Source organism: Sulfitobacter sp. IGS-18, from assembly GCF_059628195.1.
On record NZ_JCAQIH010000002.1, the window covers coordinates 396,465 to 450,000 of the forward strand.

Genomic DNA, 53,536 nt, shown 5'->3' on the forward strand with positions numbered 1-53,536 from the left:
AACCCCTCGGCAAAACCCGCTTCGGCCAGCAGCGCCCTGGCCTTTTCGGGGTCATAGGCGACGGGAACGTCCAGCGCCTCGGAATAGCCGGGGATAGAGGGTGCAACCAGCGTACCGGCATTGCGTGACTTGCCCCGCATGACCTTGTCACGGATCAGCTCCATGTCCACGGCCATCTGCATCGCCTGGCGCACCCGCAGATCGTTCATCGGGTTTGTGCCCCCGGCCACCAGCGCGTCGCGCCGGTTGAAGCCCAGCATCACGGTGCGCAGGTCGGTGCGCTCAAGCACCGTCAGATTGTCCGCCTGCTCAAGGCGCGGCAGATCCTGCACCGGGGCGCTGTCGACAAAATCGACTTCGCCTGACAACAGCGCCGCAACCCGGGTCGCCGCGGAAGAGATCGGCTGGAACTCGATCCGTGTCAGGTTATGCGCGGGATCGTCCCACCAATTCCCGTTGACGGTCAGCACGGTCTGGGCCTCCGGGGTGCGGGATTCCAGCTGGAACGGGCCGGTGCCATTGGTGTTGAAAGTGGCATAGCCTTCGACGCCCGCGCTCACATCGGTGGGCTTTTCGGCGTTGTTGGCAACCAGCCAGCCTTTGTCAAAGATGTGGATGTTTGTCAGGTCATTCAGCAACAGCGGATAGGCGCCGGTCAACTCGATGTCGATGGTGTGGTCATCGACCACCGTGGCGCTCTTGTAGGCCGGCAGGTTCCCCTTGAGCGGCGATGTCTCGTCACTCACCCGCTCCAGTGAGGCCAGAACATCTTCGGCGGTGAAATCGGCACCGTCGTGGAATTTGACACCCTGGCGCAGGGTAAAGCGCCAGGTGGTGGGTGAAACGATTTCCCATTCGGTTGCCAGTGCCGGTTCGATCTCCAGATCCCGGTTATAGCGCACCAGGCCTTCGTAAATGTGGTTCAGGAAGTTGATCGTATAGCTGTCGCCGTAGGAATACGGATCAAGCGAGACGATATCGCGGGGTGCACCCCAGCGGATCGTTTCGGCGCTGGCAGCACCGGCCAGCAAGGCTGCGGCGGCCCCGCAGATGGCCGCGCGCCGGATGGTTTGAAGTCGTTTCATCGTGTTTCTCCCAGTTTTTTGCATACGGTCACTTGATAAATTGTATACATTTTATGTCGGAACTTTCTGAAGTGACGTCGAATTTCCCTTGAAAAACTGAGGGATTCTCCGCCATGCAGCCATTTATTTCCTGAAAGCTAGCGAGAAAATTCCGTTCTGACTACAAAAAAGTTAATTATTGTATTCAATCATTGTATCCAATAGGATGAATGCACTAACCGCTGACTTCCGAAGGCGATATGGTATAGGTCCGACATGTATAAATCCGCGACACGCAGCTTTCCGGTCTATGATTCGCTCCGGCAGGCAATCATCGAACAGGCGCTCAAGCCCGGCGTGAAACTGCCCGAGGATTCGATTGGCGAAACCTTCGGCGTCAGCCGCACGACCGTGCGCAATGCGCTGGTCCGGCTCGATGCCGAGGGGCTGGTCGATCTGCAGCCCAATCGCGGCGCTTCGGTCGCGGTGCCGACCATCGAAGAAGCACACGACATCTTCGAAATGCGGCAATGCCTTGAACGCGAAGTGATGCAACGTCTCTGCGCGATGGACCCAAAGCCCATCGTCAAGGCGCTCAGGGCGCATCTGGCCGAGGAAAACAAATATCTCCACGTGGACACCACACGGTCGATCCGGCTGGCAGGTGAATTCCACATCCTGCTGGCAGAGCTGACCGGCTCCAAGATCCTCGCGAACTACGTCAACGAGATCGTATCCCGCTGTTCGCTGATAATGGCGCGTTTCGCCCAGGCGCATTCAGCGAAATGCGGGCTGGATGAACACACAGAGATCATCGCCGCCATAGCGGACAGGGATGCCGAACGCGCCATAGCGCGGATGCACCGGCACCTGCACGGCGTTCAGGACCGCGCCCTGCTCAAACCCGACGACGCGGAAAAGAACAACGTGAGCGATATCCTCGCCCGCTATGTCACCCCGAACGACTGAGCTGCCGCGCGCCTCTTGCCGTTTTCAACATTCGAGATGCCCATGAACCGCACTGCCCCAGTCTCCGACCGTTTCGATTTTGCCGAACTCGGTGCCCGCGACCGCTACAAGCTGCTGATCGGATCGGTGGTGCCGCGCCCCATCGCATGGGTGACAACGGTGGATGAACGGGGCCGCCCCAACGCCGCACCCTTCAGCTTTTTCAACTGCCTGTCGTCGGATCCGGCAATCCTCGCGCTTGGCGTGGAAAACCACTCCGACATGCGGTTCAAGGACACCGGCCACAACATCCGCGTCACTGAGGAATTCACCGTCAATATCGTCGGCTTCGACAACCTGGATGCAATGAATGTGACCGCCGTGCCCTTCGGCGCAGGCGTGAACGAGCTGGAGATGGCGGGGCTGACAATGATCCCGGGCGAATTCGTCTCCTCTCCGCAGATCGCCGAAGCGCCGGTGCGGTTCGAATGCAAACGCCATGTGACGCTCAACATCGGCAAATCGCGGGAAATCATTCTGGGCGAAGTGCTGGCGATGCACGCAAGGCCCGGTCTCGTGAATGACCGTTTTCATGTCGATGCAGCGGCCCTCGACGCTTTGGGGCGCATGGGCGGTCATGGCTATTGCCGTTCCAATGCGACCTTCGATCTTCCGACCATGTCCGAGACGGAATGGAACAGCCGTCAGCACCAGAAAACCGCTGGCAGGTAAGGGCGAAGCTGCGACGGAAAAGCTGATCCCGGGCGGACGTGCTGTTCAAATGCAGGACGCCATCGGGCTGGCTTCCGCCGAATACGCAACTTCGGCCCTGAACGGATACCCACGGGAAACGAAACTCTCCTAGGGAACCGCTGAACCAGACCTGCGCACCACAGCTGGGCGCGGCAAAGGCAATAGGCAGGGCTGCTGTCACGCATCACCCTTCAAGGGACTTTCCCGCTCCTTTTCAGGCCGGGCACCCCGGGTTTCCCTTTCTCCGCCTCCTGTGTTGCATAGTGGCAGGATGTGCGGTTGGGTTTATACAGGTCGCAGGTGCTCATCCCCCTGACAGAACTTTCAAAGCCACACCAGCGCGTCCGATGAGCCCCTGACCGCAAAAGATGAACGGACAGATAGTTTGCCAGACTGGGAACCAGACATTCGCACATTGAGGTGTTTCATTACCGTCGCTGAAGAGCGGAACATCACGCGCGCCGCCCGTCGCCTCAACATTGCGCAACCGGCGCTCAGCCGGAAGATCGCCAATCTCGAACACGATCTGAACCTCGCGCTTTTCGAACGCTCGGTCAGGGGGGTCGAGGTGACACCGGCAGGAAAAATCCTGCTGGATCGTGCCTATACGCTCTTCGGGCAGCTCGCCCAGACCTATCACGACGTCACCGCAAGTTCCGAACGGCCGGTCGGCACGGTCGTCATCGGCATGCCCCCGACCCCGGGCGAATTCATCGCACCGCCATTGCTGCGGCGCGTCACAGCGCGTTTTCCGGACATTGAACTGCGATTCAGGGAAGGCTTCAGCCGCGATCTGGAGGATTGGCTGCTCACCGGTCAGATCAGTCTGGCTGTCATGCACAACCCGCCGGACCGCGTGGATATCACCGCCCAGGAATTGCTGATCGAAAAGCTTCACCTGATCGGGCAGACGGGATCGCTCGACAAACCCTTTTACACGCTTGCAGAAGCCGCATCATTGCCGCTGATCATGCCGTCTCGTTCCAACTATCTGCGATTGCTGGCCGATCAACATGCGGAAAAGATCGGTCGCAAGTTGAACGTCACCCAAAGGGTCGATGGCGTCTGGCACCTGAAAGCACTGGTCCGGGATGGGCACGGTTTCACGCTTCTGACATTCGGCGGTGTTCTTACCGAATTCCACCTGGGGACGTTGATTGCCGTTCCGATTGTCGAACCGGAAGTTCAATGGCGGCTTTGCACCGCGATCAAATCCGACCAGCGGCAGAATATGGCGATCAAGGCAGTCGAAACCGTCATCGCCGAAATCGTCGGGGAACTGGTGGAACGCAATATCTGGCACTAGCCATACCCTGACAGCATGAAAGTCATGTTTATCTAGCATTTTTCGCATGCCTTCCGTTCTGGCAGTCATTTACCGGTACAGCGATTGGAGGAATCGCTGAAATGGGAGGAGACTGCATGAGAACCCTGATTTCCGCGACAATTGTGGCGACTGTTCTGGCCAGCGCCGCATGTGCCGACACTTTCAAGTGGATCACCTACAAGCCGCGAGGCGCGGGTGATGCACAGGCGATCACAACACAATGGTTTGCCGATCAGTTCGCAGAGCGGACCGGTGGCAAGCATCAAATCGACATCTTCTGGGGCGGTTCCGTTGCAAAGGCCCGCGAGATCCCCGAGGCGCTGGCCGCAGGCGTGGGCGACTTCGGCGATGTGATCACGCCCTATTTTCCGGACCTTCTGCCGCTGAACAACGCCGTCGGCTTCTACATCCCGCAACCGATGAAGACCCAGGGCGTGGGTGAAGCGATGGCGACCTGGCACAAGGACTATCCGCAGTTCGGTCAGGAGCTTGCACAGCAAAATCTTCACGCTGTCGGCTTTCGGCCCCTTGAGAACTACGGCCTGCTCTGCACCAAGCCGGTCCGTTCGATTGACGATATGGCCGGTCTGCGGATCCGCTCTTACGGCTTTGCCTACCCCGCGCTGATCGAGGCGATGGGGGCGACGCCGGTGTCGATCTCGACCTCCGATTCATATGAGGCCCTGCAGCGTTCCGTGATCGACTGCACGCCCATCGGACCCGCCCTGGCGCGCGGCTGGAAATATGACGAGGTGGCCAAATACTATATCGAAGTGCCCTTCGGTGCCTCGTTCGGCCATATCATCGCGATGAACCTCGACAGCTACAACGCGCTGGACGCGGAAACCCGCGCCGTGGTCGATCAGCTCGGGCATGATTACCTGATGGAATACAGCCGCATGCTGGATGAGGATGACGCGCGGGTGCGCAAACTCTGGCAGGGCGATCTGGGCGTGGAAGTGATCGACTTCCCGGCGGGCGAGCTTGAAGCGCTGGTTGCCGACGACAAGGTCCAGGCGGTGCGCAACGAATGGATCGAAAAGGCCAAGGCCCTTGACCTTCCGGTCGATGACATCGTCGCCAAGCTGACATTCTGAACGTCGCATATTGGCGCGGGCCGCGCCCGCGCCAATGTCGCAGGAGAATTCCGATGCAATATACAATGAAACTGCGCGCCGCATTCGGCCGTGTGCTGAACCTCTGCGGGCTGCTGGCGGGCATCACGCTTATGGCGGTGATGGTTCTGGTCGTTGCGAATGCGCTGCTGCGGTACCTGTTCAATACGCCTGTTGCGGGCACGCTGGAACTGACCGAAGGCGCGCTTCCGATCATCGTGTTCCTGTCGCTTGCCATGACGCAATACGAGGGCGGGCACATCAAGGTCGTGCTGTTGACCCGAACCCTGCCACAAGGTCTGCGCCGCGCCGCCGTCGTTCTGGCAATGCTGGCCGGGGCCGGTTTGTTTGCCTGGGCAACCTATGCGGGCTGGAAGCTGGCTGCGAAATCCTTTGCCATCGGCGAAATCGAGCGTGGTTCGATCCGTTACCCGCTCTGGCCGGTCAAAGGCGCAATCGCCTTTGGCATGGCGCTTCTCACCATCCAATTCTTGATTGACGCGGTTCTGGCCGCGCTTGGCGGGGCGCTGCCCGATGCCGAACCGGAGGAAATCGAATGAGCAATCTGGTTATCGGCCTTATCGGGACGCTGGGCCTTTTTGCCGGCATCCTGCTTGGCATCAATGTGATGGTGGTCCTCGGCCTTGTCGGGGCGCTTGGCCTCGCCGCGCTGGTCGGGTTCCACGCTGCCACGGCGTTGCTCTCGACGGTGTTCTTCGACACCACACACTCGTTCCATTTCTCGGTGATCCCGCTGTTCCTGCTGATGGGCTTTTTCGCCATGCGGGCGGGGCTGGGCGAAGACCTGTTCGAAGCCGCGTCGAAATGGCTGGGCGGGCTGCGCGGCGGGCTGGCGATTTCGACAACGCTGGGCGCCGCCGCTTTCGGTGCGGCCTCGGGCTCATCGGTCGGCACCGCGACCGTCTTTACCAAACTTGCACTGCCGCAGATGCTGAATCGCGGCTATGACAAAAGCCTTGCCTCGGCGTCGATTGCCATTGCCGGCACGCTTGCGGTGATGATCCCGCCCTCCGCGCTGGTTGTCGTTTATGGCATCCTCACCGACAGTTCCATCGGAGCGCTGCTGATTGCGGGTTTCATCCCGGGCATTCTCTTTGCCCTGATCCTCTGCGTGGCGATCTGGGTGCGGGTGCGGATGAACCCCGAACTTGCCCCGATGGAAACCACGACCTATTCGCTGCGCGAAAAGGTCCTGTCGCTGCGCATGGCAGGCCCGCTGGTGCTGATCATCGCGGCCATCGTCTCGGGCCTTTACCTTGGCATCTTCACACCAACCGAAGCGGGCGGGATCGGCGCGATGCTGACGCTGATCCTGGCGCTCATCCGACATCGCGGGTTCAAGAGCATCGCCCTGAAAGACACGCTGATGGAGACGATGCGGACAACCGCGATGATCTTTGCCATCCTGATGTGTGCACTGGTCTTTTCAAAGTTCCTCGCGCTCTCGGGTGTCACCAACAGTGTCGGCGGCTTCCTGACCGGGCTTGAGGTCAATCGCTGGATCATCGTCGCGCTGGTCGCGCTGATCTATCTCGCCCTGGGCATGCTGATGGATGCACCGGCGCTCCTGGCGATCACATTGCCAATCACCCATCCGGTCATGATGAACCTGGGTTTCGATCCGGTCTGGTTCGGCATCTTCGTGGTGCTGCTGGTGGAAATCGGCGCGGTCACGCCACCGGTGGGCATCAACTGTTTCGTGGTGCAATCCGCCTCGAATGGCCGGGTCCAGCTTGAAGACGTGTTCCGCGGCCTGCTGCCCTTCGTGATCGCGGGCCTGGTGATGCTGGTGCTGCTCTGCGCCTTTCCGCAAATCGCGCTCTTCCTGCCGGAGCGTATGCAATGACGGAGCTGCGCAGATTCTGGGACGATCCGGCGGTTGCCGTCGTTCTGCGCAGCACCGAAACCTCGCCCTTCGGGCGCAAGGTCCGCATGGCGCTGATCGCCCTCGGGCTGGACGCGCGGATCCGGCTGGAGCCTGCCGACACGCTGGCCGAAACCGATGGTCTGCGCCTGCAGAACCCACTGGGTAAAATGCCCTGTCTCCTGATCGGAGAGGAGGCCTTTTTCGACAGCCATGTCATCCTTGAGATGCTCGATGCGCTCACAGGCGGCGGTCGGCTGATGCCCCGTGAGGGGCCCGAACGGTTTCGCGTTCTGACCCGGGCGCGGCTGGCGGACGGGATCACCGACGCGGCACTTCTGGTCACCTATGAAGGCCGCTTTCGCAGGTCGGATCAGGCCTCCGAACGCTGGCTGGCCCATCAGAAGGGCAAGATGACCCGCGCCCTTGCCGCTTTTGAAAACGATCTGCCGGATCCGGCCCGTGCGGAGCTGGTCCAGATCACCCTTGCCGCCGCGCTTGGCTACCTGAACTGGCGGCGGCCCCTCGCCTGGCAGGATGCCCATCCAAAACTCGACAAATGGTTGCAGGAATTCGCCCGCAATCACCCCTGCTGGACAAGAACCGAAAGGAAACAGGAATGAGCCTCTGGCCCGACCAACGTCTGCCCGCACCAGACCCCGCAACCTACAACGCCCGGCAGCAGGAAATTCATGATGCCATCGCCAGCGGCCCGCGCGGCGGGGTCCGCGGTCCGCTGGCCGTTTGGCTGCACCGCCCCGAACTGGCGGCCAGGGCGCAGGATCTCGGTCGCTACTGCCGTTACGACACGGTGCTCGACCCCAGGCTTTCCGAACTCGCGATCCTTGTGACGGGCCGGGTGTTCGGCTCGGAATACGAATGGCAGATCCACAAGGGACATGCGCTGCAAGCCGGCCTTTCCCCCCGGATCATCGAGGACATCCGGCAAAACCGCCGCCCCGATTTCGACGATCCGGCAGAGGCCGTGGTTTATGACGTCTCGCGGGCCGCGCATGAAACACGCAATGTCGATGACGCGCTCTATGCCCGCGCGACAGAGGTTCTGGGCACGCAGGCGCTCGTCGATCTCGTGGGGATGCTTGGCTATTACACGCTGATTTCGCTGACCATCAACATCTTCAAAGTGCCCCCGATGGGGGACAACCCGGCCCCGGAGCTTTCCAATGAATGAACGTCCCCTGACCTGGAAACGCTATCCACGCACGACCCGCGCAGAATTGCCCGGGGGCGCGACGGATTGCCATTGCCACGTCTTCGGCCCCCGCGACCAGTTCCCCTATTGCGAGGTCAACAGCTACAAGCCTGCCGACGCGCCGAAGGAAGCCCTGTTCGCGCTGCACGACCAGATGGGGATCGACCGCTGCGTGATTGTGCAATCTGCGGTGCACGGGAATGACAACACGGTGGTCGTGGATGCAATGCAGGCCCGCCCTGGCCGCTATCTGGGCATCGCGCTGGCACCTCCGGATGTCAGCGACGCGGCATTGGACAAGCTGGCAGACCAGGGCTTTCGCGGCATGCGGTTCAACTACATGGCGCATCTCGCGCCGGGCGCCAGCCCCGAGGAGCTGCGCGCACTTGCGCCGCGTCTTGCTGATCGTGGCATGCATCTTCAGGTGCATATGGGCCCCGGCCTGATCGAAACCCTGTCGCCGCTGCTGGCCGATCTGCCCGTGACTGTCGTCGTCGATCACTTCGGCCGGGTGGATGCCGCGCTCGGTGTCAACCAGCCGCCGTTCCAGGCGTTGCTGCGCCTGCTCGATCACGACAACCTTTGGTGCAAGGTATCGGGCTGCGAACGCGCCTCGCGCCAGGACCCGCCCTATGCGGATGCGGTGGCGTTTGCCCGCACCATCGTCGAACGCTTTGGCGACAGGGTGGTCTGGGGCACGGACTGGCCGCACCCCAATTACCGCAGCGACCCGCCGGATGACGGAGACCTGTTCGACCTGCTGCCGCAGATCGCACCCGATGCCCGCGCGCTTCAGGCGCTGCTGGTCGATAACCCGACAAAACTTTACCGCTTTGAGGAGAGCTGACATGACCGGACGTCTGGAAGGCAAAATCGCAATCGTGACCGGGGCCGGCTGTGTCGGGCCGGGCTGGGGCAACGGCCGCGCCACCTGCGTGCGCTTTGCCGAAGAAGGTGCCAGGATCTTTGCCGTCGATCTGCGCGCCGACACGATGGAAGAAACGCTTGAGCGGGTGCGCGCCGTCGGGGGCGAGATTGAACCCTACCTCTGCGACGTGACCGACAGCGCGGCGGTCGAGGCGATGGTTGCCGCCTGCATCGAAAGGTTCGGCACCGTCGACATCCTCGTCAACAACGTCGGCGGCTCGGCCAAGGGTGGCGCGACCGACCTGGACGAGGCCGGCTGGGACCGTCAGATGGATTTCAATCTCAAGAGCGTCTACCTGACCTGCCGCGCGGTGCTGCCGCATATGGCAGAGAAAGGCAGCGGGGCCATCGTCAACACCTCCTCGACCTCGGGCACCCGCTTTACCGGCTCGCCGCAGATCGCCTATGCCTCGGCCAAGGCCGCGATCATCCATTTCTCCAAGGTGACAGCGGTGGAATTCGCGCCAAAGGGTGTGCGGGTCAACACCGTGGTCCCCGGTCAGCTGCACACACCGATGGTCGAGACACGGCTGGCGGGGCAGCGCACGGGGGGCAACGTCGACGCATTGCTGCAATCGCGCGTCCGGCGGATTCCGCTGGGCTGGATGGGTGATGGCCGCGACACCGCGAATGCCGCGCTTTTCCTCTGCTCGGAAGAGGCACGCTTCGTCACCGGCACCGAAATCGTGGTCGACGGCGGCATGAGCGCACGCTGCGACTGACAAGGGGCCTGTCGCAAACTCCGTCCCCAACTGTCAGATCAAACGCTGTTCTGGTTGCGCGTGCTGACAGATGACAGGAGCAAACCATGTCAATTTCATTTTAGGGCGCGCATTCTCCGAAAGACGCGAACTTGCACGCGGTTTTCTTCTACTTGCGCTACGGAGTTTCATATCGGGATCTGGAGGAGTTCCTTGCCGAAGGCCCGGGCGGTCGGCAAGAGCGGCGCCGGGATCGGCAGCGCATTGGCCGCCCGCAGCACGGAAAGCCACAATGATTTTCTGACTGAGAGGCCCGGCGTGTGCTTGTTCGCGTTCGAGGGTCCTCCACGGCAAAGAGCCGGGACCCTCGGAGCCTATAAGTAATTAGCATAACGGCCTGCTACGGCATGGCAGTACCAATATGAAATCACGCAGAAACTGGCCGGACCGGGAGGGAGACCGGAACGGACCCGCTCGAAGAAGGCGTGTAAAAGGGAGGAATTTCCATGCGAGTTATCGTATCTATTGCTGCTGCCCTCGGGATGTCCGTGCTGGCCACATCAGGGGTCGCAGGTGAATGGCCCGAACGCCCCGTCACTTTGATTGTTCCTTATGGCGCCGGTGGGGCGACCGACAGGATTGCGCGTCTTGCGGCTGACCGCCTGTCGACGGAATACGGACAGCTCGTCATCGTCGAAAACAAACCTGGCGCAGGCGGGTCCCTTGGGACCATGCTTGCAGCAAACGCGGAGAATGACGGATACACGCTGCTTTTCGCCAACAATTCCACACATGTCATCCAGCCGCTGATCAACCCCAACCTGCAATGCGATCCCGTCGCGGATTTCGAGCCGGTCGCCAGCCTGACCGATGCGTCGGTCTTCGTCGGCACCTCGAAGGGCCTCGGGTTCGAAAACCTTGGCGATCTCGTTGACCATCTGCGCAAGACGGAAGGCACCACCTACGGTTCTACCGGGATCGGGTCGATGGCCCAGTTCACCACACTTCTGTTTCTGGATGCCGTCAAAGGTCAGGGCAAGCATATCCCCTACAACGACACGAACGAGGCGATGGCGGCGGTCATGTCGGGTGAGATCGACATGCTGATGGCGCCCAATATCCTGCAACAATACGGTCAGGATACGCTCGATGTTCTTGCCGTCCTGTCAGCAGAGCGCCATCCCAAGGCCCCCGACGTTCCGACCGCGGCGGAAGCCGGTTTCGACGTGGAAGTTGTGGGCTGGTTCGGCGTTTTCGTGCCCGATGGGACGCCCGATGACATCGTGCAAAAGCTCTCTGCCTCGATGGAGCAGGTCGTTGCAGATGCGCAATTCCGCGAAACCGCCCTGCTGACCGGGCTGTTCCCCAAATACCGGGACAATGCGACCCTCAGGCAGACCATCCAGGACCATTCCAAGCTGTTCCGCAACATCGGGGAAAGCGCCGGTATCGAACTGCAATGAACCGTCACGGGCTGCCCGCCACAGGGCGGCCCGATTTCGTTTCATACCTCTTCACCGGAGACTGTCGTGGCTCAATTCTTTACCCGAACCCGCTTTCTGTACAGGCTGACATCGCGCGGCAGCCAGAGCGGCCTGACCCTGATCGCCATGTCCGCTGTCGTCATCCTCGAAGCGTCCCGTATGCCCTTTGGCAGCACCAGCCAGATGGGGCCGGGCTATTTCCCCGCCGCCCTCGGCGTCATCCTGTCCGTCTTCGGCCTCGTCCTCCTGGTCGAGGGCTGGCGGACACCCGAAGCCCGCGTGACACCTGGCCCGCTCGGCCCTCCTGCCCTTCTGCTGACGGCCATCGTCGCTTTCGCGGTCCTCTATGAAATCGTCGGCGGTTTCATTGCTATCATCGTCGTGACCCTGATCGCAGCCATGGCAGAGCCTGAGCGGAAAATGGTCGAATGGGTGCTGTTGCCCCTGGCGATCTGTTTCGGGATATGGCTGATCTTTGGCCTGGCTCTTGATTTGCAGTTCAAGTTCCTGCCGCCGGGATTGATGCGATGATCGACAACCTGATCCTCGGCGCGCAGGTTGCCCTTTCAACGCAGACCTTCCTGTTTTGCCTGCTGGGCGTTTCGGTCGGTATGTTCATCGGTGTTCTGCCGGGCATCGGCCCGATGGCGGCGATTTCGATGCTGCTGCCGCTGACCTATTACGTCTCCCCGACAGATGCGATCGTCATGCTCGCGGGCATTTACTACGGGGCGCAATATGGCGGTTCCGTGGCCTCGATTCTGCTGCGGATGCCGGGGACAGCATCCTCGGCCGTTGTCTGTCTGGACGGCTACGAGATGACCCGCAACGGCCGCGCCGGCGTTGCCCTGTTCATTTCCGCTGTCGCCTCCTTCATCGGTGGCAGCATCGGCATCCTGATCATGACCGGGTTCGCGCCACAGATTTCCCAGATCGCGCTGCGCTTCGGCTCGCCGGAATTCTTCATGCTGATGGCCCTGGGGTTGATCGCGGCGGCAACATTGTCAGAAGGATCCGCGATCCGCAACCTCGCCATGGTGGTTGTCGGGATCGTCATCGGGATTGTCGGACTTGACCTGACCTCGGGCACCATGCGTTTCACCTACGGCCAGATGGAGCTGATGGATGGCGTGAGCCTTGTCGCCTCGGCCATGGGTCTGTTCGGCCTGTCGGAAGTGCTGTCCAATATCGGCCGCAAGGAAAACCGCATCGCAACGGCCAAAGTGTCATTCCGCTCGATGATCCCGACGCGGACGGAATTCCGGGACGCGTTTCCGGCGATCCTGCGCGGCTCTGCCATCGGCAGCTTCTTCGGTGCCCTGCCCGGCACCGGATCGACCATCGCGTCGTTCTTTTCCTACGCGGTCGAGAACAAATCCTCCCGCAACCGGAAAAGCATGGGCAAGGGCGCGGTCGAGGGCGTCGCCGGGCCGGAAGCGGCCAACAACTCGGCCGCGCAGACCGCCTTTATCCCGACCCTGACCCTGGGCGTGCCGGGCGATGCGGTCATGGCGCTTTTGCTGGGCGCAATGATTGTCCATGGCGTCGCACCCGGTCCGCGCATGATCACCACCGAGCCCGAGATGTTCTGGGGTCTTGTCATGAGCTTCTGGCTTGGCAACTTCATCCTGCTGATCTTCAACATCCCGCTGATCGGCTTGTGGGTGTCGATGCTGCGCATTCCCTACCGTCTGCTCTATCCGATGATCATCGTTCTCATCCTCATCGGAACCTATTCCATACGGAACTCGGTTTTCGACGTATATCAATTGCTGGCCTTCGGCGTGGTCGGCTGGGTGATGCGCCTGCTGTCCCTGCCTGCACCGCCGCTGGTGCTGGGCCTTGTGCTGGGGCCGATGGTGGAGGAAAACTTCCGGCGCTCCCTTTCCCTGTCGGACGGCAGTTTCGCCATCTTTGTCGAGCGTCCGATCAGCCTGACACTGTTGCTGCTGATTATCGGAGTGGTGCTGCTGCAATCGGGCATGGCATTGATCCAGGCACGGCAGGCTTTGAAACGGGACCGTTCATGAACCGCCGTCAGTCTCGAACTGTGGCTTTGAAAGGATCTTCCATGCGAGGAAAACAGCCCTTCAAACGCCATCATTTCCCTTCTGTCATCATCCTGTGTGCGGTCTGAAGACACCGCGCGGCACCCCATGCTGCGCATACCAGACCTCCTCGGGCTGAACATCCACCACGCGCTCAGCCCCTGCGAAGGCGACAGCACGGGCCGGAGACCAATCGACGCTCGCCCTGCCGGTCAGAAAGATTGCCTCGCCACTGGCAAAATCCGGGATCAACAGCCCTGCGCGGCCCGAAACCTCGATGTTGCCCAGCGTGTTGTAGTAGCGGTTGCCGGCATAATCCGGAAAAGAAAGCGAGCCGTCTGCATTCTGGCGCAGGACACCGGGCACCCCGCCCCGATGGGACACATCCGCCCCGTCAGTTGCATGGGTTGCGATGAAGAAAGTATCCGCTTGCGAGATGATCCGTTGCACGCGTGCATCGCCAATGGCAACGGGCTTGCCTTCCGCAAGCGGCACTGGCGCGGCGGGCGGGCAGATGTCGCGCATCCGGATGTATTGCGGACAATTGCCGTAGCATTGTTCGACCGCGATCGACAGAATATCCTCTGTCGCAGAGACGACAGTGCCATTCACGCGATTGCGCCGCCTGGTCGCGAAGTCCAGCCCAAGCACCGCCGCCTTGCTGCCGGACCGCAGATCAAGGCCGAGCAGATCGGCAAGCACCGGGCGGCCGCGGGCCGTCAGCCGGTTGCGGGTCACCTGTGCTCCCGCTGGCAGCGGGCAGACCGTGGCCCACGGCCTTCCCCGCATGTCCTGCAGACCGACAAACAGCACAGGCAGGCTTTCGAAAAAAGGCTGCAGCAGCAGGGGTATCTCCGGCCGGATCGCGCGGGCGGCGCGTTGGCGCCAACCCGCCGGAACACCAGCGCGATCCTGCACCGCGCGCTCGCCAGCGTGAAAAACGGAACCGGTCATGGCTCAAAGACCAAGATCGGACAGGCCCGGGTGATCGTCAGGCCGGCGGCCCAGCGGCCAATGAAGTTTACGCTCATCCTCACGGATCGGTTGCTCGTTGATGCTTGCATGACGCTGCGCCATCAGGCCATCCGCCGCGAACGCCCAGTTCTCGTTGCCATAGGCCCGGAACCATTGCCCGCTGTCGTCGCGGTATTCATAGGCGTAGCGCACGGCGATGCGGTTGCCCGCGAAAGCCCAGAGTTCCTTGATCAGGCGATACTCCAGTTCGCGCGCCCATTTACGGGTCAGGAAAGCCTCGATCTCGGCTCGGCCCACCGGGAATTCGACGCGGTTGCGCCAGCGGCTGCCCTGCGTATAGGCCAGCGCCACCCTGGCCGGATCGCGGGAATTCCAGCCGTCCTCGGCCAGGCGGATCTTTTCACGGGCGCTGTCTTCGGTGAATGGGGGAAGCGGGGGACGGGTCATCGCTGCATCCTTTGCGGTCAGGGGCGGGTATCAAGGGCGGGCGGCCGGGACGCCGGGACAGCGCCCGGCCACCACGCTAGGTCATGCGGCGAGAACGCCAGCATCGACCACGGGGAAGTCGATCTCGGTCTGGGCCAGTTCGTTGAGATAGTTGGTCCAGATATTCAGCGCGACATGCTGCACGATCTCGATGATCTGGCCGTCGTCGTAACCGGCATCGCGAACCTCGCGAAGATCTTCTGTTGCAACGCGACCCCGCGCATTGAGCACCTTGACGGCGAATTGCACGGCAACGTCCGCCTTGGCGTCGGTCGACCGCCCGGCCCGGTTTGCCGCGATCTCGGCGTCATCCAGCTTGGCATGGTTCTTGCCGAGATAGCTGTGGGCCGAAAGACAATAGCTGCAGCCATTCGCTTGTGCCACGGCCAGGGCCACGCGTTCGCGGGTGGCGGCCGGCAGGCGACCTTTGGCAAGCGCCCCGGACAGGCCGAGATAGCCCTGCAACGCGGTGGGGCTGACACTGGCGAGACGGAACAGGTTGGGGACGGAACCCAGCTGCTTCTCGACGGCTTGCAACAGTGGCTGCGATGCCTCGGGCGCTGCTGCTATGGTGGCGGGAAATGTGATTCGGGACATGTGAAAGCTCCTCTGCTTGCTGTGTGAGGCAGACTTAGGGGCTTCCAAAAATTGGCGGTAGACTACATTAATGGAATAATGATTCCCAATTTATGGAAACAACATGACCGACCGTCTGGAGACCATGTCCATATTTGTGCGCGTCGTGGACGAAGGCAGCCTGACTGCCGGTGCCCGGGCGTTGGCAATGCCCATCGCCACGGTCAGCCGCCGGATTTCCGAACTGGAGGACAAGCTCGGCGCCGAATTATTGCTGCGCTCTCCCCGGGGGCTGACGCTCACCGATACCGGGCAGACCTACCTCGCGGCCTGCCGCCGGATCATCGAAGAGGTTGCCGAAGCCGAGCGCAACGCCGGAGGTGAATTCACGGCACCGCGCGGAACGCTGACGATGACCGCCCCCATCGTCTTTGGCCGCTTGCATGTATTGCCTGCGGTCACCGCCTTTCTGCGTGCCTACCCTGAGGTCGACATACGGATGGAACTGACGGACCGGCCGGTGAACCTCCACGAAGAACACCTCGATCTGGCGGTGCGCATCGGCCCGCTTTCCGACAGCATGTTCATTGCGCGCAAGGTTGGCGAGGTGCGCCGCGTCGTCTGCGCCAGCCCCTCCTATCTCGAAACACACCAAATGCCCGAGAACCCCGGCGATCTCGCGAAGCTGGATGCCATTACCTTCGAGAGCCTGATGTCGCCGCCGAACTGGCAGTTCGGATCGGAGCGGCCGCAGAAAGTCGGGCCGATGCGGTCGCGCCTGATCGTCAACACCGCCGAGGCGGCGATCGACGCGGCCATTGACGGGCTGGGGTTCACGCGTGTTCTGTCCTACCAGGTTGCCGCTGCGATCAGGACGGGGCAACTCGTGCCGCTCTTGCAGCGTTTTGAGCCTGCCCCCTGGCCCGTTCATCTGGTCTATGAGCCGCGCGCCCTGATCCCGCAGAAGCTCCGTGCGTTCCTCGATTTTGCCGCGCCGAGAATTGCAACCAGTATGGCCTGATCCACCCCACCCTGCCCATCAAGCTTCGGCCAGTAACGCCTGTACCGGCGTTCGCCGCCACGCGTCAGGGCACCCATCCCGACAGGTTCTTGCAGATCCCTTGTCGCGGTCACGCGTGATGTGCCGGTGATCGCACCCCATAAGGTCGCTATTGCCGATCCGGCCTTCTGAAGCGCAATGTTCATCCGGTTCAGACCAGCCGTATTCGCGCCACTCGTGACGATAGCGCTGGCGTTCAGGGCGCGAGCAAATCCGCGATGCGGATCGGGAAATGGCGCACGCGTTTGCCGGTTGCATGCCAGATCGCGTTGCCAATGGCCCCGACCGTCCCGACGATGCCAATCTCGCCCACACCCTTGATCCCCAACGCGTTCACGTAAGGATCGTCTTCATGCACCGTGATCACCTCAAGCCCGCTCACATCCGCGTTCACCGGCACATGGTAGCCCGCGAAATCCGCGTTCACGATGCGCCCGCTGCGCCGGTCGTGCCGGGCGGCCTCATGCAGGGCAAAAGACGTGCCCCAGATCATGCCCCCCATAAGCTGGCTTTCGGTCAGCCGCGGGTTGATGATCCGCCCGGCGGCAAAGGCCCCCACCAGCCGGGTCACCCGAACCTGGCACAGATCCGGGTCCACCTTCACCTCGGCAAAGACAGCACCATGGGAGTTCATCGCATGGCGTCCGGCGGCCTCTGGCGCGCGGCCGCCGTGGCCGGTTCCGATCATCTCTGTCTGTCCAGCACGTATCAGGATGTCAGCAAAGCGTTCCCGGCGGCTCTCATCCGCCTCAAGCAACAACCAACCGTCCCGCGCCACGAGGCTTGAATTACCAGCGCCATAAAGGGGCGACTGCGGATCAGCAGTGGCAAGTTCGCCAAGCTGGCGCAAGACATCACCACCCGCGGCATGCAGCGCACCGCCTGCCGTGGCGGTATGCCCTGACCCACCCGCGACGCCGCCGTCCGGCAATGCCGAATGTCCGGCGCGGAACTCGACCTGATCCAGCGTCAGGCCAAGGCTGTCCGCAGCAATCTGGGCCAACACGGTCCAGGCCCCCTGCCCCATATCAACGGCAGAGGTCTCGAACAGCGCCGTTCCATCGGGACGCAGCGTCGCCCGCGCTTCGGCGGCGAACATCGGGCAGGGAAACAGCGCCGTTCCCATGCCCCAGCCGGTCAGCAATCCATCGGCGTCCCGCATTTGCCGGGGTTCCAGAGGCCGCCCCTCCCAGCCAAACCGCGCCGCGCCTTCTGCGTAACACTCCCGCAACGCCTTGGAGGAATAGGGAAGCCCGGTGCCGGGTTGGGTTTCGGCATAGTTGCGCAGGCGGAATTCAAGCGGGTCCATCCCCGCCGCTTCGGCCATCTCGTCCATCGCGCATTCCAGGGCAGCGGACCCGGAAGCCTCGCCCGGTGCGCGCATGGGTCCGGGCGTGCCGACATCAAGCCGCACCAGCCGGTGGCTGGCCCGCAAGGCACCGGCTGCATAAAGGCCCTGCGAAGCATTCGCCGCCGGCTCCACAAAATCATCAAAGGTCGAGGTTTCCGCCAGCCCGTCATGGTCGATCACCGTAAGCGCCGCAGTCTCGTCCACACCCATCCGAAGCCGCTGGCGCGTCGCACCGCGGTGACCGACAGGCCCGAACATCTGCTGTCTGGTGAACATCAGCTTGACCGGCCGCTGCGTCATCCGCGCAGCGAGGATCGCCAGCACCTGCGGTCCGGTCGGGATCGCCTTTGATCCGAACCCGCCGCCGATATAGGGGCTGCGCAGTGTCACATTCTCGGGCGGGATTCCAAAGAAATAGGCAAAGCCCGCACAGGAGAGATTCAGCGCCTGACTGGGCGTATCCAGCGTCAGATGGTCCCCGTCCCACTGCGCCACAATCGCATGGGTTTCCATCGCATTGTGATACTGCGCCGCTGTCTCATAGCTGACGTCGATGCTACGCGCGGCAGCCGCGTGCCCCGCCTCGACATCGCCGTGGCTCGCCCCGCCCGGCAGGCCAAAGCCGGCCGGCTCAAAGCCGGTGGCGGGGTTGTCATCCAATCCCACACGCACCGGATCGGCCTCGTACTGCGGTGCCAGCAGGCGCGCGCCCTCGGTGGCGGCTTCCAATGTCTCGCCCAGCACCAGTGCAATCGGCTGTCCTGCATAGCGCACTGTGTCGTCCTGCAAGACTTCGGTGCGGAAGGAGAACATCGTCGGCTTGGCCGAAGGGTCGCCCTGCAACTCGGGCCGGTTCTGCGGCGTGATGACATGGGTCACACCGGGGTGCGCCTCTGCTGCGGCAACGTCAAGCTGGCTGACCCGGCCACGCGCGATCTTTGCCGGGGCGTAGACCGCATAAAGCAACCCCTCGGGCGTGTTGTCGGCGGCAAAGGTTGCAACGCCGGTGACCTTGGCAAGACCGTCCCGCCGCGTGGCAGGCTGACCCGCGTTGGAGCCGAAACGGATTTGCGGTGAAAGCGTGTCAGACATGGGCGAGGTCTCCGTTCTGTTGGCCAAAGGGGGATGCGGGCAGCGCCGGCATCTGTGCCGGTGTGCCGGCCGCAGCCATGGCAAGTGCGCGCGCAGCAGTGCGGCGGGCAAGGTCGATCTTCCATTCCAGGTGCGCCGGGGCCTCTGCCCCCGCCATCGCCGCCTCGGCGACGCGCGCAAACAGCGCAGCATCCGGGGCCTGCCCGACCAGCAGCGCCTCGGCCTCGGCGACCCGCCACGGCCTGGCCGCAACCGCGCCAAGCGCCAGCCGTCCCTCCACGATGATGCCATCCTCCATCCGCAGCGCAGCGGCGGCTGCCGTGGTGGCAAAGGCAAAGGACGTGCGGTCGCGCACCTTCAGATACCGCGCACGTCCGGCAAACCCGGCCGCCTCGGCGGACAGGTGCAGGGCGACGATCAACTCGCCCTCCTCCAGCGCCGTCTCACGCGCCGGATGGTCGCCCGGAAGCAGGTGGAATTCCGAAAAGGGGATCCGACGCGTTCCATTCACGCCGCGCACCTCGACCTGCGCTTCCAGCGCCGCAAGCGGCACGCAGAAGTCCGACGGGTTTGTCGCCACACAAGCCGGGCTGGCCCCCAGCAGCGCGCGCAGCTCTTCGTCACTGTCGCGCGCATCACACCCCGCACCGGGATTGCGCCGGTTGCAGGCTGCCGTTTCCTCCTGGAAATAAGCACAACGGGTACGCTGCATCAGATTGCCCGCGACTGTCGCCATATTGCGAAGCTGCCCCGAGGCCCCTGAAAGCAGCGCCTCGGCCACCATCGGAAAGTGCTGGGCGAAGCCCGCGTGGCGGGCCAGGGCCGCATTGCTGACCATCGCCCCGATCCGCACCGATCCATCCTGTTGAAAGGTGATCTCGCCCAGGTCGGGAATCCGGGTCAGGTCGATCACCCGCTGCGGTTGGGCAACGCCCAGCTTCATCAGGTCAACCAGATTGGTCCCCCCACCAAGCCATGACGCACCCGGCTCCCAGCTCGCCAGCGCCTCATCCATGGTTTTTGGCTGCAAATAATCAAAATGCTTCATGCCGCGTCCCCCTCTTCCTTGGCAGCCATCCGGCGGCTCGCTTCCTGCACAGCAAGGGTGATTCCGTGATAGGCACCGCAGCGGCAGATGTTACCGCTCATGCCCTCGCGGATACGCTCCGGATCGCTCCCGGCATCCCCTTCGGCGATCAGCCCGACGGCGCTCATGATCTGGCCCGGCGTACAATAGCCGCACTGGAACCCGTCATGTTCGATAAAGGCGGCCTGCACCGGGTGCAGATCCCCGCCCCTTGCAAGGCCTTCAATTGTGGTGATCTCTGCACCGTCGAGACCCGCCGCAAGCATCAGGCAGGCGTTCGCACGCCGCCCGTTCACCAGCACCGTGCAGGCACCACACTGGCCACGGTCGCAGCCTTTCTTGGTGCCGGGCAGCGCCAGACGTTCGCGAAGCAGATCAAGCAGTGTCACGCGCGGGTCATCAATGGAGACGTCACGCACCTCCCCGTTGAGGGTCAGGCTGATGAAGAGTGACATATGTCCTCCCTGTTATGCTATTTTCTAGGTGTGGTCACTCGCAGGCGAGGTCCGGTATAAGAAATCAAGCGGCGCGGTGCCGCCGTCTGAAGCAGAATATACGGAGGCATCCTCCGTTTTCAAGATGAAAGGCAGATTTTGGCAGAAGTTCGCAAAAGAAAGCCGCGCGCCGACGCACAAAAGAACCGTGAGCTGCTGCTCGAAGCGGCCAAGGAAATTCTGGGGCGCGGCGGGCCAAATGCGAGTCTGGAGGCCGTCGCACGGCGCGCCGGCGTTGGCATCGGCACGCTTTACCGGCACTTTCCCACCCGTGAAGAACTGTTCATGGCGGTCTTCAGCCGCGAATTGGACCAGCTCATTGTCACCGCCGAAGACCTGGTTGAAAGGGATGCCCCCCTTGAGGCCATCCGCAGCTGGCTGCACGCCAATGTCGACCTGGTGGAAACCAAGCGCGGCATGCTGGGCGCAATGAGCCTGGTCATGACGGAGGACCTGAAACAGGGCTATACCGAACGCTCCAGCCTTGTGCTCGCCGCGGTTGACCGGCTTCTGGACAAGGGCCGCAATGTCGGAGAAATCCGCGAAGGGGTCAGCGCCGAAGACCTCATGCAAACCCTCTATGCCATCTGCTATGCGCGCCAGCCCGGCCCTGACTGGCGCGAAAATGTCCTGCGCATCCTCGACATCTTTGTCGACGGGCTGAAAAAATGAGGCTCTGTGCATTGGTTGAAATATGCGCGATCTGCCCACCAAACGGGGCTTGCAAGCGTTTGGCTTAAAATGATCCAGCTGGTGCACTTGAGGCGTAAAAGGCACGGGGCCAATCGGCAAAAGATCTTGCTCATCAAGCGCCCACCTCCTGCCGGAGATTGCAAAATATGATGGCAACCAACCGATCAATGCCGATTTGCGCGGTCATGTGATCGGTCGACCTGTTTGGTGAGGGAGGTCGTTGCAACGTATGACCGCGGCATCCCGGCCTTGAAAGAAATCATCAGGAATGTCGGGAGTCAGGATTGGCGTCGGGATTTCCATTCTTTCATCAGATCGGTGCGCCGTTTTGAGATCCTGTCGTGCAGCAACTCGCGGTCCCGTATCCGGTCCGTTCTGAAATGCCGGAAGCCGCGACTGATCTCGCACCAACCGACAAGGACGTGTCCGCTGGCAAAGTAACCAATGGCTATCGGCCAAATGATCCGTTCCGAAACCGTCTGGTCCGGCTTTTCATAGATGATCCGCAGTTTTCGTTCCCGCCGGATGGCATCCCGAAGGTCGCTCAGGTCTTCCTCGGCGCGCCTGTCCGAATGCGCCTCACCAATTCCAAAGGGTATTGCCGAGGCCGCGTCCAGAGCAGCCTCGGGCACCACGCGCTCGACTTTGGCGAGCACCTGCTTCGAGGCCTGGGAGAGCGGCTTGTCGCCGTAGCCCGAAACCCATTTCATACCCAGCATGAGGGCGAGCATCTCCTCTTCGGAAAACATCAGGGGAGGCAAGAAGAAGCCCTTGTTCAGAACATAGCCGACGCCCGGTGATCCCTCGATATCCGCGCCTTCTGCCTGAAGCGTGGCGATGTCCCGGTAGAGCGTGCGAATGCTTGTCCCCAGTTCCCGCGCAAGATCATGGCCGCTGACCGGCGTTCGGGACTGTCGGAGAATCTGAAGCAGATTAGGCTCTGGACCCATTAATTCTATATACTCAGTTTGACAGATTTTTTCGCAGACAAGAAGCATCTGCGCAAGAATAGTGGTTCTATTTCAAGCAGATGCGCCGCAGGCTGCGGGAAAATCCGTCAAACCCGGAGGGCGGCGATTTCACTTCATTTCAACGTCTTGGGTCGCTTGCAAATAGAACCACTATTGGCTGCACGCCCCAAACCATTGAAATTTCGTGAAATCGCCGCTGAGCATATAGAATCAATGGGTCCAGAGCCTAAGGAGCCGGGCCGTTCGCATGACCTGCACATACTGCCATTTTCTGTCACAGGCAACGATTAGGAAAGACTGGTCAACAACCAACGAGGTCAATGCCATGATTACGCCGAACCTGATCATCCTCTATGTTTCCGACCCGCTCGAAAGCGCGAAATTCTATGAAGGGATTCTTGGAAAGCCTGCCAAAGGTTTTCCGACATACCAGTGCTTCGAATTCGATGACGGCTTCATTCTTGGCCTTTGGTCGACAAGCGCCAGCAATTTCGTCTCGGGCGGCAACGGACACAGATCGGAACTGGCCTTTCAGGTGCAGTCCGCCGACATCGTCCGCCAACTCTACAACACCTGGAAGGCCGACGGCGTCGTGATCGAGCAGGACCTGGCAGAAGCGGTTTTCGGACTCACCTTCGTTGCACTGGATCCGGATGGCCATCGCATCCGCGTCAACCTTCCTGACGGATGAGTACAAGCTGACGCGGCCTATCTGGCGGCACTGGCCGAGTGGTGGGGAACAGCCCGTCCGCCCAACCGCGGCATAAATCTTAAAAAAATTGTCCCACGATGTCGGGATGCCGGTTGGCCGGACGTCTTCAAGATAGATGAACAAGAAAGGATAACATCATGACCAACACCGTTCGCCTGCACCGAGTCATCGCCGCGAAACCCGAAAAGGTCTATCGGGCGTTTCTCGAATCCGACGCCGTGGCCAGCTGGCTGCCACCATACGGTTTTCTCTGCACCGTCCACGAGCTGGAGCCCGTGGTCGGCGGCAAGCACCGGATGTCGTTCCGTAACTTCACGACCGGTAACAGCCATTCGTTCGGCGGAGAGTACAAGGAACTCGTCCCCGGTGAACGGCTGGTCTACACCGACCGCTTCGACGACCCCAACCTGCCCGGCGAGATGAAAGTGACCGTCGAGCTGAAAGCCGTTTCGGTCGGCACGGAAATGTCCGTCGTGCAGGACGGCGTTCCGGACGTGATCCCGCTCGAAGCCTGCTATCTGGGCTGGCAGGACAGCCTGCGAAAGCTGGCAAAGCTCGTCGAGCCGGAGATCAACCAGTAAGGCGGCACCCCGCCTCATTGCCCCGCGATTCAATCAAAGGATTTCATCATGACAACTCAACCGATCACCATCGAAACCACCGTCGCGGCACCCGTCGAGGCGGTCTGGGACTCCTACACCACGCCTGAGAACATCATGCAGTGGAACACGCCATCTGATGACTGGCATACCCCTGCTGCCACTGTCGATCTTCGGGAAGGCGGCGCCTTTTCCTCGCGGATGGAAGCGAAGGACGGCAGCATGGGCTTCGACTTTGCCGGCACATACACGAAGATCGTGGAACATGAGCGCATCGAATATGATTTCGGCGACCGCCATGCCAGCGTGGAGTTCATTCCCGAAGACGGTGGCGTGCGCGTCAGCTTGACGTTCGATCCGGAAACGGAGAATTCCGTCGAGCAGCAGCGCGACGGCTGGCAGTCCATCCTCGACAGTTTCAAACACCACGTGGAGTCGTAAGACAGGCGCCGCCAGCCGAAACCACCGGAGCGGTCAGGGCCGAACTCTTGGATAACGGTCCTTGCCGCACCAAAACGATACCGTGAATGTGCCTGATGTTCTCGTTTCATGTCGGTTCATGCAATGTAGCGCGGTCCTTTGAATGGAGATTCGGAAAAATGCGCTACACGATACTTTGCTACCACAACGAGGAAATCACCTCTTCCTGGACCGAGGCAGAGGACACCGAGGTCATCGAGAACCTCAAGGCGGTCAACCGCAAATGGGCGAAGAATTTCGAACCCATCGTCCGGCTGATGCCGACAACGGCGGCGACCACCCTGCGCAAATCCGAGAACATCGTCACCGACGGGCCGTTCGCGGAGACCAAGGAGCAACTGCTCGGCTTTTATGTCGTCGACGTGGACAGCTACGAAGTGGCGGTTCAGATCGCGCGCGAGATGGCCGAGGCCAATCCGGGCGGTGCCTATGAGCTCCGGCCGATCGCGCTCTACTACCCGAATGGAGAGGCTATAGAAGATGCCCCAACCCCCTGAACCGGACTGGATCGAGGCGCGTCTTGTCGGCGCGCGGCCACAGGCCGTGGCGGCACTCCTGCGCTATTTCCGCGACCTCGATCTGGCCGAGGAAGCGTTTCAGGAGGCCTGCCTGCGGGCCGTGAAGTCCTGGCCGAAGAACGGCCCGCCGCGTGACGCGGCAAGCTGGCTGATCATGGTCGGTCGCAACGCCGCCATCGATCACAAGCGCAAACAGGCGCGCCTGACCGGACTGCCCGACGAAGCGGTGATTTCTGATCGCGAGGACACCGAACCGGACATGGTGGAGCGGCTGGATGCCGCCGATTACCGCGACGACATCCTGCGGCTTCTTTTCGTTTGCTGCCATCCCGACTTGCCTGCCACCCAGCAGATCGCGCTGGCGCTCAGGATCGTTTCCGGCCTCCCCATGCCGCGCATCGCGGCGGCATTTCTGGTTGGCGAGCGGGCGATGGAGCAGCGGATTACCCGCGCCAAGGCCCGCATCGCCAAGGCCGATATTCCGTTCGAGACGCCGGGACCGGTCGAGCGGGCGGAACGTTTCGCGGTGGTTGCCACGATGATCTATCTCGTCTTCAACGAGGGCTATACGGACGCCAATCCGACAAGCGAGCGGGCAAAACTCTGCGACGAGGCGATCCGGCTGGCGCGGCTCATGCTGCGGCTGTTTCCCGCCGAACCGGAGATGATGGGGCTGCTGGCACTGATGTTGCTGCAGCACTCGCGGCAGAAAGCGCGCTTCGACGCGGCGGGCGCGCCGGTCCTGCTCGACGATCAGGACCGGTCGCTGTGGAACCGGCACCGGATCGCCGAAGCTCTGGCGATGATCGACAAGGCCATGCTGCACCGCCAGCCCGGCCCCTATCAGATCCAGGCGGCAATCGCCGCGCTGCACGCACGGGCAGAACGGCAGGAAGATACGGACTGGGCCGGGATAGATGAACTCTACGTAGCCCTCGAACGTCATGCCCCGTCGCCCGTTGTCACGCTCAACCGGTCGGTGGCCATCTGGAAGCTGCACGGCGCCGCGGCGGCGCTGGAGATGATCGCGCCGCTGGCCGAACCACTGGACGGCTATTTCTATTTTCATGGGGTGCGCGGCAATCTGCTGGAACGATTGGGGCGCAACAGCGAAGCCCGCGACGCTTTCACCCGCGCAATCGCCCTTGCGAACACACCCGCCGAGGCAGTGCATATCCGCCAGCACCTTGATCAATTGGAAGGCGAACGCACGACTGGCAAGCCTTAGGCATTCCCTCTGGTGTGCTATCGGTTCATCGCAATGTCCGGCCCATCGTTACTTCTGTCCGCCTGCCGTCTGGACCAACTGGATGAGATTACCGCAACTGTCATCGAAGACGGCCATGCGCACGGGCCCGGCGTCCAGAGGGTCCCGGCTGAAAGAGACGCCGTTGGCCTTCAGTTTCCCGAACTCTGCATCCAGATCGTCGACCTGGAAAGACGCGGCCGGGATGCCGTCGGCGACAAGGGCGTCCTGCAGGGTTTGACGGCAGGGTGGTCGCTCGGTTCGAGCAGCAATTTGGTCCCGTCTGGCTGCTCCTTCGAGACCACCGTCAGCCCCCGGTTCCGGAAAAAAAATTTTTGTCGGCATGTCGGGAGAGGGTTCGGCCGAACGTCTTCAATGTATGGAACACCGGACAGGACGCACAACAAAGGAGATGACGATGTTACGCACCACCGTTCTTGCAGGAGTTTTGCTGATGACTGCCGCCGCACATGCCCAGACAGAGCCAACTGGAGCTTACGTGGACGTCAATGGCATGCAGATGTATTACGAGGTTTCCGGCGAAGGTGACCCGCTGGTTGTCCTCCATGGCGCCTATATGAACATCCCGTCGATGGGAGAGATCATTCCGCGACTGGCCGAGACCCACAAGATTTACGCGATAGAATTCCAGGGGCACGGTCGCACCGAGGATATTGATCGTCCCATCACCTATCCCAATCTTGCGGACGATGCCGCCGCCTTCATGGATGCCGTCGGCATCGAGAAAGCGGATGTATTTGGCTATTCGATGGGCGCTGCTGCCGGGCTCCAATTGGCCATACGCCATCCGGAAAAGGTCGATCAACTCATCGGTGCCTCGATTGCCTATGATGTGACCGGCTGGCAGCCAGCATTTCGGGAGTTCATCCCCACCATGTCTGCGGAGATGTTCGCTGGCGGCCCGATGGAAGCGGAATGGCAAAAGCTCGCGCCAAACAAGGATGGGTTCAACGATCTGGTCGAGAAACTGATCGCCCTGGAAAAGGAACCGATGGCCTGGGAGAACGATGTCAGGGCACTTCAAGCGCCGGTGCTCATCATCGCGGGCGATGCCGATGTCTCAACGCTCGAACATAGCGTATCGATGTTCCGGCTTCTGGGAGGCGGCGTGATGGGCGACATGGGCCAGCCGCTGCCGGAGTCGCGCCTTGCCATCCTGCCGGCGACCTCGCACACGGCGGTAATCAATCAGGTCGACCTCCTGTACGGTTTTATCGAGCCTTACCTTCAGGGCAAAACGCCAGCCGGTTTCATGGGGCAGTAGGCAGCCGGGGGAGTGCGCCGTCAAAGCCCGGCGTGCATCTCCCGGAACAGCCTCGGTGCAACGCCGAAGCGACGTTCGAAGGACTCGGAAAGACGCACAGCGGCGAACAGGCCGACCTGCGCGGCCACGGACTTGAGCGAGACACCGCGTGACAGCAACAGGCGCGCAGCGTCGAGCCTGTTCACATCCTGCCGGACCGAATTGATGTCAACTGGCCGACAGACCGCCAGGTGTCGGTCTTCCCTGACGAACCGCTCATCCCGGTGCTGGATCAGCCTCTTGCTGCGATCTCCGAGCATTATGGCGAGCCGACGACGAATGTCGTCGCCATGCAAGCGAATATCCGCGTTAAAACTGACCCTGGTGCTCTGCCAGCAGATCTTTAACGTCTCGCAAGCCCAGGGTGAGACGGTCGTAGATCCAAACGAAACAGCCAATAACCGAGCGCGGTAAGCAATGGCACTACAGGGCCCGGGGAGAACAATTGATATCATCTCCTTGTCTCAATCTCACAGATCAAGCAGCCACCTGACAATGTCGGCAAAGACGGCTTCAGCAAACTGGGCCAGTATGTTCGGAAATGCAAAAGTGGCCGCTGCGCCAAGCAACCCCCACACACATCGTCACCACATTCTGTAGAACCAATGAAAAGGACGCAGCTGTCCGCCTCCGTCATTACTTTGGTCAGATGTCGAATGCCGTGGGCAAAATGATCATATCCCGGATTGTCACGTTGCGTCCACGCGTTAGCGCATAGATCAGTGCGTCCGACACCTCGGTCGGTTCGATGATCGAACCGCTGTCCTTGGCCTTTTGCAACCGGTCTGCGGGCCAGTCGGCCAACAGCGCGGACACCACAGGTCCGGGCGAAACCTGACCCACGCGAATGCCGTGTTCACGCAGCTGGCGGCGCATGGTCTGCACGAAACAAGTGATGGCCCATTTGGACCCCGAGTAGACTGGCTCCCACGGGATGGCGGCATGACCGGCAACCGAACAGGTCACCCAAATGTCACCGGTGCCGCGTTGCTTCATATGCGGGATAACCGCGTGTACGTTCTTCATCACGGCATTGACGTTCAGGTTCAGCATCCGGTCGATGGTGTCTGGATCGGTCTGGTCAAGATCACCGCCGATATAGGTGCCGGCGTTGCAGTAAAGGATATCAATGTGATCCACCTTTTCCAGGATCGACGGGACCATTGCCTTGCAGCAGTCTGCATCCAGCAGGTCAGCGACCTGTGCAATGGCCCTGTCGCCCAGCCGGTCAATGCAGGTTTTCAAGGCGTTTTCGTCCCGGTCCACCATGACCACAGTCGCGCCCTCGGCCAGCAGCGCCTCGGTGGCGGCCAAACCGATACCAGAGGCGGCGCCGGTGACAACTGCGATTTTTCCGTTAAGAGATTCGGCCATGTCAGCCTCCTTTGTTCGGGTTGAAACGTTCAGACGGCGAGGAAACCACCGTCGACAGGAAGAACGGCGCCGGTCACCATGGGCGCATCGTCGGAAAGCAGCATGACGATGGATTTGGCCACGTCATTGACCTCGGCAAAGCGGCCGACGGGGTGGCGTGCCATCATCGGATCCTTCTTGGCGGGATCGGACCATGCGGCGGCGGCCAGCTCTGTCATTGTTACGGTGGGCGCAACGGCATTGACGCGGATACCATGGGCACCCAGTTCCCTGGCCATGACACGGGTCGCCCCTTCGAGACCGGCCTTTGAGGCGGCGTAGCACAGGTGTTCGTCAAACCCGCGATGCCCGGCAATCGACGTCACGTTCAGGATGGCCCCGCCGCCACCCGCTGCCACACGCGCCCGTGCGAAAACCTGCGCACAGATCAGGGCCGCACGTAGGTTGATCCCCATCACGGTCTCATATCCCTCGTCCGTCATCTCCAGCACTGTTTCAAGGACATTGGTGCCAGCGCAATTGATCAGGAAATCGCAGGTGCCAGCCTCTTTCATCGCGGCGCGTGCGGCTTTGTTGTCCATCAGATCGACGATGATGGGACAGCAACCGGTTTCCTGGCTGAGACTGTCCAGATCGGATCTGGTTCTCGCCATGGCGAAAACGGATGCGCCGCGTTTGGCCATTTCCACCGCGCAGGCCCGTCCAATGCCTTTTCCGGCGCCTGTGATGATGACCGATTTTCCTGCGAATTGTGTGCTCATCGCTGTGTTCCATAATCTGTGATGTATCTGCCATGGGGTGAAGTTCGATCCACTCGAAGGTCAGACCTCTTTGGGTGTGCAGGCGGCGTGATATGCGGTCAGCGTATCGCAGACGCGCTGGATCAAAAGCGTTTCGGGGTCGAGCGGTCGGCCAGCGGCATGGGCTGCGCGTGGCATATGTTGCCACATCAGAGGCAGGGGTACGGTCTGCCCGTCTAGGGCCGCCAGAAGGTTTGCGACGGCTGTCTGCGCCTTTTTTTCTGTCCAGTAATATCGAATGCGGTCCGACAGTGAGTAGTGGCACATGACGCGTTGTTCTGCGTCCGTGCCAGAATAGTGACGTGCCCAATTCTCCTTATGGGTCTGCATCAACTCTTCCATTGCATGATAAAGAGGGCGGTCACCATAGTCGGGCAACATGTCACTTGCGATAAGGTCGAGCGCGTAAAGCGCCTCGCGAAGCACGAAGGTCAACTCAGGACCAACTTTAAGGATCGAGAAGCCGTCTCTGACCATTTCCGACAGCGGACCCCTGCCCTGATAATCCGTGCTGTGTGCCTCAAACACGAGACCGTCATGCGCCTCCAAAACGCTGAGTAGGTCGCGTGCCTTCGATGCGTCATATGGGATGACATTCTGGTTTCCGAATTCCACGCCGGGCTGGACCACCAACCCGATGACACGGCCCTGCATTCCCGAAAGACCATGTTCCGCGAAAATCCTGTTATGGACCTCGATTGTCGCGCGGGCCGCATCTGGTTTTGTCGGCGTAATCGTTTCCAGCGCGTGATCCGCGCCACCGGGCGGAGGAACCTCGGTGCCAATGATGTAAAGTGGCAAGGGCAGATCCGAGTGCTCGGCGGTTTGTTCGGCGCGGACGACAAGCTGTGCGGCCCGCAGGGCTGTCGTCTCGTCATCCAGCGTTGCGGCTTCGTTTGCACAGCCCATCGACGTATCAAGGTGAATTTTGCGGAAACCGGCGCTGATATACGCCGCGATCATGTCGCTGGCCTGCTCCATCGCGGCCGCGGCCGGAAGGTGCCGCCACGGATTGGGCCCAAGGTGGTCGCCTCCAAGCACGATCAATTCGCGTGGGCAATCTTCTTCCTCAGCAAGGTCACGGACCAGTTCGGCAAAATCAGACGGGGTCATGCCTGTGTAGCCGCCAGTATGGTTGACCTGATTACAGGTAGCTTCGATCAGGATAGTGCTGCCATATTCGCGCCCATGGCGTAGTGCTGCGCGCAGGACAATTGGGTGGGCAGAGCAAACAGAGGTGATCCCCCGTACCTGTCCCGCACGATAGAGCCCCGCAAGGTCCGTCAACTGGATTGCAGTCACAACGAAAGCTCCGTTTCCTGAATGAATCTGTCTAGTTCCTGCCGCGTCCCGATCCCTTCCATGGGTCCGCGGAACGTTACGTTGCGCGCCCCGGCAGCATTTGCGTAGGTCAGGCATTGTCGGGTGCTCATGCCCAGTCGGCGCGCCGCAACATACGCTCCACCAAAGCAGTCTCCGGCGCCGGTGGGGTCTGTTTCTTTGACCCGGAACGCCGGAACACGTGTCAGGGTGCCATCGGCCTCGTGAGAGCTAGACCCGTGCCTGCCGCGCTTAATTGCGATTTCCGAGACGCCGAGACGGAACAGATGTTTGGTTGCCGTTTCTTCGCCCTCATCCGGGGACAGGCCGGCTGCAACAAATATCTCGTCTCCGGACGGCAACAAAAGGTCCGACATAGCGATCATTGTAGCGACGCGCGCGCTGGTCGCGGGATCGGCCCGCAATTCCTTGCGCATGTTGGGGTCGAGCGAAATGCTCCCGCCGCGGTTCGATATGATCTCAGCCGCGCATTCAATCATCGGCCAGACGGTCGCGTTACCCAACAGGGTACCCATAACGTGTAGGTGCCCGGCGCGCGCAACGATCGCGTCGACTGCATCGGTCCAAGCCAGACTTCCGGCGGCGGATGTCCACATGTTGAATACGAAGTCACGATCTCCGTCAGGTCGATATCGAACGAATGCTGTCCCGGTGGGTAACTCCGGATTGATACCTATCCCGGAGACATCGACATTGTCCCGCCGCAGCCGCTCAATGTTCATGCGTCCGAATTCATCATCCCCGACCGCGCCGATCATCGCAGCCGATCCGCCAAAGCGCGCGCACTGATCTATGAAGATTGCTGGGGCCCCGCTGGGATAAGGCCCCATCAAGGGAATCGGCTCGCCAAAGCCTGAACCGATGGTTGTAGCGACGAATTCGGTAAGAATTTCGCCGATGCACACAGTTGGACCAAGACTGTCTGCAGCCAATGTCATTGCGTCACCCGTGTTTTGATAGTGCGGCAAAACCCGATGCCGACGGGTGTGATCACAGCAAATTCCAGTCGTGACCAGGTCCGACTGCTGGTCCAGACAAAAGTGTGAGTTCCCAACCTTCGCATCCGGTGCCTCTCAAGTTACTCGGCTTCACTGGCTTGCACCGGCGCGTCCGCAAGCAGAAGGCGCGCAGTCACGTCATCGGTGACCAATGTATCAACCAGGTTGCGTTTGCAGGCCGCCCTGATGATTTCGACTTTGTGGGGGCCTGCGGCAGCCATGATCTTTTCCGGCACATCCAGAACCTGGCTAAGCGGCATTCCGACGGTGCGATTGTCCACCGCCTCGGACACGGAGGCGCCATTACGGTCGAGAAACTGCCCCAGCACATCGCCGATGGCCCCAGCATCGATCAGGACCTGTGGCGTAAGTCCATGCGGCAGCCCGTGTTCAACCAGAAAGGATTTTTCCGAGACGTTCGAACAGGTCAAAAGAACCGCATCAAGGGTTTTGAATTTTTCGAAATGTTCCTTAAGCGCGTATTGCGAAAGGAAAAGTTCGCGGTCGATCCCCTCTGACAGATAGATCGGCGCGGTCAGAACCGAAAAGCGCGCGCCCAGAACGTTGGCAAAGCCCGAAGCAATCCCGAACGAGTTTAACGTCGACCCCTTTGCCGTGCCGCCCAGAATGGACACAACCTCAAGGTCCGGGTGCGATTGCCGCGTGAGCTTTCTGATCGCGGCGTCTAGCGTCAAACCCCAGGACACCCCCAGGGAGGTCCAGCCCCCTGTCGCCAGGCGTTCCGCAAGCAATGCCGCGAGCGCCGCGCCGACAGGTTTGTGATAGTCGTAATCCGCCTCGTTTGCGGAACCGACGACAACGCGCCGAAGCCCCAGCGCCGCTTTCAGATTCTCCTGCAACTCAACACGCGGCAGAAACGGCGATTCAATCTGGATTTTCACGAAACCCAGCGATTTCGCCCGTTGAATCGCCTGATTTACACGCAGCCTTGTGACGCCCATCTGACGCGCTACATCGGCCTGGGTCATTTCGTTCACATAATAGTGCCAACAGACCTCGGTAACGAAGGCATCACTGTCTTCAATTGCTTCGCGCCCCAATTTGAACTCCCCCAAGACATGCCGACGTCATGCGCGACAACTGCGCAACAAGGTGGCACATATACATATGACTGGCAATACTTACATATGAAAATTTACACTTGAATTACATCTGATGCAATTGCATTGTCACGGCGGGAGGTGGCGTGTAACGATTCGCTTAGTGTGCTCAACAGCCTGCGCTGCGCCCTTAAAAATGGGAGGAAAACCGTGAGTTTTACATTCAAGATAGGCGCATCTGCGCTTGCACTGACCGTCGCCGCGACCTCGGCATTTGCCGAAATCGACGAGGCCTGGTGGAAAGCAGCCGCCGAACCGTATCAGGGCGTCACCATCCGTGGCGTGACGGAATCGTCGCCGCCGTCACTGTACATCCGCGAAGTTCTCGCGCCCGAATTCGAGGCGTTGACCGGCATTCGGGTCGACGTCGAAACAACGTCCTGGGATCAGATGTTCGACAAGGCCATCAAGGACATGGAAGCCGGCACCGGCATCTATGACATGGCCTATATCGAACAGGACATCATCTATTCGTATCTGTCCCGCGACTTTCTGACCGATCTGACCCAGTTCCTGGCCGACAATCCGGATCTAAAGGCGACAACCTACGACGAAAGCAATTTCACCACCTTCGCAAACTACTTCAAGGACGATGCAGGCCATCTGTACGGTGTGCCAATGGAAGCTTTCCTGAAGGTCTATCTTTACCGGACCGACCTTTTTAACGATCCTGAGATTCAAGCGGCGTTCAAGGAAAAGACAGGTCGTGACCTTGCCCCCGCGACGACCCATGCAGAATATGCCGAGATCGCGCAATTCTTTACTGCATACGGCGAAGAAAACGGCCTGGATCTGTGGGGCACCACCGCACAAGCCCACACCGGACACGTGGCGTCCTGGTATGAATATTTCGAGTCAGTCGCACCGACCTTCGGCGTCTACAACTGGGGAATCGACGCGGACAACAACTATGGCGCTTCGGTTGAAAACGGCGGCGAAATGAACGGCCCCGAAGCAGTCGAAGCAATGGAATGGTGGCTGTCCATGCGTGACATCGCGCCGCCTGAAAGCCCTGCATCGACCTGGACCGAGGTCGGCACCACCTTTGGCGCGGGTCGCGCAGCGCAAGGTCTGGTTTACGGCGAAAACGCAGGCTGGATCGCCGCGGACGAAACCAAATCGCTGGTTGTCGGCAAGGTTGGCGTGGCGCTGCCGCCGCTGAAAGATGGCATTCTGGAAGAAGTTGAAGGCGGCACTGGCTACATCGGCTATTATGATGGCGGCGCATTCGGCATGCCGCATTCGTCAAAGAACAAGGAAGCCACCGCGCTGTTCTTGCAGTATATCGGCCAGAACGAAGTTCAGCCCGATTGGGCGGTTGCCGCACCGCGTGTGACCAACACCGCGACCTATGACGATCCCAAGGTTCAGGAGATGAACGACAAGCTGAGCGGCTATTATGATCTGATCAAGGACAAGGGCTACCTGTTCGCAGGGGCCCCGGCCTATCCGTTCCACGCGCAGGTCCGCGAAGCAACAGCGCCGGTCTTTTACCAGATCCTGACCGGTGATCTGGGTGTTCAGGAAGGTCTGGATCAGATGGCCGCGACGGCAGAATCCACTTTGACCGAACTGGGCTACCGCAAGTAACCTGATCTCCTCTCAGGTTGCCGACAGGGTCGCCGCCGCTGGCTTCACGCGGCGACCCACATCGAAACCAAGTCACATTCATTCAAGGCACAGCCGATGTCATCGTCGGGCATCGACAACAGCAAAGGTGCGTCATGCAATCCAAAACACTTGGCTGGATCCTTCTGGCACCGACACTGTTGATCCTGTTCTTCTTTGGTGTCTTGCCCTTCATCTACGTCGTCTTTGTTTCTTTCCATCAATGGAACCCTTTTGCGGTCAATCCAGAGATGGTGTTCAACGGCGCGAATAACTTTCGCCAGATCGTCTTTGACCCCGCGTTCCTGAGTTCGATAGGCGTCACAGTTATGTTCGTCCTGTTCGCCGTCCTGTCCGAACTGATCCTTGGCTATGTGCTGGCGCAGGCGTTCATGCGCGATTTCCCGGGCAAGGCGATCTTTCGCACGATCCACACGCTGCCGTTGATCATGGCACCGATTATCGTCGGGTCGGTCTGGAAGCTGATGACGACGCCCTCGATCGGGATCATTCCGAAGTTCCTCGACGATTGGTTCGGGATCACGATGAACATCGCCACATCCGCCCCTGCCGCCTTTGCCACGGTGGTCATCATGGATATCTGGCACTGGACGCCGCTGGTGACCCTGACGCTGATTGCCGCGTTGGTTTCGTTGCCGTCGGACCCATTTGAACAGGCGCAGATCGACGGCGCGAACAAGCGTCAGATCTTTTGGCACATTACGCTGCCGATGATTGCCCCCGCCGTTGTCGCAACCGTTTTCATCCGTCTCATGGACGCCCTCAGAACGGTTGATGAGGTCTGGATGCTGACCGGCGGCGGACCCGGCTCTGCCACCCGATTTGTCGGCGTGCACATCTTCAAGGAAGTGTTCCCGAAAACGAACTACGGTTACGGCTCGACCATTTCGGTCGTCGTTCTCTACCTCACGATCGTCGCCTGCTGGTTGCTGTACGTGACCATGCTTGCACCCCGCAGCAAGAAGGACTGAGGCTATGAAAAAGCAAAGCCCGATCATCGGTATTGTCTTCTGGAGCCTTGTCAGCGTGCTGACCCTGTTCCCGATCTACTGGCTGTTCGTCATTTCGGTAAAGCCTGCGGTTCAACTGTTTTCGACACCCGAGCTGATCTTGTCGGACCCCTTCTGGGGGAACTATACCAAGGTCTGGGGCGACCGGCTCTTACGCAGCTACATGCTGAACTCGGTCATCATCTCGACCGGAAATGCGGTGCTGTGCACGGTGCTTGGGTTTTTTGCCTGCTACGCGCTGTCGCGGTTCAACATGAGCGGCAAGGAGTCAATCTTCTTCTGGACCATCACCAACCGCATGGCGCCGCCGGCGGTGTTCTTGCTGCCGCTGTTTTTGCTGATGACACAGGTCTATGCGGTGGGTGACTGGAACCTTCTGGACACGCGGATCGGCATGATCCTGGTCTATTGCACCTTCAACCTACCTTTTGCGATCTGGACCCTGCGGCCGACCGTGGACGGCATTCCGAAAGAACTGGACGAAGCGGCCTATGTCGACGGTGCCAGCGCATGGAAGGTCATTACCGAGATCGTTTTTCCGCTGTGCCGTCCCGGCCTGGCCGTGACCCTGATCCTGACCTGGGTCTTTGCCTGGAACGAATACCTGCTGGCTGCGACCCTGACCAATTTCAACGCACGCACCCTGACCACGGGTCTTTCCGAATACGTGACGTCGACCGGCACCGAATGGGGCATCATGGCGACAATCTCGGTCTTTACGCTGATCCCCGCCCTGATCGTCTTTGGCCTTGTGCAAAAACACATCGTCGCGGGGCTGACCTTTGGCGCGGTGAAAGGATAACGACATGAGCGACCCACGCCACACGCCACTTGCCACGACACAGCAAGAGGACGAAAACGCGCCACCCGAGGAGACTTCAGGCTTTCTGCCCATCGAGACGAACTGGTTCGACCGGCTTTTCATTTCGGTCGTCCTGTGGATCGCGCTGTCGCTGTTCTGGTTCCGGTTTCTGGAACCCGCCGGGCTGTCCATCTGGATCGCCAACGCTATCGCCGTGGTGATGGCATTTATCATCATCAGAAAAGGCTGAGACATGAAAGCGCTCGTTCTTGAAAAGAAAGACGAACTCAACCTGCGGGACTTCCCCACCATTGACCGGGTCGAGGAAACACTGGGGCCGCGCGATGTGCGTATCAAGCTGCACACCGTGGGCATTTGCGGGTCGGACGTCCACTATTACACGCACGGGCGCATCGGGCCGTTCGTGGTGAACGAACCGATGATCCTGGGCCACGAGGCATCGGGCACCGTGATCGAGGTCGGCGCCGACGTGCAAACGCTGAAGACCGGGGATCGTGTCTGTATGGAGCCGGGTATTCCCGATCCCAACAGCCGAGCGACGCAACTGGGCATGTATAACATCGACCCGGCGGTGCGGTTTTGGGCGACGCCGCCAGTACACGGGATCCTGCGTCCGACATGCGTGCATCCCGAGGCCTTTACCTTCAAACTGCCGGACAATGTGAGCTTTGCCGAGGCGGCGATGGTCGAACCCTTGGCTGTCGGTGTCCACGCCGCCACCAAGGCGCGGGTCAAGCCCGGCGACAACGCGGTTGTCATGGGGGCGGGGCCCATCGGCCTGGTGACGGCGCTGGCGGCATTGGCGGCGGGCTGTGCGCGGGTTTACGTGACCGATCTGGCCGAGAAAAAGCTGGAGATTGCTGGATCGCTCAGCGATGCCATCGCGCCGGTGAACGTCAGTTCAGAGAATATCGTCGATATCGTCAAACGCGACACGGACGGTTGGGGTGTGGACCTTGTCTTTGAGGCGACCGGATCGCCCCATGCGGCAAGAACCGTGTTCGAACCGCTTTGCCCCGGCGGCTGTGTCGTCATGATCGGCGGTCAACCCGATCCGATCCAATATGATGCGGGTGCCGCCATGGTCCGCGAGGCGCGGATCGAGAATATCTTTCGCTACGCCCACGTGTTTCCGCGCTGCGTCGGCATGCTGAGCTCGGGAGCCATCGACGTCAAACCGCTGATCACCAGAACATTCGACTTTTCGGACAGCGTGCGCGCGTTCGAAATCGCCGCGTCTGCCCCTCCGGCGGATGTGAAGATGCAAATCGTACTTCCGCAATAGGGGACAGCGACATGGCCACCGTAACAATAAATGACGTCATCAAGCGCTACGGCAACGTGCAGGTCATGCATGGCGTCAGCGTCGATATCGAGGATGGCGAATTCGTCGTGCTGGTCGGCCCTTCGGGCTGTGGCAAGTCCACGCTTTTGCGGATGCTTGCCGGTTTGGAAGAGGTCAGCGAGGGCACGATCTCGATCGGCGAACGTGTCGTGAATGACATACCGCCCAAGGAGCGAGACATCGCGATGGTGTTTCAGAGCTATGCGCTGTACCCGCACAAAACCGTCTATGACAACATAGGTTTCCCGCTAAAGATGGCGAAACGCCCCGCCGCCGAGATAGACGAAAAGGTCACCAAGGCCGCCGATATCCTTGACCTGACCAAATACCTCAAACGCTATCCCAAGGAACTGTCGGGAGGTCAACGCCAGCGCGTCGCCATGGGGCGGGCCATCGTGCGTGATCCACAGGTTTTCCTGTTCGATGAACCGCTGTCGAACCTGGATGCCAAGCTGCGCGTGACCATGCGCGTTGAGATCAAGGAACTGCATCAGCGTCTGGGCACCACCATCGTCTATGTGACGCACGATCAAATCGAAGCCATGACCATGGCCGACAAGATCGTCGTCATGCGTGACGGGCGTGTGGAACAAATCGGCTCGCCGCTGGACCTGTACGACAATCCGCAAAACACCTTTGTCGCCAGCTTTATCGGGTCGCCGTCGATGAATTTCGTGCACGGTAAGGTCGCTTCCGAAGACGGCTGCAAGGTCTTTGTTTCGGACAGTGGACTGAAACTGCCCCTGCCTCAGACATCGGCACAGGACGGGCAGGGCGTGACATACGGTATCCGTCCCGAGCACATTCAGATCGGCGCAGCGGGCATTCCCATGGACGTGGTTGTAGTCGAACCCACCGGATCAGAAACGCAAATTTTTGCCAAATCCGGCAAGGACCTGATCGACGCGCTGGTCAAGGACCGAATCAACGCGCGCCCTGGTTCGCAACTTGGCTTTGTCATCAATCCGGATGACGTGCACCTTTTTGACCGCAGGTCCGAGCATCGCATTTGAAGACCCCTCTTACGAACTGCCCAGACAAGAGGGGACGCGCCATGCCCAGAACACGGGCCGTGATATTCGATCTGGACGGGTGTCTGGTTGACAGCGAACCGCTGTCGCTTGAGGCCATCGCCGTCGAGATGCGCAATCTTGGCATTCAGGACGCCAGTGCCCGTGAAGTCGGCGAACGGTTTCTCGGGGTCGCGATGCCGGTGATTGTCGACTATGTATCCAAACGGCTTGGCCGCCCCGTCCCTGCGGATTTCGCACAGCGGGTCGAGGACCGGTTGCTGGCCTCCTACGCGACCAAACTGGTCAAGATCGCGGGCGCGGATGCGTTGCTGTCAGGTCTGCAGAGACAAGGCACCGCCATGGCAATCGCGACTGGCGGGTCATTGCGTCGCATGGCTGCAACGCTGGAACTCGCGAGGCTTGCACAGTGCTTTGCAGATACAGCTTGCAGCGCGGAAGAGGTCGCAAACGGAAAGCCCGCGCCTGACCTGTTCGTGCTGGCACTTGAGCGGCTGGGCCTGAAGGCCGCCGAGTGCCTCGTGCTGGAGGATTCTCCGCACGGTATCCGGGGTGCGCGAGCGGCCGGCATTCCCGCCATTGGCTTTGTCGGCGGAGAGCATCTGGACGGAAAACGGGACCAGCATGCTGCCGTGCTGCGCGATGCCGGTGCAATCGCGGTCTTCACAGAACTTTCAGAGGTCACGGAGTTCATCCAGGGGCACACGCAAAGGACCACAAAATGATCGCCCTCTCAGACGACACGCTGAATGCCCTGCCTGCAGGCATCGACGTGCCCCGCTATGACCGCAGAACGCTGAAAGCCGGGATTGTCCACATCGGATTGGGCAACTTTCACCGGGCGCATCAGTCCTGGTATCTGCACCGGCTGATGCAGCAAGGACTTGCTCTGGATTGGGCCATTGTCGGCGCGGGCGTGCGCCCTTACGACAACGAGATGCGTAACCGGCTGGAGAAACAGGATTTTCTGACAACCCTGATCGCATTGGATCCTGCTGGTGTCGTTGGCGAAGTCACCGGCTCAATGATTGGCTATGTCCCCGTCCAAAAGGGCAACCGCCAGCTGATCGACGCGTTGGCGGCGCCCGATATTCGCATCGTCTCTCTGACCGTGACCGAGGGCGGCTATTACATTGATCCCGTTTCAAAAGGTTTTGATGTGTCCCATGCGGACATCCGGCACGACGCGGCGCATCCGGATACCCCGTGCACCGCCTTTGGTGCCATAGTCGCCGCACTGAAACTGCGTCGCGATGGAGGCGTCGGCCCCTTTACCGTGCAAAGTTGCGACAACCTGCAAGGCAACGGCACCGTCTTGCGGCAGACGGTGGTTTCGCTTGCGCGGTTGAGTGATCCGGATCTGGCGGATTGGATTGAGAGCAACTGCTCCTTTCCCAATTCCATGGTCGATTGCATCGTTCCCGCCACGGGACCAGGGGAAATCACATTGGTCCGCAACATGGGGATCGACGACAGAGCACCTGTCACCCATGAACATTTCCGGCAATGGGTGATCGAAGACGATTTTTGTGCCGGTCGCCCGGACTGGGACAAGGTCGGTGCGCAGTTTTCGAACGACGTACATGGGTACGAGGCGCAAAAGATCCGCATTCTGAACGGCGGCCACCAATTGATCGCCAACGTGGCCGAGGTTCTGGGGATTGAAACCGTGTCGCAGGCAATGCAGCACCCTTTGGTTGCGGGTTTTTTCCGAAAGGTCGAGATCGAAGAGATCGTGCCTCACGTCACACCGGTGCCGGGAATGACGCCCGCCGCCTATGTGGATCTGATCGAAACTCGTTTTTCCAACCCCCGGATCGTCGATACCATCCGGCGTATCGCCTTTGACGGATCATCCCGCCACACCGGAATGATCCTGCCCACTGTCCGTGACGCTCGCGCCGCCAACGCCCCGCTGGACGGTCTGGCGCTGGCCGAGGCCGCCTGGGCGCGCATGTGCGAGGGAACCCGTGACGACGGGTCCGAAATCGCGCCAAACGACCCGCAATGGGCTCAGCTGAACGCTACGGCGCAGAAGGCAAAATCATCGCCGGTCGCGTGGCTGGAACAACGGCAACTTTACGGTGACCTTGCCGATTGCCCGCGCTTTGCCACCAGCTTTTCACGCTGGTTGAACATGATGTATCACGACGGCATGAATGCCGCGCTGCTAACCTATCTGAAGGGCGCCTGAATGACATTTCTTGGCATTGACCTTGGCACTTCCGGCCTACGCGTATTGCTTGTGGACGGCGACGGAACCCCCATCGGCGCGATCGAGCGGCACTATAACGCCACCCATCCGCACTCCGGTTGGTCCGAACAGGATCCGGCCGACTGGATCGCGGGCCTCGAGGCCGCCATTGACGAAATGCGCGCAACCTACCCCACCTTTGCGGACCTGCGCGGCATCGGCGTGGCGGGTCATATGCACGGTGCGACGCTGCTGGATGCGTCGGGGGCGGTTCTAAGGCCCTGCATCCTGTGGAACGATAGCCGATCCTATGCCGAAGCCGCACATCTGGACGCCAGCGAAGGGGTGCGCGCGCTGTCGGGCAACATCGTCTTTCCCGGCTTTACCGCGCCCAAGCTGGAATGGGTCCGCAAGCATGAACCCGAGATATTCAGCAAGGTCGCGAAGGTGCTGCTTCCGGCGGCCTATCTGAACTATTACCTGACCGGCGACTATGTTGCAGACATGTCCGACAGCGCAGGCACCTCGTGGCTGGATGTCGGCGGGCGATCGTGGTCACCCCGTCTGCTGGAGGCCAGCCACATGCGTGCCGATCAGATGCCGCGTCTGGTGGAAGGGTCCGAAGCCGCCGGGGAACTTCGCACAGAATTGGCCGCACGATGGGGGATCGCCGGACCGGTGACGGTCGCGGGCGGTGCGGGTGACAATGCCGCCGCCGCATGCGGCATCGGCGCACTGGACGAGGGACAGGGGTTTGTGTCGCTCGGCACCTCGGGCGTTTTGCTGGCGGCCCGTGACGGTTACCGGCCTGCGCCGGAGACCGCTGTTCACACCTTTTGCCACGCCCTTCCCGGTCGATGGTATCAGATGGGCGTCATGCTCTCGGCCACCGACAGTCTCAACTGGCTGGCCCGGATCGCGGGCAAAAGGCCGTCGGAATTGACCGGCGCACTGGGCGATACCCTGCTGCCGCCGTCGTCGGTCAGATTTTTGCCCTATCTTTCGGGGGAACGCACCCCGCACAACGATGCCGAGATCAGGGGCGCCTTTACCGGGCTCTCAACCGGCACGACGCTCGAAGAGCTGACGCGCGCGGTGCTGGAGGGAGTGGCTTTCGGACTGCGCGACAGCTTTGACGCGTTGCAGGCGACGGACGCCAAGCTGGAAAGCCTTATCGCGATTGGCGGTGGCAGCGCGTCGCGATACTGGCTCCGGGTGATCGCGACCGCGCTGGACATCCCGCTGCGGCTACCGGCCTCGGGTGAATTCGGTGCTGCACTTGGCGCGGCGCGACTGGGCATGATTGCCGCGTTTGACGGCCCGCCGGAAAACGTCATCTTGCCACCGGAAATCAAAGAGGAAATCCTGCCGAACCAAAGCTGCAGCGTTGCCTTTTCAGACGCCTATGCGGCGTTTCGGGATGCCTATCCCGGACTTAAGGCCATCCAGTGATGCGGCTGCAGCCCATTTTACGTGGCAATGCAGCTCGGCCTCTTTCTGGCCTGGGCATTTGCGGCGAGAACTTCACCACCCGGCAGTTCAACGTGGGAAGATCGATTTCGACGCCGCATTCAGCCATGATCTCCTCAAGATCCCGATACGAGACACCGAAGCGGACATAGAAAAATACAGCGTAAAGGATCGCGCTCTTGGGGAAATGGTTCCCTTTGAAATCAACCGCCGCGCTTAGGTGTTCGCTTTCAAACACAAAACGCACACTTGCCACTCGCGATCCAGTCCCGCCAACCGCTAAAACCTTGCGTCAGAACCTTTTCTTTTGCGATGCCCACCAATTTCAGCCTAAGGACCTAGGCGGCATTGCGCAGCGGCGCCAATGTTTCGACCTCAAGGACAGCTTTCACCATGTGTGATTTTCGCCGGCGGGCATTTCGGGCGCAGAACCGTGCCACAGGTCGAAGGCATCGGACCTAGCGTGGAGATATGAGCCGATAGCGGCGGGGCGTGAATATCGAGTTGACCTGATCGTGGGCGGTGAGGACGGGAACTTTGCGACCGTCTGCTTTCGGCCTCGGGTGCCTTCAATCGCGAGCGAAGTCTCAGCCTTGCCAACGCTCGGACATTGATCTTGACACTTGGGACGCGCGTCGGCATTTATTATTATACATTGTATAAATAAAGGTGTGAAATGATCACTGGACATGCCTTCATCGCTACCAGTTTGGACGGCTTCATCGCTCGAAGCGACGGTGATATCGCTTGGCTTCTGGAGCGCGATAATCCCGACGAAGACCATGGCTACGATGCCTTTATTGCGGACATCGACATCATTCTGATGGGCCGTGGAACGTTCGATAAAATGCGAGCCACCAGGCCCTGGGTCTACAGTCGGCCAGTTGTTGTCATGTCATCAACCATGACGCAATCCGACCTGCCGGACGACCTGGTCGAGAAGGTCCGGGTTGCGAACAATACACCTGAAGAGACGATGCACATGCTGGAAATCGAAGGACATCGGAAGGTCTATGTCGATGGTGGTCTTCTCATTCAGTCCTTCATTAGGGCCGGATTGATCACCGAGATGGTAATCACGAGCGTTCCGGTGCTCCTTGGTGAAGGACGCAGATTGTTCGGAAAGGTCGCCGCAGACATTTCGCTTCGCCACGAAGGGACGAAGAGCTTTCCCTCCGGACTTGTCCAGTCCCACTACCGGGTTGAAGCATGAAGCGACCACGGGGGCGGCCGCCGCAGGCGGAAGCTCCTGTCTCGCGCGACGATATGGTCCTAGCGGCCCTCGAACTTCTGGACCGCGAGGGCGTAGACGCCTTCACCATGAGGGCGCTGGCGAAGCGACTCGGTATAAACCCGATGACGATCTATCATCACTTCGGCGGTCGTGATGGCTTGATCGGCGCGATGTCGGACGCGGTCTACGCGCAAGTAAAGGCGCCAGTGGACGGCACGCCATTCGATCGGATTGAAGGTCTGCTGAAGGCCTACCAAGCGCAGGTGCTCCGCCATCCGGCATTGACCCTGCTGATCTTCAGCCGACCGATGGTTTTTCCGCAGCAGGCCGAACGGATCACCAACATGATTTCTGCCTTTCTGGCCGAAGGCGGCCTTCAAGATCACAAGGCGCGGCTGTGGCGCGACATACTCGTGGACTTCACCCATGGCGCTGCGTTGGCGACTGCGATGAGTGGACGACGCTTGGACTGTGCTCCTCCCGAAGATCAGGGGTTCACCATGGCGTTGAGCGAACTTTTGGTAGGCCTAAATCAATGAGATTACCAGGGCGGTAAGGGCTCGAAGCAGACCTCGGCGCGACACTTGATTTACGATGCGCGAACAATCTCCGCCGGGCGCCTATCCGCGCAGGAATGGTGGTTCTATTTCAAGCAGATGTGAAGCCTCCTCTCGGGACATTGCTGCGCAATGCCCTGCCGGGCAATGGGCTGCGGGAAAATCCGTCAACCCCGTCACGCCAAAGGCGTGCCGACTTGGCATAGAACTAATGGCGACAGAACCCGGCGAGCTTTTACAGAACGCTTTTTTTGAGTGACTTGTCTTCATCCAGGCGTCGGCCTCTCTAAGGCTGAATGACATAGCGAACGTCGCTGGATCGTTTCCAGACGCTTTCGACGCCGCTCAGCGGTCGGACCTCGTGAGGGGGCGCGAAACCCTCGCGCTGCGCAACAGCCAGCAGCTCGCCCACGGAGGACAGATAGTCGCCCACGGCAGCCGAACCGATGCCTGAACCCAGGATTTCCAGCCCGGAGCTTTGCAGCCCGTAGCCGGAAATCGGCACTGTGGCACCGCCAAGCGTTCCAAGAACCAGATAGCGGCGGCTTGGTTCCCCGGCGGGAGATCCTCGTCCCGCGGTGGCGGCGGCAAGGAGGCGTTCGGCCACCGACCCCCAGACGAAATCGAGAACGATGTCGACGCCGTCGTCGAAAACGGCCTTCAGTCGATCATCTGCATCCGGAGCGTCGAGCGCAATTCCGGTATCCGCGGACAGTCCCTTCAGCTTCTCATGGGTGCGCACCACAGCGATGGTGCGACCTGCACCCAGATGCCGCGCGACCTTCAGGGCCATCCAGCCGGCCGAACCATTCGCGCCGGTAACGAGCACTGACTGTCCGGTTTGGATCGGTGTGCGGCGGGTCAGTGCGACCCAGGAAGCCAGGCCGGCGGTGGCGACAGCGGCGGCACAGGCATCGCTCAACCCGTCAGGAACGGGTACGGTCAATGCTTCCGGAACAAGCGTGCGCTGCGCCAGCGCCCCGAACGGCGCTTTCGGGAACAGGAAATAGACCCTACGTCCTGTGGCATCGGTCCCCACCCCATCGACGCCGGCGACAAAGCCGTCACTTTCCGCCGATATGGGTTGCGCCGAGGCACGGGTGCGAACAACCGGGCTGATAGGTGCCGCAGTGACCGCGATAACGACCTCACCTTCGTTCGCTTCGGGTTCGTGGAATTCGCCGTATCGGGGGCCATCCCCGGGCGACGTGATAATAGCGGCTTTCATAACGAGATCTCCATATTTTCAGACAGTGTGGGAGTTGGCCATCTGTGCCGGGTCCGGGCACATGGGCAGCTCGGTAATGGGTCAGAGCCCTTCGAAATAGGCTTGCATGTCTTCGATGTCGCGCTGGTAGATGCTCCGGACCCAGGCCCTGACCTCTTCCGGTGCGCCTTCACGGATCGTGAAGCTGCCGCACCAGTGAACCAGCGCCCGGTTGCCATCCGTGATCGGAATGACCTGGACTTTCCCACTGTAATCCTGGATCGGCAGGGACGTCGGCGGCAGCAGGGCATAGCGGAAGTAGCGTTCCCGATCCGACAGAGCAATCAGGCGTTCGCGCAGCTCGTTGCCGCTGTCGAATACCAGTCGGCGGATTGCTCCGACCTGATCGACCGCATCCTCTCCCTCGATATCGCTCGTGACGATATTGCGCACCCAACGTGCGGGGCCCGAGAAATCTCTCAAACCCATCCAGACAGTATCGGCATCTGCATCGATGACACCGCTCGCAACAACTTCAGTCATGTTTGGTCCTTTTCTTTCCTGTTCGGCGATGCCCGGCGGAATCGGGATCGACGAGGGGAACAACATGACCGCTAGATAGACAGCAGGCTCCGGACGGGCTATGTGAGATAGTTCTAGTCTTTTACGCGATCGTACGGATCTGCCATGGACCCATTGTCTGACCTTCTGTCTCTGCTCAAGCCGCAGAGCTACATCACAGCCGGGTTTGACGCCGGGGGCTCCTGGGCACTCGCTCTCGACGATCTTGCGGGGCGCATCAAATGTTATGCTGTGATCCGCGGTACCTGCTGGCTAAAGGCGGAAGGAACAGTAACATCGGTGCGGCTCGATGAAGGGGAATGCTTCGTGCTGCCGAGCGGCCGGGACGTCATCATCGCCAGCGGCCCTGACGTTGCGCCGCGTCCCGCCAGCGAAGTGCTCGATCCCGGGAGCAGCGGCAATACAATTACTGTCAACGGCGGCGGCGATTGCTATCTGGTCGGCAGCCGTTTCGAAGTCAACGGACGCCATGCCGCGCTCCTTCTGCGGTCCCTTCCGCCCCTCATCCGGGTCAAGACCACCGACGGCAGAGCGCGATTGCGTGGGTCCATCGAGATGATGATGGAGGAGATGCGGGAGGCGCGCGCCGGGTCTTCGCTCATGGCTCAGCAACTGTCGCACATGATGCTGGTCCAGGCTCTTCGATTGCACGTGGAAGACCAGGGGCAAGACACGACCGGCTGGCTCGCCGCGCTCGCTGATCCGCATGTCGGCCCGGCGATCCGTGCGATGCATGCGGACCCTGGCCGCGCCTGGACAGTGGAGGCGCTGGCGCGGCAGGTTGGTCTGTCACGCACGGTTTTCGCGCAACGGTTCAGACTGAAGGTCGGCACGACTCCGATTGCCTATCTCACCCGCTGGCGGATGATGCTCGCCGGTGAAAGACTGGTCGGGACCGGCGACAGTATCGCGGAAATCGCGGCATCACTTGGATATGCCTCCGAGTTTGCCTTCTCGGCCGCTTTCAAGCGGGAAATGGGCCGCCCGCCGCGCCGTTACCTGCGGGAAGCGGAGCGTGAACCCGAAAAGGACAGAAACCATTCATTTCGAGCATCGACTGGGGCGCCCACACCTTCAGCTTAAGGCCTATCCCGGGAATCAACTCGTGTGGAATCCGTCCCGGAGACCAGCCGGTCCCCGACCAGACACCCAGAGGGGCGGAATCGATATCCGCTCCGCAGACAAGCACGTCAAGCGCCGCGCCAAACCCGGGCCTCGGCTTCGGTCAGACGGCTTGCCCCTGCCGCGATGATCTGCGCGCTGGCAAGGTCCAGATCGCTGACGCTCAGACATAGATGCGCCAGAGCGCCGGTGACGACAGCCTGTCCCGGGATCGCGCCAACGCCCTGCATCGGGATCGCGGCGCTCATATCGAAGAGTTCGATCCAACTCCGGGCATCGGCACTTTGCATCATCACCGCGGTGTCGATCCTGTAGTCAGGCAGGTGCCAGTGGTGCACCTTCTGATATCCAAGCGCCTCAAAGAAGGTCACGGTCGCAGTCAGATCTTCCACCCGCAGGGCGATGTGATGCAGACCCAGGAAGGGTTGATTGGTCATGGGCGTCTCAGGGCGGTCTGTCTGGGTTTGTGCGGTGATGGTCATCGGACATTCCTTCGAGAAGTTGAAACACCCATCTCAAAGCCCGCTTTTTCTTTTCAGATTGGTAGAAGGCCCCGTCCAAACCTGCCCGAACAAAACAGTTCCAATAGTCCGCTCAGCGGGACGAAGCGGAAATTCGCTGCGACTGCGCCAATGTCGGCATTCACATCTACGAAACCGATCCACCCTTTGCCAGCGCCCGCAGATATGCCTCACCCAATTCAATCGCGCTGGCCGAGGCGGGGACGGTTTCCTTGCCCGAGGCGTCTGTCTTCTTGCTCCAGAAATACCGTCCCTTGCGGCGGGCGAAGGCGTAGATCTTGATCTCGTCCCAGTCGGAATGCAGCGTCACGTTCACGCCCCTGGCGCCACGATAAAGGCTGGCCTTGGTCTTCACGCCTGCCAGCCGCATCAGTTCCGCATCGTAGGCGTCGACCAGCTCTGCCGCCTTGCGTTCCTTGAACAGCGCATCGAAATCGGGGTGCGACGGGTGGATGAAGCGGGCATGCGACAGCGCGTCGAGGATCGCGGTGCCGAGCTGTTCGGCATCGGCATCGGGGGGCAGGACATGGCGGATGCCTTCGGGGTCGGGCAGAGCGCCACGGTAGCAGACCTTGGATTCGATCAAATAGAATTTGGTGAACGCGTTCGCGGTGACGCTGAAATGTTCACGCGCATCTCCGTTCGGTAGATTGTGATAGCTGCGATCCTCGCTCATCCCGTCACCTCCACAATCATCTCTATCCCCAAATCCTCAGCCAAGTCGACCGCCCGCCGTATTTGCGACATTTGTTCCGGCGAACCTTCGGGGACGGCCAATTGAAGAACGCGAGCCTCGACCTTGCCGGGATCGATCAATCCTTCTCCTCCGTCAAACTCCGCCAAGTCTCGCAGATACTGACTTAACGTACCGTAAATCTGCGATGGCGAGGTTCGGTAGGTATAGGCATCCAAATCAAGCGTTTTCACGCTGGTCGCCTGGCCTCTCTTATTTGCTACTGGGAACAGTTACGGAAGAGATGCACATGGGCCAGTCTGACAATTCTGACATAGCCGCCAACGGCTACCGGACGGTGCAGCACCAGAACCGTGATGCCTTGAAAAGCTGGTGTGACCTGGCCGCGGGTCTGGACACCGTGCGGGGGCAGTGGAAAGCGTCGATCATCGTCGCGCTGTCCGAAGGGGCCGCCGGGATGCCGACCGCCGCGTGCTGGTGCGGGCCTTGCGACAGCTTGAGGCAGATTTGCTGGTGACCCGGTCCGGGACATTGCAGGTCACCTACAGGCTCACCAGGGATGCGGTCGCGCTGGCGCGAATTCTGCACGATCTGTCCGATTGGCAGGCGCAGCGCGGCAGTTTGACTGAATAGGTATTCCGTTTGCCCGGATTTTCGTCTGATCAATTTGGCCCGGAGCGCCGGACGCGCCCCTACCGGACCGCGACCCAGAGGTCGGGATAGGAGCGAATGACACCGAAGCCATCCGTCTCCAGCTCCGCCTGATAGCCATGGATCGGCGAGGCATAGGCAAAGGTTGTGGCTGATGTCCGGTGATAGCTCTGCACCAATGGCTTCAGGGTCCAGTCTTCGGAGTCGAGCCAAAGCGCGGTTGTCTCTGTCCTGTCGCCGATCCCGAGGCCAAGGCGCCGGATCGCATTGGTATTGCTGGCCGGGGTGAACCCCAAATCGACGTCGAGCAGGGCTTCGCTGCCCGGGACGGCTTGTCCGTTGAGTTGCCAGCCTGCCGCGTCGCTGCGTTCGATCACAAGAGAGAGTGGCCGGTGACCTACCCAGCCGTTAACAACCGCCAAGCGGCTCGTCCAGTCAGGTGCGCAGAGAAGCGAATAGGAAAGACAGGCGACCGCGCCCTCATGCACAAAGTTCGCCTGTCCCTCGATCGCCCACCCCTCGTCCCGCGAGACAAACCGGCAGGCATCCGTGCCCGAAGTATCAAGGCGCTTCCAAAGGACAGAAGGATATTCCATGTCGACCTCCAAGGCATCGCACTCCACGCGCCGGTTGTAGCCGCCTGCAACCGCGAATGAAAGCCACCCGACTTTTGCGGTCCCGTCGCTTGGCCCCAAACGATTCGGCCGAATCCGTCCTGGCAAAGGATGGACTATGAAACGAAGAGCCACTTCTCAGTTCATGGTTTTATACTTCGTTGGGGTTCAGCTGCTCATGCCCTCCAGCTATCACGCTGGAGTCACGAGATGAATCCCCTCACCCGTTTTGCGCAACAACGCCGGTCCTGATCCTAAGTCGAGTTATCTGATCATCGAAGAGAGATACAAATTAGAGGACTTGTTAGGTTTGGCGATGACCTACTCTCCCACGTCTTAAGACGCAGTACCATCGGCGCTACGGCACTTAACGGCTGGGTTCGGGATGGGACCAGGTGTTTTGCTCGCGCTATGATCACCAAACCAAACAAATCCTCTACGAGCCTTCCGCGATGGGAAGGTTTCGGGCGGGAGGCGTCGCATTCTTGGATGCGCGTTCCCGCTCTTTTGCCATTCCGGAAGGAACGGCTGTGTTGATGTCCAAGTCAGTACAGCTAATGTATGTGTATGCTTTTGATTGATAAGCAGAAGTCTTGCTTCTACTGGATCAAATCAAGCCTATCGAGCAATTAGTACCAGTCAACTGAACGTGTTACCACGCTTACATCTCTGGCCTATCGACGAGGTGGTCTACCTCGGCTCTCAGGGATACCTTGTTTTGAGGGGGGCTTCCCGCTTAGATGCCTTCAGCGGTTATCCTGTCCGATCATAGCTACCCAGCACTGCTATTGGCATAACAACTGGTCCACCAGTGGATCGTTCACCCCGGTCCTCTCGTACTAGGGGCAACTCCTCTCAAGTATCCTACACCCACGGAAGATAGGGACCGAACTGTCTCACGACGTTCTAAACCCAGCTCACGTACCTCTTTAAACGGCGAACAGCCGTACCCTTGGGACCTGCTCCAGCCCCAGGATGAGATGAGCCGACATCGAGGTGCCAAACACTGCCGTCGATATGGACTCTTGGGCAGTATCAGCCTGTTATCCCCGGCGTACCTTTTATCCGTTGAGCGATGGCCCTCCCACTTGGGACCACCGGATCACTATGGCCGTCTTTCGACTCTGCTCGACTTGTCAGTCTTGCAGTCAGGCTGGCTTCTGCCATTGCACTCAACGAGCGATTTCCGACCGCTCTGAGCCAACCTTCGCGCGCCTCCGTTACGATTTAGGAGGCGACCGCCCCAGTCAAACTACCCGCCACACAGGGTCCCGGATCCGGATAACGGACCGCGGTTAGACATCAAGCAGAACAAGGGTGGTATCTCAAGGGAGGCTCCACCGAAACTAGCGTTCCGGCTTCAAAGCCCACCACCTATCCTGCACATGTTCGGCCTAATGCCAGTGTGAAGCTGTAGTAAAGGTGCACGGGGTCTTTCCGTCTAACCGCGGGAAACCTGCATCTTGACAGGTAATTCAATTTCGCTGAGTCTATGTTGGAGACAGCGGGGAAGTCGTTACGCCATTCGTGCAGGTCGGAACTTACCCGACAAGGAATTTCGCTACCTTAGGACCGTTATAGTTACGGCCGCCGTTTACCTGGGCTTCAATTCAGAGCTCTCACCCCTCCTTTTAACCTTCAGGCACCGGGCAGGCGTCAGACCCTATACGTCGTCTTGCGACTTCGCAGAGCCCTGTGTTTTTAATAAACAGTCGCCACCCCCTGGTTTGTGCCCCCAGCCCCTAGTTGCCTAGGAACCGGGCCTCCTTCTCGCGAACTTACGGAGGTATTTTGCCGAGTTCCTTCAACATAGTTCTCTCAAGCGCCTTGGTATTCTCTACCAGTCCACCTGTGTCGGTTTAGGGTACGATCTAGCGATGGAGCTATTTCCAGGAACCTCTAAGCAGCCCATTCAATCCGATAAGGATGAACTACCCTCGAGATCCGTCACTTCCATCTGGCCCAGGAATATTAACCTGGTTCCCATCGACTACGCCTTTCGGCCTCGCCTTAGGGGTCGGCTTACCCTGCTCAGATTAGCTTTAAGCAGGAACCCTTGGACTTTCGGCGAGAGTGTCTCTCACACTCTTTGTCGCTACTCATGTCATCATTCTCACTAGTGATCTCTCCACCGGATCGCTCACGCGCCAGCTTCACAGAAAACTCCTTACCCTCCTCAACGTAGGGTGCGCATTTACTGCGCACCAACGCTGAAGGGGATAGGAGTTATGTCACACTACGCTCTGCTACCATGCAATAAATGCATCCTCAGCTTCGGCTCATGGCTTGAGCCCCGTTACATCTTCGCCGCAAGACAGCTTAATTAGACCAGTGAGCTGTTACGCTATCTTTAAAGGATGGCTGCTTCTAAGCCAACCTCCTGGTTGTTTTGGCCGTCTCACCTGCTTTCCCACTTAGCCATGAATTAGGGGCCTTAGCTGGAGGTCAGGGTTGTTTCCCTCTTCACGACGGACGTTAGCATTCGCCGTGTGTCTGCCATCTAGTACTCCTCGGTATTCGGAGTTTGGTTAGGATCAGTAAGCCTGTGGGGCCCCATTACCCATCCAGTGCTCTACCCCCGAGGGTATTCGGATGACGCTCTACCTAAATAGATTTCGCAGAGAACCAGCTATCTCCGAGTTTGATTGGCCTTTCACCCCTAGGCACAGCTCATCCCGATCCTTTTCAACGGATGTGGGTTCGGTCCTCCAGTAAGTGTTACCTTACCTTCAACCTGGCCATGCCTAGATCACTCGGTTTCGGGTCTGATCCCACGAACTCGACGCCCTATTAAGACTCGCTTTCGCTGCGCCTACACCTAACGGCTTAAGCTTGCTCGTGAGACCAAGTCGATGACCCATTATACAAAAGGTACGCTGTCAGGGCGTAAAGCCCCTCCAACTGATTGTAGGCGTTCGGTTTCAGGTACTGTTTCACTCCCCTCGTCGGGGTGCTTTTCACCTTTCCCTCACGGTACTGGTTCACTATCGGTCAGTAAGGAGTACTTAGCCTTCGAAGGTGGTCCTCCGATCTTCAGACAGGATTTCACGTGTCCCGCCCTACTTAATACGTCCAATCATGCTTCTTATACGGGACTATCACCCACTCTGGTTGCGCATTCCAACGCATTCTAACCACACTCATGGCTCGGCTGGTCCCCGTTCGCTCGCCGCTACTAGGGGAGTATCAATTGATTTCCTTTCCTCCGGGTACTTAGATGTTTCAGTTCCCCGGGTTTGCTTTTCTAAACCTATGTATTCAGTCTAGAAATACCTGTTTTACCGCATTATTGATCGCCGCCGAAGCGGGTAACAATAACACAGTATCAGGTGGGTTGCCCCATTCAGAAATCCATGGATCAAAGCCTATTCTCGGCTCCCCATGGCTTATCGCAGAGTATCACGTCTTTCATCGCCTCTTACTGCCAAGGCATTCACCAAACGCCCTTTTCGCGCTTGATTTGATCCAGAAAAAGCAAGACTTGCGTCCCGCGCGACGATCAGAAGCTGGTAAGAAACTGATCCTCCTTATCCTGGTTCAAAAGCATACTTTTTCCCGCCCAGACTATCGTCTGGACAACGAGACATGCTGATAGCCGCAGCCCGTGCAGGGTGCAGCGTCATGTCTCTGGTTAGTGTACTTGACTTGGACAACACGTTCTTTTCGGCAGGCATACGCCTGGTCGGCCGAGGAAACAGCCTTGCAAACGCTCGCTTTGGCCCACATCCGAAGACATGGTCCGCCGCACCAAACCGAGGTCATTCCCTTACGCGGGACAACCAAACAGTGTTGTTATTGTATCTCTCTTTACGATGTCAATTTGGTGCGTCCCCGAAGGAACTCACCAGCGTCCGATTGGACGAGCAAACGCGCCGCAGCGCGCTTGCTGATCTAATCAGCTGTACTTGAACCACTCAGGCAGGACCGTCCGGTTGTCGAATGTAACCGATCTGGCTCTGAGAACCTTTTGCGATGCCTCCGCGACCGGATCATCTGCAATGGCTGCATAGGCCTGTGCCCTTGCAGTCATCCAGTCGATCTTTGGTGCTTTTTGAAACATGTCAAAGAACTTCATGGCGTCCTTGTCGG

General features: G+C 60.1%; 56 protein-coding genes, 2 rRNA genes and 3 pseudogenes (2 of these 61 only partly in view). 36 read left to right on the plus strand and 25 right to left on the minus strand.

Going from position 1 to position 53,536, the window contains the following annotated elements; translation table 11 throughout:
• Positions 1-1,085, minus strand: partial view of an ABC transporter substrate-binding protein gene (locus ACWNZ3_RS20015; RefSeq protein ID WP_496902033.1) — the 5' portion only. Its footprint begins 487 nt before the window's first position; the window shows 1,085 of its 1,572 coding nt (coding positions 1-1,085); its start codon is at positions 1,083-1,085; the stop codon falls past the left edge of the window.
• A 255-nt stretch (positions 1,086-1,340) separates the two neighbouring features.
• Between ACWNZ3_RS20015 and ACWNZ3_RS20020 the strand changes: the two genes are divergently transcribed.
• From ACWNZ3_RS20020 to ACWNZ3_RS20085, 14 genes and pseudogenes are all read left to right on the plus strand, one after another.
• Positions 1,341-2,033, plus strand: coding sequence for a GntR family transcriptional regulator (locus ACWNZ3_RS20020; RefSeq protein ID WP_114276932.1), 693 nt, complete (start codon positions 1,341-1,343; stop codon positions 2,031-2,033).
• Positions 2,034-2,075: 42 nt separating this feature from the next.
• The gene (locus ACWNZ3_RS20025) at positions 2,076-2,744 is read left to right on the plus strand and encodes a flavin reductase family protein (RefSeq protein ID WP_496902034.1); all 669 of its coding nucleotides are present in this window, start codon (positions 2,076-2,078) and stop codon (positions 2,742-2,744) included.
• Between the two features lie 406 nt (positions 2,745-3,150).
• Positions 3,151-4,071: a LysR family transcriptional regulator gene (locus ACWNZ3_RS20030; protein WP_496902035.1), complete on the plus strand. Its 921-nt coding sequence runs from the start codon at positions 3,151-3,153 to the stop codon at positions 4,069-4,071.
• A 116-nt stretch (positions 4,072-4,187) separates the two neighbouring features.
• Positions 4,188-5,189, plus strand: coding sequence for a TRAP transporter substrate-binding protein DctP (dctP, locus tag ACWNZ3_RS20035; RefSeq protein WP_496902036.1), 1,002 nt, complete (start codon positions 4,188-4,190; stop codon positions 5,187-5,189).
• Between the two features lie 53 nt (positions 5,190-5,242).
• Positions 5,243-5,767: a TRAP transporter small permease subunit gene (locus tag ACWNZ3_RS20040; RefSeq protein WP_496902037.1), complete on the plus strand. Its 525-nt coding sequence runs from the start codon at positions 5,243-5,245 to the stop codon at positions 5,765-5,767.
• A complete protein-coding gene (locus tag ACWNZ3_RS20045; protein ID WP_496902038.1) occupies positions 5,764-7,074 on the plus strand; it encodes a TRAP transporter large permease in 1,311 nt (436 codons plus the stop codon). The genes ACWNZ3_RS20040 and ACWNZ3_RS20045 overlap by 4 nt, the downstream gene beginning before the upstream one ends.
• Positions 7,071-7,715 (plus strand): glutathione S-transferase family protein, encoded by a 645-nt coding sequence (locus ACWNZ3_RS20050; protein ID WP_496902039.1) that lies wholly within the window; start codon positions 7,071-7,073, stop codon positions 7,713-7,715. Before ACWNZ3_RS20045 ends, ACWNZ3_RS20050 begins: the two co-directional genes overlap by 4 nt.
• Positions 7,712-8,284 carry a carboxymuconolactone decarboxylase family protein gene (locus ACWNZ3_RS20055; protein ID WP_269360454.1) on the plus strand — a complete coding sequence of 191 codons (573 nt, stop codon included), beginning with the start codon at positions 7,712-7,714 and terminating at the stop codon, positions 8,282-8,284. Before ACWNZ3_RS20050 ends, ACWNZ3_RS20055 begins: the two co-directional genes overlap by 4 nt.
• Complete coding sequence (locus tag ACWNZ3_RS20060; RefSeq protein ID WP_496902040.1) at positions 8,277-9,152, plus strand: amidohydrolase family protein; 876 nt, start codon at positions 8,277-8,279, stop codon at positions 9,150-9,152. Before ACWNZ3_RS20055 ends, ACWNZ3_RS20060 begins: the two co-directional genes overlap by 8 nt.
• Before the next feature lies 1 nt (position 9,153).
• Positions 9,154-9,954 carry an SDR family NAD(P)-dependent oxidoreductase gene (locus ACWNZ3_RS20065; RefSeq protein ID WP_496902041.1) on the plus strand — a complete coding sequence of 267 codons (801 nt, stop codon included), beginning with the start codon at positions 9,154-9,156 and terminating at the stop codon, positions 9,952-9,954.
• A gap of 86 nt (positions 9,955-10,040) precedes the next feature.
• A pseudogene (locus ACWNZ3_RS20070) lies at positions 10,041-10,154 on the plus strand (IS6-like element ISPmar1 family transposase); the annotation flags it as partial.
• 285 nt (positions 10,155-10,439) lie between these two features.
• Positions 10,440-11,396, plus strand: coding sequence for a Bug family tripartite tricarboxylate transporter substrate binding protein (locus ACWNZ3_RS20075; RefSeq protein ID WP_496902042.1), 957 nt, complete (start codon positions 10,440-10,442; stop codon positions 11,394-11,396).
• A 66-nt stretch (positions 11,397-11,462) separates the two neighbouring features.
• Entirely contained in the window at positions 11,463-11,948 is a 486-nt protein-coding gene (locus tag ACWNZ3_RS20080; RefSeq protein WP_496902043.1) for a tripartite tricarboxylate transporter TctB family protein, read from the plus strand.
• Positions 11,945-13,447, plus strand: coding sequence for a tripartite tricarboxylate transporter permease (locus ACWNZ3_RS20085; RefSeq protein ID WP_496902044.1), 1,503 nt, complete (start codon positions 11,945-11,947; stop codon positions 13,445-13,447). Before ACWNZ3_RS20080 ends, ACWNZ3_RS20085 begins: the two co-directional genes overlap by 4 nt.
• Positions 13,448-13,534: 87 nt before the next feature.
• Here ACWNZ3_RS20085 and ACWNZ3_RS20090 read toward each other — a convergent pair whose 3' ends face one another.
• The 3 genes from ACWNZ3_RS20090 to ACWNZ3_RS20100 form a co-directional block, all read right to left on the minus strand.
• Positions 13,535-14,419: a pyridoxamine 5'-phosphate oxidase family protein gene (locus ACWNZ3_RS20090; protein WP_496902045.1), complete on the minus strand. Its 885-nt coding sequence runs from the start codon at positions 14,417-14,419 to the stop codon at positions 13,535-13,537.
• 3 nt (positions 14,420-14,422) lie between these two features.
• Positions 14,423-14,887 carry a nuclear transport factor 2 family protein gene (locus tag ACWNZ3_RS20095; protein WP_496902046.1) on the minus strand — a complete coding sequence of 155 codons (465 nt, stop codon included), beginning with the start codon at positions 14,885-14,887 and terminating at the stop codon, positions 14,423-14,425.
• Between the two features lie 81 nt (positions 14,888-14,968).
• Positions 14,969-15,523 (minus strand): carboxymuconolactone decarboxylase family protein, encoded by a 555-nt coding sequence (locus ACWNZ3_RS20100; RefSeq protein WP_496902047.1) that lies wholly within the window; start codon positions 15,521-15,523, stop codon positions 14,969-14,971.
• 103 nt (positions 15,524-15,626) lie between these two features.
• Between ACWNZ3_RS20100 and ACWNZ3_RS20105 the strand changes: the two genes are divergently transcribed.
• Positions 15,627-16,523: a LysR family transcriptional regulator gene (locus ACWNZ3_RS20105; RefSeq protein WP_496902048.1), complete on the plus strand. Its 897-nt coding sequence runs from the start codon at positions 15,627-15,629 to the stop codon at positions 16,521-16,523.
• A 235-nt stretch (positions 16,524-16,758) separates the two neighbouring features.
• Here ACWNZ3_RS20105 and ACWNZ3_RS20110 read toward each other — a convergent pair whose 3' ends face one another.
• The 3 genes from ACWNZ3_RS20110 to ACWNZ3_RS20120 are packed head-to-tail and all read right to left on the minus strand — an operon-like array spanning position 16,759 to position 20,547.
• Positions 16,759-19,005, minus strand: coding sequence for a xanthine dehydrogenase family protein molybdopterin-binding subunit (locus ACWNZ3_RS20110; RefSeq protein ID WP_496902049.1), 2,247 nt, complete (start codon positions 19,003-19,005; stop codon positions 16,759-16,761).
• Positions 18,998-20,053, minus strand: coding sequence for an FAD binding domain-containing protein (locus ACWNZ3_RS20115; RefSeq protein ID WP_496902050.1), 1,056 nt, complete (start codon positions 20,051-20,053; stop codon positions 18,998-19,000). Before ACWNZ3_RS20115 ends, ACWNZ3_RS20110 begins: the two co-directional genes overlap by 8 nt.
• Positions 20,050-20,547 carry a (2Fe-2S)-binding protein gene (locus ACWNZ3_RS20120; protein WP_496902051.1) on the minus strand — a complete coding sequence of 166 codons (498 nt, stop codon included), beginning with the start codon at positions 20,545-20,547 and terminating at the stop codon, positions 20,050-20,052. Before ACWNZ3_RS20120 ends, ACWNZ3_RS20115 begins: the two co-directional genes overlap by 4 nt.
• 138 nt (positions 20,548-20,685) lie before the next feature.
• Between ACWNZ3_RS20120 and ACWNZ3_RS20125 the strand changes: the two genes are divergently transcribed.
• Positions 20,686-21,258 (plus strand): TetR/AcrR family transcriptional regulator, encoded by a 573-nt coding sequence (locus ACWNZ3_RS20125; protein WP_274574680.1) that lies wholly within the window; start codon positions 20,686-20,688, stop codon positions 21,256-21,258.
• Between the two features lie 299 nt (positions 21,259-21,557).
• Here the strand turns inward: ACWNZ3_RS20125 and ACWNZ3_RS20130 are convergent, their stop codons facing one another.
• Entirely contained in the window at positions 21,558-22,229 is a 672-nt protein-coding gene (locus ACWNZ3_RS20130; protein ID WP_496902052.1) for a helix-turn-helix transcriptional regulator, read from the minus strand.
• 346 nt (positions 22,230-22,575) lie between these two features.
• On the opposite strand from ACWNZ3_RS20130, the gene ACWNZ3_RS20135 reads away from it, so the two are divergent.
• From ACWNZ3_RS20135 to ACWNZ3_RS20155, 5 genes are all read left to right on the plus strand, one after another.
• Positions 22,576-22,941, plus strand: a complete 366-nt coding sequence (locus ACWNZ3_RS20135) for a VOC family protein (protein WP_496902307.1) — start codon at positions 22,576-22,578, stop codon at positions 22,939-22,941.
• 158 nt (positions 22,942-23,099) lie between these two features.
• Positions 23,100-23,543 carry an SRPBCC family protein gene (locus ACWNZ3_RS20140; RefSeq protein ID WP_274574685.1) on the plus strand — a complete coding sequence of 148 codons (444 nt, stop codon included), beginning with the start codon at positions 23,100-23,102 and terminating at the stop codon, positions 23,541-23,543.
• Positions 23,544-23,591: 48 nt separating this feature from the next.
• Positions 23,592-24,002 (plus strand): SRPBCC family protein, encoded by a 411-nt coding sequence (locus ACWNZ3_RS20145; RefSeq protein ID WP_496902053.1) that lies wholly within the window; start codon positions 23,592-23,594, stop codon positions 24,000-24,002.
• A gap of 158 nt (positions 24,003-24,160) precedes the next feature.
• Positions 24,161-24,538, plus strand: a complete 378-nt coding sequence (locus ACWNZ3_RS20150) for a YciI family protein (protein ID WP_274574688.1) — start codon at positions 24,161-24,163, stop codon at positions 24,536-24,538.
• Entirely contained in the window at positions 24,522-25,787 is a 1,266-nt protein-coding gene (locus ACWNZ3_RS20155) for an RNA polymerase sigma factor (RefSeq protein WP_496902054.1), read from the plus strand. Before ACWNZ3_RS20150 ends, ACWNZ3_RS20155 begins: the two co-directional genes overlap by 17 nt.
• A gap of 48 nt (positions 25,788-25,835) precedes the next feature.
• Here ACWNZ3_RS20155 and ACWNZ3_RS20160 read toward each other — a convergent pair.
• Positions 25,836-26,125: pseudogene (locus tag ACWNZ3_RS20160) on the minus strand (VOC family protein); the annotation flags it as partial.
• Positions 26,126-26,223: 98 nt separating this feature from the next.
• Between ACWNZ3_RS20160 and ACWNZ3_RS20165 the strand changes: the two are divergent.
• The gene (locus tag ACWNZ3_RS20165; protein ID WP_496902055.1) at positions 26,224-27,090 is read left to right on the plus strand and encodes an alpha/beta fold hydrolase; all 867 of its coding nucleotides are present in this window, start codon (positions 26,224-26,226) and stop codon (positions 27,088-27,090) included.
• Positions 27,091-27,110: 20 nt separating this feature from the next.
• On the opposite strand, the gene ACWNZ3_RS20170 is transcribed toward ACWNZ3_RS20165, so the two are convergent.
• The 6 genes from ACWNZ3_RS20170 to ACWNZ3_RS20195 all read right to left on the minus strand — a co-directional run bounded on the left by ACWNZ3_RS20170 (position 27,111) and on the right by ACWNZ3_RS20195 (position 32,703).
• Positions 27,111-27,425 (minus strand): hypothetical protein, encoded by a 315-nt coding sequence (locus tag ACWNZ3_RS20170; RefSeq protein ID WP_496902056.1) that lies wholly within the window; start codon positions 27,423-27,425, stop codon positions 27,111-27,113.
• Between the two features lie 349 nt (positions 27,426-27,774).
• Positions 27,775-28,503, minus strand: coding sequence for an SDR family oxidoreductase (locus ACWNZ3_RS20175; protein ID WP_496902057.1), 729 nt, complete (start codon positions 28,501-28,503; stop codon positions 27,775-27,777).
• A 29-nt stretch (positions 28,504-28,532) separates the two neighbouring features.
• Positions 28,533-29,264: an SDR family oxidoreductase gene (locus tag ACWNZ3_RS20180; protein WP_496902058.1), complete on the minus strand. Its 732-nt coding sequence runs from the start codon at positions 29,262-29,264 to the stop codon at positions 28,533-28,535.
• 60 nt (positions 29,265-29,324) lie between these two features.
• Complete coding sequence (locus tag ACWNZ3_RS20185) at positions 29,325-30,605, minus strand: class II D-tagatose-bisphosphate aldolase non-catalytic subunit (protein WP_496902059.1); 1,281 nt, start codon at positions 30,603-30,605, stop codon at positions 29,325-29,327.
• Positions 30,602-31,582: a tagatose kinase gene (locus ACWNZ3_RS20190; RefSeq protein ID WP_496902060.1), complete on the minus strand. Its 981-nt coding sequence runs from the start codon at positions 31,580-31,582 to the stop codon at positions 30,602-30,604. The genes ACWNZ3_RS20185 and ACWNZ3_RS20190 overlap by 4 nt, the downstream gene beginning before the upstream one ends.
• 140 nt (positions 31,583-31,722) lie before the next feature.
• Positions 31,723-32,703, minus strand: coding sequence for a sugar-binding transcriptional regulator (locus ACWNZ3_RS20195; protein ID WP_269360428.1), 981 nt, complete (start codon positions 32,701-32,703; stop codon positions 31,723-31,725).
• Between the two features lie 210 nt (positions 32,704-32,913).
• Between ACWNZ3_RS20195 and ACWNZ3_RS20200 the strand changes: the two genes are divergently transcribed.
• The 9 genes from ACWNZ3_RS20200 to xylB all read left to right on the plus strand — a co-directional run bounded on the left by ACWNZ3_RS20200 (position 32,914) and on the right by xylB (position 42,247).
• Complete coding sequence (locus tag ACWNZ3_RS20200; protein ID WP_496902061.1) at positions 32,914-34,353, plus strand: extracellular solute-binding protein; 1,440 nt, start codon at positions 32,914-32,916, stop codon at positions 34,351-34,353.
• Positions 34,354-34,487: 134 nt separating this feature from the next.
• Positions 34,488-35,363 (plus strand): carbohydrate ABC transporter permease, encoded by an 876-nt coding sequence (locus ACWNZ3_RS20205; protein WP_496902062.1) that lies wholly within the window; start codon positions 34,488-34,490, stop codon positions 35,361-35,363.
• Between the two features lie 4 nt (positions 35,364-35,367).
• Complete coding sequence (locus tag ACWNZ3_RS20210; protein WP_269360425.1) at positions 35,368-36,204, plus strand: carbohydrate ABC transporter permease; 837 nt, start codon at positions 35,368-35,370, stop codon at positions 36,202-36,204.
• Between the two features lie 4 nt (positions 36,205-36,208).
• Positions 36,209-36,454 (plus strand): DUF2160 family membrane protein, encoded by a 246-nt coding sequence (locus ACWNZ3_RS20215; RefSeq protein WP_496902063.1) that lies wholly within the window; start codon positions 36,209-36,211, stop codon positions 36,452-36,454.
• A gap of 3 nt (positions 36,455-36,457) precedes the next feature.
• Positions 36,458-37,510 (plus strand): NAD(P)-dependent alcohol dehydrogenase, encoded by a 1,053-nt coding sequence (locus ACWNZ3_RS20220; RefSeq protein ID WP_496902064.1) that lies wholly within the window; start codon positions 36,458-36,460, stop codon positions 37,508-37,510.
• An 11-nt stretch (positions 37,511-37,521) separates the two neighbouring features.
• A complete protein-coding gene (locus ACWNZ3_RS20225) occupies positions 37,522-38,583 on the plus strand; it encodes an ABC transporter ATP-binding protein (protein ID WP_496902065.1) in 1,062 nt (353 codons plus the stop codon).
• A gap of 41 nt (positions 38,584-38,624) precedes the next feature.
• Positions 38,625-39,326 (plus strand): HAD family hydrolase, encoded by a 702-nt coding sequence (locus ACWNZ3_RS20230; protein ID WP_274574714.1) that lies wholly within the window; start codon positions 38,625-38,627, stop codon positions 39,324-39,326.
• The gene (locus tag ACWNZ3_RS20235; protein WP_496902066.1) at positions 39,323-40,795 is read left to right on the plus strand and encodes a mannitol dehydrogenase family protein; all 1,473 of its coding nucleotides are present in this window, start codon (positions 39,323-39,325) and stop codon (positions 40,793-40,795) included. Before ACWNZ3_RS20230 ends, ACWNZ3_RS20235 begins: the two co-directional genes overlap by 4 nt.
• Positions 40,796-42,247 (plus strand): xylulokinase, encoded by a 1,452-nt coding sequence (gene xylB, locus ACWNZ3_RS20240; RefSeq protein ID WP_496902067.1) that lies wholly within the window; start codon positions 40,796-40,798, stop codon positions 42,245-42,247.
• A 61-nt stretch (positions 42,248-42,308) separates the two neighbouring features.
• Here xylB and ACWNZ3_RS20245 read toward each other — a convergent pair.
• A pseudogene (locus ACWNZ3_RS20245) lies at positions 42,309-42,503 on the minus strand (hypothetical protein); the annotation flags it as partial.
• Positions 42,504-42,941: 438 nt separating this feature from the next.
• On the opposite strand from ACWNZ3_RS20245, the gene ACWNZ3_RS20250 reads away from it, so the two are divergent.
• Positions 42,942-43,478 carry a dihydrofolate reductase family protein gene (locus ACWNZ3_RS20250; protein WP_496902068.1) on the plus strand — a complete coding sequence of 179 codons (537 nt, stop codon included), beginning with the start codon at positions 42,942-42,944 and terminating at the stop codon, positions 43,476-43,478.
• The gene (locus ACWNZ3_RS20255; protein WP_496902069.1) at positions 43,475-44,038 is read left to right on the plus strand and encodes a TetR/AcrR family transcriptional regulator; all 564 of its coding nucleotides are present in this window, start codon (positions 43,475-43,477) and stop codon (positions 44,036-44,038) included. Before ACWNZ3_RS20250 ends, ACWNZ3_RS20255 begins: the two co-directional genes overlap by 4 nt.
• Before the next feature lie 304 nt (positions 44,039-44,342).
• On the opposite strand, the gene ACWNZ3_RS20260 is transcribed toward ACWNZ3_RS20255, so the two are convergent.
• Positions 44,343-45,284 (minus strand): quinone oxidoreductase family protein, encoded by a 942-nt coding sequence (locus ACWNZ3_RS20260; RefSeq protein WP_496902070.1) that lies wholly within the window; start codon positions 45,282-45,284, stop codon positions 44,343-44,345.
• 81 nt (positions 45,285-45,365) lie between these two features.
• Positions 45,366-45,806, minus strand: coding sequence for an SRPBCC family protein (locus tag ACWNZ3_RS20265; RefSeq protein ID WP_496902071.1), 441 nt, complete (start codon positions 45,804-45,806; stop codon positions 45,366-45,368).
• Positions 45,807-45,950: 144 nt separating this feature from the next.
• Between ACWNZ3_RS20265 and ACWNZ3_RS20270 the strand changes: the two genes are divergently transcribed.
• Complete coding sequence (locus ACWNZ3_RS20270; protein WP_496902072.1) at positions 45,951-46,928, plus strand: AraC family transcriptional regulator; 978 nt, start codon at positions 45,951-45,953, stop codon at positions 46,926-46,928.
• A gap of 107 nt (positions 46,929-47,035) precedes the next feature.
• Here ACWNZ3_RS20270 and ACWNZ3_RS20275 read toward each other — a convergent pair whose 3' ends face one another.
• The 3 genes from ACWNZ3_RS20275 to ACWNZ3_RS20285 all read right to left on the minus strand — a co-directional run bounded on the left by ACWNZ3_RS20275 (position 47,036) and on the right by ACWNZ3_RS20285 (position 48,454).
• Positions 47,036-47,449, minus strand: a complete 414-nt coding sequence (locus ACWNZ3_RS20275) for a VOC family protein (RefSeq protein WP_496902073.1) — start codon at positions 47,447-47,449, stop codon at positions 47,036-47,038.
• Between the two features lie 166 nt (positions 47,450-47,615).
• Positions 47,616-48,164 carry a contact-dependent growth inhibition system immunity protein gene (locus ACWNZ3_RS20280; RefSeq protein ID WP_269368062.1) on the minus strand — a complete coding sequence of 183 codons (549 nt, stop codon included), beginning with the start codon at positions 48,162-48,164 and terminating at the stop codon, positions 47,616-47,618.
• Positions 48,161-48,454, minus strand: a complete 294-nt coding sequence (locus tag ACWNZ3_RS20285) for an endonuclease toxin domain-containing protein (RefSeq protein WP_331284259.1) — start codon at positions 48,452-48,454, stop codon at positions 48,161-48,163. Before ACWNZ3_RS20285 ends, ACWNZ3_RS20280 begins: the two co-directional genes overlap by 4 nt.
• 17 nt (positions 48,455-48,471) lie before the next feature.
• Here ACWNZ3_RS20285 and ACWNZ3_RS20290 point away from each other — a divergent pair, with 17 nt between their 5' ends.
• Both ACWNZ3_RS20290 and ACWNZ3_RS20295 read left to right on the plus strand, forming a co-directional pair.
• The gene (locus ACWNZ3_RS20290) at positions 48,472-48,699 is read left to right on the plus strand and encodes a hypothetical protein (protein WP_496902074.1); all 228 of its coding nucleotides are present in this window, start codon (positions 48,472-48,474) and stop codon (positions 48,697-48,699) included.
• A complete protein-coding gene (locus tag ACWNZ3_RS20295) occupies positions 48,696-48,815 on the plus strand; it encodes a hypothetical protein (RefSeq protein ID WP_496902075.1) in 120 nt (39 codons plus the stop codon). Before ACWNZ3_RS20290 ends, ACWNZ3_RS20295 begins: the two co-directional genes overlap by 4 nt.
• A gap of 59 nt (positions 48,816-48,874) precedes the next feature.
• On the opposite strand, the gene ACWNZ3_RS20300 is transcribed toward ACWNZ3_RS20295, so the two are convergent.
• The 4 genes from ACWNZ3_RS20300 to ACWNZ3_RS20315 all read right to left on the minus strand — a co-directional run.
• On the minus strand, positions 48,875-49,429 hold the full coding sequence (locus tag ACWNZ3_RS20300; protein ID WP_496902076.1) for a putative glycolipid-binding domain-containing protein: 555 nt from the start codon (positions 49,427-49,429) through the stop codon (positions 48,875-48,877).
• 326 nt (positions 49,430-49,755) lie between these two features.
• Positions 49,756-49,870, minus strand: a 5S ribosomal RNA gene (gene rrf, locus ACWNZ3_RS20305).
• A gap of 185 nt (positions 49,871-50,055) precedes the next feature.
• Positions 50,056-52,908 (minus strand): 23S ribosomal RNA (locus ACWNZ3_RS20310).
• A 434-nt stretch (positions 52,909-53,342) separates the two neighbouring features.
• On the minus strand, positions 53,343-53,536 hold the 3' portion of the coding sequence (locus tag ACWNZ3_RS20315; RefSeq protein ID WP_496902077.1) for a glycosyltransferase family 2 protein. Its footprint extends 664 nt past the window's final position; 194 of the gene's 858 nt are visible here — the last part of the coding sequence; the start codon falls outside the window, past its right edge — the gene reads right to left on this strand; its stop codon occupies positions 53,343-53,345.

Excerpts from the sequence above, each read along its gene's own strand:
- ACWNZ3_RS20230 (WP_274574714.1), top strand. The coding sequence starts at position 38,625 with ATGCCCAGAACACGGGCCGTGATATTCGATCTGGACGGGTGTCTGGTT.
- ACWNZ3_RS20100 (WP_496902047.1), bottom strand. The coding sequence starts at position 15,523 with ATGTCCCGAATCACATTTCCCGCCACCATAGCAGCAGCGCCCGAGGCA.
- ACWNZ3_RS20020 (WP_114276932.1), top strand. The coding sequence starts at position 1,341 with ATGTATAAATCCGCGACACGCAGCTTTCCGGTCTATGATTCGCTCCGG.
- ACWNZ3_RS20255 (WP_496902069.1), top strand. The coding sequence starts at position 43,475 with ATGAAGCGACCACGGGGGCGGCCGCCGCAGGCGGAAGCTCCTGTCTCG.
- ACWNZ3_RS20215 (WP_496902063.1), top strand. The coding sequence starts at position 36,209 with ATGAGCGACCCACGCCACACGCCACTTGCCACGACACAGCAAGAGGAC.
- ACWNZ3_RS20190 (WP_496902060.1), bottom strand. The coding sequence starts at position 31,582 with ATGACATTGGCTGCAGACAGTCTTGGTCCAACTGTGTGCATCGGCGAA.
- ACWNZ3_RS20115 (WP_496902050.1), bottom strand. The coding sequence starts at position 20,053 with ATGAAGCATTTTGATTATTTGCAGCCAAAAACCATGGATGAGGCGCTG.
- ACWNZ3_RS20210 (WP_269360425.1), top strand. The coding sequence starts at position 35,368 with ATGAAAAAGCAAAGCCCGATCATCGGTATTGTCTTCTGGAGCCTTGTC.
- ACWNZ3_RS20225 (WP_496902065.1), top strand. The coding sequence starts at position 37,522 with ATGGCCACCGTAACAATAAATGACGTCATCAAGCGCTACGGCAACGTG.
- ACWNZ3_RS20095 (WP_496902046.1), bottom strand. The coding sequence starts at position 14,887 with ATGACCCGTCCCCCGCTTCCCCCATTCACCGAAGACAGCGCCCGTGAA.
- ACWNZ3_RS20045 (WP_496902038.1), top strand. The coding sequence starts at position 5,764 with ATGAGCAATCTGGTTATCGGCCTTATCGGGACGCTGGGCCTTTTTGCC.
- ACWNZ3_RS20055 (WP_269360454.1), top strand. The coding sequence starts at position 7,712 with ATGAGCCTCTGGCCCGACCAACGTCTGCCCGCACCAGACCCCGCAACC.
- ACWNZ3_RS20165 (WP_496902055.1), top strand. The coding sequence starts at position 26,224 with ATGTTACGCACCACCGTTCTTGCAGGAGTTTTGCTGATGACTGCCGCC.
- ACWNZ3_RS20040 (WP_496902037.1), top strand. The coding sequence starts at position 5,243 with ATGCAATATACAATGAAACTGCGCGCCGCATTCGGCCGTGTGCTGAAC.
- xylB (WP_496902067.1), top strand. The coding sequence starts at position 40,796 with ATGACATTTCTTGGCATTGACCTTGGCACTTCCGGCCTACGCGTATTG.
- ACWNZ3_RS20275 (WP_496902073.1), bottom strand. The coding sequence starts at position 47,449 with ATGACCATCACCGCACAAACCCAGACAGACCGCCCTGAGACGCCCATG.
- dctP (WP_496902036.1), top strand. The coding sequence starts at position 4,188 with ATGAGAACCCTGATTTCCGCGACAATTGTGGCGACTGTTCTGGCCAGC.
- ACWNZ3_RS20025 (WP_496902034.1), top strand. The coding sequence starts at position 2,076 with ATGAACCGCACTGCCCCAGTCTCCGACCGTTTCGATTTTGCCGAACTC.
- ACWNZ3_RS20205 (WP_496902062.1), top strand. The coding sequence starts at position 34,488 with ATGCAATCCAAAACACTTGGCTGGATCCTTCTGGCACCGACACTGTTG.
- ACWNZ3_RS20135 (WP_496902307.1), top strand. The coding sequence starts at position 22,576 with ATGATTACGCCGAACCTGATCATCCTCTATGTTTCCGACCCGCTCGAA.
- ACWNZ3_RS20180 (WP_496902058.1), bottom strand. The coding sequence starts at position 29,264 with ATGAGCACACAATTCGCAGGAAAATCGGTCATCATCACAGGCGCCGGA.
- ACWNZ3_RS20090 (WP_496902045.1), bottom strand. The coding sequence starts at position 14,419 with ATGACCGGTTCCGTTTTTCACGCTGGCGAGCGCGCGGTGCAGGATCGC.
- ACWNZ3_RS20065 (WP_496902041.1), top strand. The coding sequence starts at position 9,154 with ATGACCGGACGTCTGGAAGGCAAAATCGCAATCGTGACCGGGGCCGGC.
- ACWNZ3_RS20110 (WP_496902049.1), bottom strand. The coding sequence starts at position 19,005 with ATGTCTGACACGCTTTCACCGCAAATCCGTTTCGGCTCCAACGCGGGT.
- ACWNZ3_RS20085 (WP_496902044.1), top strand. The coding sequence starts at position 11,945 with ATGATCGACAACCTGATCCTCGGCGCGCAGGTTGCCCTTTCAACGCAG.
- ACWNZ3_RS20145 (WP_496902053.1), top strand. The coding sequence starts at position 23,592 with ATGACAACTCAACCGATCACCATCGAAACCACCGTCGCGGCACCCGTC.
- ACWNZ3_RS20155 (WP_496902054.1), top strand. The coding sequence starts at position 24,522 with ATGCCCCAACCCCCTGAACCGGACTGGATCGAGGCGCGTCTTGTCGGC.
- ACWNZ3_RS20050 (WP_496902039.1), top strand. The coding sequence starts at position 7,071 with ATGACGGAGCTGCGCAGATTCTGGGACGATCCGGCGGTTGCCGTCGTT.
- ACWNZ3_RS20300 (WP_496902076.1), bottom strand. The coding sequence starts at position 49,429 with ATGGAATATCCTTCTGTCCTTTGGAAGCGCCTTGATACTTCGGGCACG.
- ACWNZ3_RS20290 (WP_496902074.1), top strand. The coding sequence starts at position 48,472 with ATGGGCCAGTCTGACAATTCTGACATAGCCGCCAACGGCTACCGGACG.
- ACWNZ3_RS20150 (WP_274574688.1), top strand. The coding sequence starts at position 24,161 with ATGCGCTACACGATACTTTGCTACCACAACGAGGAAATCACCTCTTCC.
- ACWNZ3_RS20220 (WP_496902064.1), top strand. The coding sequence starts at position 36,458 with ATGAAAGCGCTCGTTCTTGAAAAGAAAGACGAACTCAACCTGCGGGAC.
- ACWNZ3_RS20130 (WP_496902052.1), bottom strand. The coding sequence starts at position 22,229 with ATGGGTCCAGAGCCTAATCTGCTTCAGATTCTCCGACAGTCCCGAACG.
- ACWNZ3_RS20265 (WP_496902071.1), bottom strand. The coding sequence starts at position 45,806 with ATGACTGAAGTTGTTGCGAGCGGTGTCATCGATGCAGATGCCGATACT.
- ACWNZ3_RS20260 (WP_496902070.1), bottom strand. The coding sequence starts at position 45,284 with ATGAAAGCCGCTATTATCACGTCGCCCGGGGATGGCCCCCGATACGGC.
- ACWNZ3_RS20270 (WP_496902072.1), top strand. The coding sequence starts at position 45,951 with ATGGACCCATTGTCTGACCTTCTGTCTCTGCTCAAGCCGCAGAGCTAC.
- ACWNZ3_RS20175 (WP_496902057.1), bottom strand. The coding sequence starts at position 28,503 with ATGGCCGAATCTCTTAACGGAAAAATCGCAGTTGTCACCGGCGCCGCC.
- ACWNZ3_RS20250 (WP_496902068.1), top strand. The coding sequence starts at position 42,942 with ATGATCACTGGACATGCCTTCATCGCTACCAGTTTGGACGGCTTCATC.
- ACWNZ3_RS20105 (WP_496902048.1), top strand. The coding sequence starts at position 15,627 with ATGACCGACCGTCTGGAGACCATGTCCATATTTGTGCGCGTCGTGGAC.
- ACWNZ3_RS20060 (WP_496902040.1), top strand. The coding sequence starts at position 8,277 with ATGAATGAACGTCCCCTGACCTGGAAACGCTATCCACGCACGACCCGC.
- ACWNZ3_RS20280 (WP_269368062.1), bottom strand. The coding sequence starts at position 48,164 with ATGAGCGAGGATCGCAGCTATCACAATCTACCGAACGGAGATGCGCGT.
- ACWNZ3_RS20120 (WP_496902051.1), bottom strand. The coding sequence starts at position 20,547 with ATGTCACTCTTCATCAGCCTGACCCTCAACGGGGAGGTGCGTGACGTC.
- ACWNZ3_RS20075 (WP_496902042.1), top strand. The coding sequence starts at position 10,440 with ATGCGAGTTATCGTATCTATTGCTGCTGCCCTCGGGATGTCCGTGCTG.
- ACWNZ3_RS20235 (WP_496902066.1), top strand. The coding sequence starts at position 39,323 with ATGATCGCCCTCTCAGACGACACGCTGAATGCCCTGCCTGCAGGCATC.
- ACWNZ3_RS20140 (WP_274574685.1), top strand. The coding sequence starts at position 23,100 with ATGACCAACACCGTTCGCCTGCACCGAGTCATCGCCGCGAAACCCGAA.